The organism is Variovorax sp. FG153 (genome assembly GCF_057809595.1).
Map to the genome: position 1 here is coordinate 1 of NZ_JBMDKG010000063.1, position 50518 is coordinate 50518.

The window sequence follows — 50518 nt, forward strand, 5'->3', positions numbered from 1 at the left end:
CGGGGCTGGCGGGTTCGCTCAAGACGCTGGTGCTGGGCTTCGCGACCCTGTCGGATGTGCACTGGACCGCCTCGGGCCAGGTGATCCTGATGACGCTGGTGGGCGGGCTGGGCACCTTGTCGGGCCCGCTGGTGGGCTCGGCCGTGGTGGTGCTGCTGGAGAACAAGATCGGCGAGCTGGGCAACCTGCTCGCGCGCATCACCACCATCGACTGGTTCAACACGCTGGGCGAGTCGGTGACCATGGTCACGGGCCTGATCTTCGTGATCTGCGTGCTCGCCTTCCGCAAGGGGATCATGGGCGAGATCATCGCCTTCATCGATCGGCGCAAGGCTCGGTAGAAATCGGGATCGGACAGCCGTACGCAGAGGGCGCGAAGGTTTCGCAAAGGGCGCAAAAGAAAACCTTGAAGGTGGGCTGCTGGCGTGCCACCGTCGCACCTAGAGGTGCCCGCACGGGGCGTAGCCGCCATCAAAGCGCAGCCCACACATTTTCAGGCTGTTCTTTTGCGTCTTTCGCGAAACCTTCGCGCCCTCTGCGTACGGCTGTCCGCTTTCTAGAGCTTCAGCGGCGCCACGTACCCCGTCATCTCCAGGTAGCCGCGCCCCACGCGCCGGCCCTGGCCGTCGAGCAGGTCGCTCAGGCCTTCCCAGTACACGCCGCCGGTGGAGCCGCGGCTGTCGAGCTCCTGGTCGTCGAGCAGCGCGCGCACTTCGAACTCGCCCGCGGGCGTGCGCACGCGCCATTGCACGGGGTAGCGCGCCCGCGTGCGCGGGCTGTTCCACGGGCGGCCGGCCTCGAAGCGCACCTCGTCGGGGCCGAACACGCGCAGCGTGCCGTCGCCCGCGCGAAACGAACCGCCCGACCACAGCGCGCTGCCGTCGGCGCGGCGCAGGTGGAAGGCCGTGAGCGCGCCGCCGTCGTCGAGGTTCATGCCGATCCAGTCCCAGCCCACGGCCTCGGGGTGCAGCAGCGCCTCGCTCCATTCGTGGTCGAGCCAGGCCTTGCCGCGCACCGCGAAGGGCTGGCCGTCGAGCACGATGCGGCCCTGCGCCGCGAGCTGCGGCTCGCTGTAGTAGTAGCTGGCCTGGGCCTCGTCGGGCCCCTTGCGCGAGAGGCCCGCGCGGCCCTGCAGCAGCACCGGCTGGGTGGGCGCGAAGCGCAGCTCGAGCGTGAAGCCGCTGGCGGGAATGCGCGCCGTGTAGCCGTCCGCGCCGCGCAGCAGCGACCAGTCGCGCAAACGCAGCGCGGTGTCGGTTTCGCTGGCCGAGGCTCCGCCCAGGCCCGCGCGCGCGATGCGCTGGTCGTGCCGCAGCGCGCGGCCCTCGAGGTCGGTCACGGCCGCGTGCGCGAACACCAGCTGCTGCGCCGCGAACTTCGAGCGCATGCCCTGCGTCGCGTCGACGCGCGAGCGGAAGAAGGTGACCTGGAAGCCGAAGTCGCGGCCGCCCTCGGCCTGCGCATGGCCCGTGATGTACCACCACTCGGTGCGCAGCTCGGGATGGCTGCCGAAGTCGCGCGGGAACTGCAGCATGCGCGGCGGCAGGGCCCAGGCGGGCGCGAGGCCTGAAGAGGCAGCAAGCGCCGCGAGCAGGAGGTCGCGGCGCGACAGGAGGGCGGGTGGCATGGCCGCACGAGTCTACAAGCGCCCTCGTCACGCGTTGTAACCCGCGCGCGGGCGAAAGCGATTACCGTGGGCCGGCCCATAAAAAGAAGGAGACGAGATCCATGAAGCGCACGCCCCGCCCGCGCCCTGTCGCGCGGCGCATCGCATCCCCCCGTTCCGGTTCCCTCGACCTGCGGCTCGCGCCGCTGGCCGTGCTGCTCGCGCTCGCGGGCTGCGCCTCGGGACCGCCCGCCGAAACACCGCCATCGACGAGTACAGCGCCACGCGCGCCTTCGTCGTTCGCCGTGCCGGGCCTCGAGAAGCCGGCCGAGGTGCTCGTCGACCGCTGGGGCGTGCCGCACCTCTACGCGGGCACGCTCTACGACGCCTTCGTCGCGCAGGGCTTCATCGCGGCGCGCGACCGGCTCTGGCAGATGGACCTGTGGCGCAAGCGCGGCCTCGGCGAGATGGCCAAGGACTTCGGTCCCGCCTGGGTCGAGAGCGACCGCGCCGCGCGCGCCGTGCTCTACCGCGGCGACATGTACCGCGAGTGGCTGGCCTACGGTTCCGACGCCAAGCGCGTGGCCGAGGCCTTCACGGCCGGCGTCAATGCCTACGTGGCGCAGGTACGCGCGCAGCCCGACCTGCTGCCGCAGGAGTTCAAGCTGCTCGGTTACCAGCCCGCGACCTGGTCGCCCGAGGACGTGGTGCGCATCCGCCACCATGGCCTCACGCTCAACCTCACCTCCGAGATCGAACGCGCGCGTGCCTACTGCGCGGGCGGGCCCGGCATCAAGGCCGACTGGCTGCGGCGCGAGCTCGACCCGCCCGTCAACCCGCGCGTGCCGCCCGGGCTCGATCCCTGCACCGTGCCCGCCGCCGAGCTGCGCGCGGCCTATCTGCGCGCCACCGAGGCACCGCAGTTCACCAAGGCCAACACGCCGTTGCCGCAACCGGGCTCCGGACCCGGCAGCTTCGCGGTGTCGCAGGCAGGCGACGAGGCACAGGTCGAGCAGGGTGACCCCACGGCCGCCTACGGCAGCAACAACTGGGTGATCGCGCCCAGGCTCAGCGCCACGGGCCGGCCGATCCTCGCGAACGATCCGCACCGCGCGCACGGCGCGCCGAGCCTGCGCTACATGGCACACCTGAGCGCGCCCGGCATGGATGCGATCGGCGCCGGCGAGCCCTTCCTGCCGGGCCTGTCGATCGGCCACAACGGCACCATCGCCTTCGGCCTCACGCGCTTCTACATGGACCAGGAGGACCTCTACGTCTACCAGCTCAATCCGCGCAATCCCAACGAGTACCGCTACCAGGGCCGCTGGGAGCCGATGGTGCGCGTGACCGAGCGCATCGCGGTGAAAGGCGAGCGCGCGCCGCGCGAGCTGGTCAACACCTTCACGCGCCATGGGCCGGTGCTGCTGTCCGAGCCCGGCAAGCGCCGCGCCTATGCGTTGCGCGCGGCCTGGCTCGAGCCGGGCATGGCGCCGTACTTCGGCTCGATGGACTACATGCGCGCGCAGAACTGGGACCAGTTCCGCGCCGCCATGAACCGCTGGGGCGCGCCCGGCGAGAACCAGGTCTATGCCGACCGCGACGGCAACATCGGCTGGATCCCCGGCGGGCTCACGCCGATCCGCCCGAACTGGGACGGCCTGATGCCGGTGCCGGGCGACGGCCGCTACGAGTGGTCGGGCTTCCGCAATGGCGACGAGCTGCCCTCCGAGTTCAATCCCGCGCGCGGCTATGTGGTGACCGCGAACGAGAACAACATCCCGAGCGAGCACCCGGCCGCGAAGAAGGGCATCGGCTACGAATGGAGCGACGCGGCGCGCGCGCGGCGCCTGAAGGCGCTGTTCGCGGACAAGGTGGCCGCGGGCCAGCGCTTCACGCTCGAGGATTCGCAACGCATGCAGAACGACATCGTCGCCACGCCGGCGCAGCGCCTGCTCAAGCTGCTCGCGGGCCTGGGCAGCAGCGATGCGCAGACCGCGGCCGGCCTCGCGCTGCTGCAGGGCTGGGACGGCACCATGGACCGCGACAGCGCGGCCGCCGCGCTCTACGAGGTGTGGAGCAGCAAGCCGCTGCGCCAGGCCGTGCTCAAGGCCGGCGCGGGCGAGTCGGCCGTGCAGTACGCGCTGCCGGGCGACAACACGCGCATGATCCTGCTGCTCGAGAACCCGTTCGGCTGGGTCAGCAACGCGCAGCGCGATGCGATCCTGGTGCAGACCATCGCGCCCGCCATGCAGGAACTGAGCAACAAGCTCGGCCCCGACCCCGCGGCCTGGAAGTGGGGCGCCTTGCACCGCGCCGAGTTCCGCCATCCGCTCGGCGGCATCGTCGATGCGGCCACGCGCAGGAAGCTCGACGTGGGCGACTGGCCGATGTCGGGCTCGTCCTTCACGCCGATGGCCGCGAGCTATCGCGCGAGCGACTATCGGCTGACCTCGGGTGCGTCCTTCCGCATGGTGCTCGACGTGGGCAACTGGGATGCCTCGCGCGTCATCAACACGCCGGGCCAGTCGGGCAATCCCGACAGTCCCAACTACCGCGACCTCGCGCCACTGTGGCTCGAAGGCAAGTACGTGCCGCTGGTCTACAGCCGCGCGGCCGTGGAAAAGGAAACGGTGGAGCGGATTCGTCTCACGCCCGCGCCATGAAGCTGCATGGCGGCGCCTAGACTGCGTTTTTTTGCTTCGGGCCCGCACCATGACCTTCGACGAACTCCAGCGCCGACTCGCCGAGGTACCGGCGCGCCACAAGGAGGTCTCGGTCATCGCGAGCCTCGACGACGAGCCCGCGCGGCCCAGCGCTCGCTTGCTCGACATCGCGCTGCGGGCCGCCTCGGCCGCGCGCGAGATCGCGCTGACCGTCTACGAGGGCCGTCCCTCGGCCGAACCGCACTGGTTCGACACCTGGCCCGGCGAGCACTACCGCCTGCTCGCCGCGCTGGTGCGCACGCTGAAGCCGATGCGCGTGGTCGAGATCGGCACCTTCACCGGCATGGGCACGCTCGCGCTCGCGCAGGAATTGCCCGCGGGCGGCAGCGTGACCACCTTCGACCTGCATCCCTGGCACGGCTTCGAGCAGACCTGGCTCGCGCCCGCCGACTTCGAGCAAGGCCGCGTGCGCCAGGTGCTGCACGACATCTCCGCGTCCGGTGGCGTCGAGGCGCATCGCGCGCTGTTCGAGGCGGCCGACCTGGTCTTCGTCGACGGACCCAAGGACGGCCACACCGAGGCGCGGATGCTCGATAACCTCGCGACGCTGAACCTGCCCGCGCATGCGCTGGTCGTGTTCGACGACATCCGCGTGATGAACATGGTCGCGACCTGGCGTCGCATCGCGCGGCCCAAGCTCGACCTCACGTCCTTCGGTCACTGGAGCGGTACCGGTCTGATCGACTGGAACGCTTAGCGCAATCGGGTTGCATCGGCCGATCGCGGCGATGCAAATACCCCGAGAGGTCTTCCGTATTCACTTCTCCCATCGCATGCGGCGGCCGTTGCATGTGCGTGACTTTTGGCACTGTTTGCCGCGACTCGCGATGCATACGCTCGGTCCCCTTCGATGCATCGCATGGCATGGCGCGCATCGAAATCCGACGCTGCTGCATTGCAGCCGCACTCATCGATCAGTTGCTACAGAGGGGGAGAACACCCATGAAATTCAAGATTGCAGTGGCCGCCGTGGCGGTCGCGTTGGCCGTTGCCGCGTGCGGCGGCGGCAGCGGAAGCTCCGGCTTCGCGTTCCTGCCGCCCGGTCAGAACGGCGGCGATCCCGGTGATCCGGGTGACCCTGGCGGTCCCGGCACTCCCGTGCGCAAGGACGCAAAGGTCACGGGCCGCGTGACCAACGCCCTCGACGGCGCCGGCATCGCGCAGGTCAAGGTCACGGCCGATGGCATCAGCGCCATGACCGGCGACGACGGTTCCTACGCGCTCGAAGGCATCACCAACGGCAACTCGGTGCTGCTGAGCTACGAGAAGAGCGGCTTCGCACCGCAGAGCCGTGCCACCGCCGCGCTCGCGGCCGCCGAGGCCAGCACCGTCATCAACATCCCGATGCTGCCGGTGGCCTTCAGCGACACCTTCAATCCGGCCCTTGCGCGCGACATCGCGGTGCCGGGCTCGACCGCGATGGTGCGCCTGCCCGCCAACGCGTTGCGCCGCGCCGATGGCAGCGCGCCCACTGGCCAGGCCACCGGCCGCCTCACGCCGATCGCGCCCGCGACCAACGTCAACCTGATGCCCGGCAACTACCTCGCCGCCACCAGCGGCGAACCGGCGGCGATGGAGAGCTTCGGCGCGCTCGATGCCAGCTTCGTCGACGCGGACGGCGCACCGCTGCAACTCGCGCAGGGCGTGAGCGCCACCGTGCGCATCGCGCCTTCGTCGCGCAGCGCCGCGCTGCCGCCGACGGTGCCGCTGTTCTTCTACAACACGAGCACGGGCCTGTGGGTGGAAGAGGGCAGCGCGAGCCTGCAGGGCACCGCGCCCAACCAGTACTACGAAGGCACGGTCACGCACTTCACGACCTGGAACGCCGATCAGGTCTACAACACGGTGCGCGTCAACGGCTGCGTGCAGAACGCGGCCGGCGAGCGCGTCGCGGGTGCGGTCGTGTTGTCGGAAGGCAAGTCGTACAGCGGCGTCGGTTCTGCCGTCACCAATGCCAATGGCGAGTTCTCGGTGCCGGCCAAGCGCAGCAGCGAGGCCTTCGTGGTGGCGAGCAAGAACGCCGAACTCTCCAATGCAGCGAATGCGACGCTGGGCGAGCAGGACATCACGATCGATGGCTGCCTCACGCTGACGGCCTCGGCCATGTCGATCAAGCTGACCTGGGGTGAACGGCCCTTCGACCTCGATTCCCACACGATGGGCGCGAATGTCGGTGAAGAGGTCTACTACGCCAACAAGGGCTCGCTCGCGGCCGCGCCGTTCATCGGCCTCGACGTGGACGACGTGGACAGCTTCGGTCCCGAGTACACGACTTTCGCGAAGCTCGCGCGCAATCGCACCTACCGCTTCTTCGTCTACAACTACTCCGGCACCTACAACCCGGGCCAGACCGGATCGCCCGCGCGCGTGGAACTGAGCAACCGCGGCGCCCAGTCGGTCTTCTCGCCGCCGGCGGGCGAGGTGGCGGACTCGACGCGCTACTGGCACGTCTTCGACCTGCGCACCGACGACAACTGCAACGCCACGGTCGTGCCGGTGCAGAAGTTCCTCGCGGCCAAGCCGCCGGAAGTCAACACCGACGCGAACGCCCAGTACTGCAACTGAGCGGCACGAACGATGGCCGGCGAAAGCCGGTCGTCTTCGGCCGAAGAAGAAAGGGAGCAGGGGGAAAAGGCGCGCAGACAAAGCGCCGGCAGGCACGGGACCGCGGACATCCGCAGGTCGCGTGCCTGCTTTTTTTTGTCCGCGCGAAGCGGCGCCTACCAGTCTTCCTTCACCGCCAGCACCGCATCCTTGCCGGCCGCGGCCCGCCCCGCCATCCACGCGGTGACGGTGCCCGCGGCCACCACGGCCGCGCACAGCGCGAGCAGTCGGCCCCAGGGCAGCAGCAGGTCCATGGTCCAGTGGAAGCTCTGCGGATTGACCACCTTCACCAGCACCACCGACACCGCGAGGCCCAGGCCCAGTCCGGCCACCGCGCCGATGGCGGTCCAGGCGGCGCCTTCGCCGGCCACCACCGCGAGCACCTGCGCGCGCGTGAAGCCCAGGTGCGCGAGCAGGCCGAATTCCTTGCGCCGCGCGAGCACCTGCGCGCTGAAGCTCGCGGCGATGCCGAACAGGCCGATCGCGATCGCCACCGCCTGCAGCCAGTAGGTGACGGCGAAGCTGCGGTCGAAGATGCGCAGCGAGACCGCGCGGATCTGGCCCACGGATGCGATCTCCACTTCCGACCCCCCGCGTTGCGCCGCCAGTGCGCGCACCGCTTCCTGCACCGCGCCTTCCGTGGCGCCGGGCGCGAGCCACAGCGCGATGTCGCTGACATCGCGATCGCCGGTCAGGCGTTCGAAGTCGCGTGCCTCGATCGCGATGGCGCCGAACTGCCGCGCGTAGTCGCGCCACACGCCGGCCACGAAGAAGGTGGCCGGCGCGCCGCCCGCTGCGGGCGCCAGCGCGTTCGACAGCGGTGCGAAGCCGCTGCCGGGCCTGGCGCCGTAGAGCTCGACCATCGGCTCGCTCACGTAGATGCCGATCTGCCCCTCGGGCACCGGCAATGCGCGGCCCACCAGCGGCAGCGCCTGCGCCACGCCGCCTTCGAGGTGGCGCGAGATCAGCGTCACCGCGGGCTGCGCCGTGTCGAGCTGCAGCGAGCGCGTGCGCAGCGTGCCGCTGCGTTCCACGCCGGGCAGCCGCGACAGCGCCTGCACGAGCTCGGGCGCGAAGGTCGCGGTGTCGGTGCTGCTCTCGGCGCCGCTGTTGCCGCCGCGTCCGCTCGAGGTGGCGCGCACATAGAGGTCGGCCGGCAGCACGATGTCGAGCCATTGCGTGACCGAGTCGCGGAAGCTCGCGACCATCACCGTGAGCGCGACCGCGAGACTGAGGCTCGCGACCACGCCGCTGACCGCCACCGCCGCGGTGCCGCGCATGCGGCGCGCGCGCTCGATCGCCAGCATCGGCAGCACGCGGCGCGACAGCAGCGGCGCGAGGCGGTCGTAGAGCAGCGCGATCAGCCACGGCAGCGCGGTGATGCCGCCGACCAGCAGGCAGGCCACCGACAGGTAGGCCGCCACCGGCACGCCGCGGATCGCGGGCAGGTTGGCGAGCGCCGCGCCCAGCGCGATCAGGCCCAGCGCCAGCCAGTGGCTGCGGCCCTGCGCGGGCGGCGCGCCCAGGCCCTTGAGCGTCTGCGCCTCGGGCAGCGCCTGCGCCGCGCGCGCGGGCCACCAGCCGCCCACCAGCGCGGCCGCCACGCCGAGCGCGCCATAGAGCAGGGCCGCGCCGCCGCTCCAGTGCAGCGTGGGCGCCACGCCCTCGAAGTAGCCGCCGCCGAGGTCGCCGCCGAGCACGCGCAGCGCGACATCGGCCAGCGCGGTGCCGAGCGCGAGCCCGGCCACGCTGCCGATCAGCCCGAGCACCAGCGATTCGGCCAGCACCAGCCGCAGCCGCTGGCGTGGCGTGAGGCCCAGCACGCCGAGCAGCGCGAACTGCTGCGCGCGCTTGGCGACGCTGAGCGCGAGCACCGAGAACACCAGGAAGGCGCCGGTGAACAGCGCCACCAGCGCCAGCACCGTGAGGTTGACGCGGTAGGCGCGCGAGAGATTGCTCACGCGCTCGGCCGAATCGCCGGGCTCGGCGAACTGCAGGCCGGCGGGCCAGCCGGGCGTGGCCTGCAGCGCCGCGATGAACGCCGCGTGGTCGGTGCCCGCGGCCAGCCGCAGGTCGATGCGGCTGAGCTGGCCGAGCCGGCCGAAGCGTTCCTGCGCCGTGGCGATGTCCATCACCGCGATCGCGCCGCCGCCGGCCGCCACGTGGCCGGCCACGCGCAGCCGCTGCCAGTCGGCGCCGCTGCGCAGCCGCACGTTCTCCTCGGCGCCGGCCGGCGCCTGCGCGGGCAGGCCGAGCGCACTGCGCGCGGCGGCGTTGAGGAACACCAGGTCGGGCGCGAACAGCGCGAAGCGTTCGGCATTCGCATCGGGCTGCGGCATCAGCGCGGGCGCGATCGCGGGCAGTGCGAGCGCGTCGACGCCTATCGCGCGCAGCGGCACCTGACGCTCTTCGCCTCCGGGCGCCGGAGCGACCAGCGCGAGCGCCTGGAACTCGAGCACCGGACTCGCGAGCGTCACCTGCGGCTGGCGTGCCAGCGTCTCGAACACCGCCTCGTCGAAGCCGCCCTGCGGCGCTCGCAGCTCGAGGTCGGGCTGGCCGTTGACCGAGCGCACCGCGCTCGAAAACTCGTCGAGCGCCGAGGCGTTGATGAGTTGCACCGAGAACGCGAGCGCCACGCCCAGCATCACGGCCAGCACCGCCGCCGCGTTGCGCCAGGGGTGGTGTCGCAGTTCCTGCCAGGAGAAGGTGGTGAGCAATGCACGCATGGGGCGATTGTGGCGGGGCGGGGCAAGGCCTTCGTGGCGTGGCACCATCCGGGCCTGTGTCCCTGATCGAGGAATCGACGATGCGGCTTTTCTCCCGCGGTCCGCGCTGCGGCGCCCCTGCCTCGCTGCGGCGCCTGGCGCTGCTGTCCGTGTTGTCGATGGTGCTGGTCGCCCCGGCCGTCGCGCAGTCGCCGCCCGGCGCGGCGCTCTCGCTCGCGAGCGATCCGGCCCTGATCGCGCGCACCGCGCTCGGCAGCGAGCGCGGCACCGTGGTGGTGGGACTGCTGCGCGGCGGCAAGGCCAGCTACGGCGCGGCCTACAACCCCGAGCCGCCCGCGCCGCGCGCGCTCTCGGCCGAGAGCGCCGAGCAGCCGATGTTCGAGATCGGCTCGGTCACCAAGGTCTTCACCGGCCTGCTGCTCGCGCAGGCGGTGGAGCGCGGCGACATGAAGCTCGACGACAACCTCGGCCAGCTGATGGCCGGCAAGATCAAGGCGCCGCTGTCGCCGGCGGTGGCCTCGGTCACGCTGCGTCAGCTGGTGACCCACACCGGCTGCATGCCGGTGATGGCCGACGGCGTGACCGGCGGCCCGGCGCTGGCCTCGCAGATGCGCGCCTTCGAACGCCAGGAGCTCTACGACGCGCTGCCGCGCATCAAGCTGCTGGGCGCCGCGCCGCCCTGCGCGGGCGCATACAGCAACTACGGCATGGCGCTGGTCGGCCTGCTGGTGGCCGACCGCTACCACACGACCTGGAGCGAACTGGTGCGCGCGCGCATCACCGAGCCGCTGGGCATGAACGACACCGTGATCCTGCTCGGCGACAAGGCCTCGCGCATGGCGCCGGCCTTCGCGGGCGACCGGCGCCAGTCGCTGCTCGACATGAAGGCCTATGCGCCGATCGCGGCGCTGCGTTCGACCGCGGCCGACATGATGGTCTTCAGCCGCGCCATCCTTGCCGGCGCCAGCGGCCCGTTCGGACCGGCCGCCGTGCGCCTGCTCACGCCGCTCGCCAGCTACGAGGGCGCCGAGATCGCCTATGCGGTGATGGTGCGCGGCACCGAGGGCGCTCGCCGCACCTACTACCACGCGGGCGTCACCGAGGGCTACCGCACCCTGTGGATGCTCGCGCCCGACACCGGCGAGGCCATGATCCTCCTGAGCAGCAACACGCGCGCGCCGCTGCAGCGCGTGATGCTGGCGATCGGCAAGAGCCGCTATCCGGCGCCCACGGTCGAGGTGCCGGTCGATGCCGACAAGTTGGCCGAGTACCGCGGCGAGTACCGCGTCACCCCCTCCAAGTCGCTGGACTTCACGGTACGCGGCGGCCGCCTGCTGGTGCGCGAGAGCGGCCGTGGCTACAACCCGCTCAAGCCGATCGGCACCGACCGCTTCACGGTGGGCGAGATCGGCGCGCAGATCGTGTTCCAGCGCGAGGGCGGGCAGGTGGTGGGCGTGACGCTGTCGCAGGGCGGCGCGCAGGTCGCCGGGCGGCGCGTGCGCGAAACCGCGCTGGTGGACTAAGGGCGCTCGGCGGCGTCGAGCAACTGCTCGATCCACGCCGCGCGTATCGCGCCCGGCACGCGCGTTCCGTCGCCGAAGATCAGCGTGGGCGTGCCGCTCACGTCGTAGCGCCTGCCGAGCGCCGCGTTGCGCTGCAGCGGCGAGGCATCGCAACGGCCCGCGGGCGCGCCGGGGTCGATGCCCTTCTCGATCCATTGCTCCCAGTTGCGGGCCGGCCGGGCGCTGCAGAGGATGTTGCGTGCCTTGGCCACCGATTCCTCGCCGAGCACCGGGTAGAGGAAGACATGGACGGTGACGTTGCCGATCGCCTTCAGGTCCTTGTCGACGCGCTGGCAGTGGCCGCAGCGCGGATCGGAGAACACCGCGATGCGGCGCTTGCCATTGCCGTGGACCAGCGTGATCGCGTCCTGCAGCGGCAGTTGGTCGAACCGGAAGCCCTCGAGCTTCTTGAAGCGGCCCGCGACATCGTCGCGCCGGGCCTGGGCATGGACCATGGTGGCGGTGGCACCCCAGGTGCAGGTGGCGAGCAGAAGGCGGCGGCGGAGGTTCATCGAGACGGTCCCTGACATCGTTGTGAGCGTGAATGCGGTTCGGGCAAGCGGCGAAGGTTCCCCGACCGCGCGCGCATCAATGCACTGCATCGTGCAGGGTGCGCACTTCGTCCGCGGCATGGCGCGGCCACAGCGCGAGACCGCCCGCGAGGCTCCAGGCCTGCGCATGGCCGAGGCGGCGCAGCGCGCGCGCCGCCTGCGCGCTGCGGTTGCCGCTGCGGCAGAAGAACAGGATCGGCGTTTCGCCCGGCAGCGCCAGCCAGTCGGGCAGGGCGTTGAGCAGCCGCGAGAGCGGCACGGCCTGGCGCCGCGCGGCATCGAGCACGCCGGGCTGGCCGAGCCGCTGCTCGTAGGGCTCGCGCACGTCGACCAGCAGCAGGCCCGGATGCTTGCGCAGCAGCGCGGCCGAGGCCTCGGGCGACAGCTCGGGCGTGCCGCTGCCGGCGCAGCGGTCGACCCGCGCGCCGCAGGCCATGGTCCGGTATTCGGTGAGCCCGAGGTCGCGCTCGAGCGCCGCCTTCGCGCTCGCGAAACCCTCCGCGTCGAGGTGGCCGTCGAGCACGTCGTCGAGCAGCGGCTGGGCCATGCGCTCGGTGACCAGCGTGCTCGCGAAGCGGTCGTCGTAGTCGTGGCCCGGCAGCAGCAGCGTGTCGGGCTTGAGGGCGCGCTGCAGCTTCAGCAGCGACGGGCCGAAGGCCAGCGGCCGGCTCTGCGCGAAATCGCTGCGGCCCAGCGCGCCGGGCATCACGGTGTCGCCGACGAAGGCCAGGCGCAGCCCCTTGGCATCGCGCAGCAGGTAGACGGTGGAGTCGGCGGTGTGGCCCGGCACGGCCAGCCGCGTGAGGCGCAGCGCGCCGAGCGCGATCTGCGTCGCGCCTTCGGGCCAGCCGAGCGCATCCACCGCGCCCGCCTCCAGCTGACGCGCCGGCACGGCGGCGCGCAGTTCGGGCCCCGAGGAGGCATGGTCGCCATGGCTGTGGGTGTCGAGCACGGCCGCCAGCGTGTAGCCGTGGCAGCCCAGCCACTGGGTCAGCTGCGCGTTCAGTTCGGGCAGCGGGTCGATGACCACGCAGCGCCGGCTCTGGTCATCGGCCAGCAGGTAGCAGCAGGCGCCGTCCACCACGAAGCGGGTCAGGCGCTCGGGTGGCTGCGCCTGGTTCTGCGGCACCGGGCCCAGGCAGCTCTGGCGCAGCGACTCGCCGCAGGCGCGGATGCGCGCGCAGGCCTCGTCGATGAAGGCATCGTCGCTGGCAGGACCGAAGGACAGCCGCACCGCCGACGCGGTCTGCCAGGCGGGCAGACCCATCGCCTCGAGCACGTAGCTGGGCCGGGCCTTCGAGGCACCGCAGGCCGAGCCGCCGCTCACGCGCATGTCGGCCGCGTCGAACAGGTCCAGCAGCAGCTTGGAGCTCAGGCCCGGCACCGAGAAGTTCAGCGTGGTCGGCAGACACAGCGCGCTCGGCGCATTGAAGACCAGGCCCGGGAAGGCCTCGGCCAGCGCGGCGGCCAGGCGGTCGCGGCAGGCCGCGAGCGCGTCGGCGCGGCGGAAGGTGAAGCCTTCCTCCAACGCGCCCAGCACCGCGCCGAGCGCGGCGATGCCCGACATGTTCTCGGTGCCCGAGCGCAGCGAATCCTCCTGGCCGCCGCCGGCCATCAGCGGCGTGAAGGGCGCGCCCTCGCGCACGTAGAGCAGGCCGATGCCCTTGGGCGCATAGAGCTTGTGGCCCGAGAAGGGCGCGTAGTCGATCGGTCGCTCGCCCAGGCGCAGCGGCAGCTTGCCGAGCGCCTGCACGCTGTCGACCATCCACAGCGCCGGGCTGCAGACCAGCGCGGCCGCGATGCCGTCGAGGTCGCTGACCACGCCGGTCTCGTTGTTGGCGGCCATGGTGCAGACCATGCCGGCGCGCGGCGCGTGCGCGCGCAGCCAGTCGAGGTCGTGGCGGCCGTTGCGGCCCACGGGAATCGCCAGCACCTCGAGGTCGAGGCCCAGCAGCGCGTTCCAGTGGCGCAGCGCCTCGGGCACGGCCTTGTGCTCGGTCGCGCCGTAGAGCAGCAGCTCGGGCACGCTCTCGCCGGCCTGGCGCCGCGCGCGCAGCGCGTTCAGGGCCGACAGCACGGCGGTCTGGATGCCCTCGGTCGCGCCGCTGAGGAACAAGAGCCGCCCCGTCGGCGCGCCGATCGCGCGGCGGGCGCGCTCGCGCACCGCGTCCATCAGCGCCCGGGCCTTGAGGCCGGTGTTGTGGATGCTGCTGGGGTTGCCGAAATCGCCGGCCATGGCGGCCAGCGCGGCCTCGCGGGCCTGGGGCAGAACGGGGGTGGTGGCGTTGGCGTCGAGGTAGATGTCCATGCCTCGATTCTGCGAAGCCGCGACAGGAAAAGGCTTGCGTTGTAGACTCGATTTCCCTGGGTTTTGAGAATCAAATTCTATTTTTCATGGCAAAAATAAAATTGGACGCCATAGACAGGAAGATTCTCGAGCTGCTGCAGCTCGACGCCGGGCGCCAGATCGCAGATCTCGCGAGCCAGGTCGGCCTGTCTCAGACGCCGTGCTGGCGCCGCATCCAGCGGCTCAAGGAAGCCGGCGTGATCACGCGCAACGTGATGCTGGTCGATCCGCGCAAGGTCAACGTGGGCGTGACGGTGTTCGTCGCCGTGCGCACCAGCACCCACACGCAGGCCTGGTTCGATCGCTTCAAGGCCGTGGTCGACGTGATCCCCGAGATCGTCGAGTTCTATCGCATGAGCGGCGAGATCGACTACCTGCTGCGCGTGGTGGTGCCCGACATCGCGGCCTACGACAAGGTCTACAAGCGGCTGATCGCCGACACCGAGCTGTTCGACGTCAGTTCCAGCTTCGCGATGGAGGAGATCAAGTTCACGACCGCGCTGCCGCTGTCGTACGCGCAATAGCGAAGGGATCAGGCCGGGTGGGCGAGCGCGAACAGCGCGCGCGCCATCGCGTCGATCTCGTCGCGCATCGCGAGCGTGGCCAGCCATGGCGCCGGAATGCCCGCCACGCCATGAAACGCGCCCGCGAGCTGGCCGCAGATCGCGGCCGTGGTGTCGGCGTCGTCGCCGAGGTTGGCGGCCGCGAGGATCGCTTCCTCGAAGGAGTCGGCCTGCGCGAAGCACCACAGCGCCGCCTCGAGCGATTCCACGCAATAGCCCGAGCCCTTGATCGCATCGCGCGGCTTGTCGCGCCAGCGGCCGGCCGCGAGCGCGGCCACGCCGGGGCTCGGTGCTTCGCCGATGTCGCGCGGCGCGAGGATCGACGCCTTGTCCTCGCCGCGCAGCGCGGCCTGCAGCTGCAGCGCGAACAGGCGCGAGCAGGCGATGGCCTCGGCCGCGCCGTGCGTGGTGCGCGTGCTGTCGGCGGCAAGCCGCAGCAGCGCGGGCGCATCGGCCACGCCGAACATCGCGACCGGCGCGAGCCGCATCAGCGCGCCGTTGCCGGCGGTGCGCGGATCGGGATCGCCCGCGAAGGGATCGCCGCTCGCGAGGTAGCGCGACAGCGCGTTCGACACCGTGATGCCGATGTCGAAGCAGCGCCCGTTGCTGCTCATGTAGCCCACGCTGCGCCAGTTGCAGTAGCGGTTCATCTGGTCGACGGCATCGAAGCCGCGGCAATGGACCAGGCTGGCCGCGAGGCACAGCGCCATCGAGGTGTCGTCGGTCCATTCGCCGGGCGCGAGGCCGAAGGGCCCGCCGCCCTGCATGCCGGTGACGGGCACGAAGCTGCCGCGCGGGCTGAATTCCACGCGCGTGCCCACGGCATCGCCGCAGGCCAGGCCGAGCAGGGCGCCGCGGAAGCGGTCTTCCATCGAGGTCGTCATGATTTCAACCCGCCCGCAGTTGGTCGCGCACGGCCATCAGCGCGAAGCCCAGCAGGTTCTGGCCGCGCCAGCGCGCCGGCTCGCGCGCGTCGGCATGGCTCGCGGCCATGCCGATGCCCCAGATCGCGTCGTAGGGACTGGCCTCCACCAGCACCTGCTCGCCGGTGCGCAGCAGGAGCTCGCCCATCGCCGCGTGCTGCGAGAACTTCGCGAGGTTGCCCTGCACGACCAGGTCGAAGGCCGCGTGCTTCCAGGCCGCGTCGTCGAAGCCGCGCACCGCGCGGCCCAGCTTCTTGGCCTCGGCCGGCGTGCGCGCGGCGAGCACCTGGCCCAGGACCTCGGTGTCGCCGAAAAGCCGCGCCTTGCCGGCCATCATGAAGTGCTCGGCCGTCGCGTATCGCACGCCCTCGATCTCGAACGGCGCCTCGAACCACTGGCTGAAGCAGCCCTTGCCGGCGCTGCCGTCCTTCTCGGGCTGGTGGCCCCAGAACAGCAGGTAGCGGGGCTCGAAGCCTTGGGCGATGCGGTCGATCAGGGCGGTGCGGGTGTGGCGGTGGACGGTCTCGTCGCTCATCGTGTTTCCTCGTCGGTGGCTTTCTGCAGGCTCCGATCGTCGTCGGGCAGGAGGTCGAGTGGATGCTCCTCGGGTGTCCGCAGTTCAGGGTCCTGGTTGTGTTGTGCATGCGGCCGCTGCGCGTCCACGAAGGCGCGCATGTCGATCACTTCGAGCAGTTCCTCGTGCGCGAAGGCCGCGAGCGTGCGTCCGCGCAGGCCCAACTGGATTGCGCGGCGCCCGAGCTTCGCGCCGTTGGGCGCATGGTCGGGATCCCATTGCAGCCGCACTTCCGAGTGCCTCACGGCGGCCTGCCAGGCATCGCGGTCGGCGAAGCGCGTGGGATCGAAGGTCGAGGGCACGGCCTCGCGCACCACCCGTTCGAAGAACGCGCGTCGCAACCGCAGGCCGAGCGTGATTTCCTGGCCCGGCTTCGTGCCCCAGCCCGAGCGGTACATCATCCAGAGGAAGTTCGGCTTGATCCAGCTCATGCGCGCGAGGCTGAAATCGGGGCCGTCGAGACGGCCGTGCGCGATCGCGTACTCGCCGATCGCGGGCCGGTAGGCCTGGTAGACGACGACCGACCGCGCGTCATGATGAGCGAGGATGACCCGGCCGCTGCGGGGCCAGCGTTCGTGTTGTTCGAGGTGACGCTGCACGGGCAGCGGAGTGGTGCGGATGTCGTTCATTTCTCGTATCCCTTGTTGTTGTTCTGATGGTTGCTCTGTACAACTAATTAAGGGTTGTATAGTACAACTAATCGATATCGAGTCAAGCCATCCGTGTCCACATCCCCGTCCACATTCCACGCGCTGACTTTCCCCCGCCCCCTCGTCACCGTCGACGTGGCGATGTTCACCGTGCTCGACGACGCGCTGCAGGTGCTGCTGGTGCGTCGCCCCGCCGACAGCGCCGAGCCCCATCCGGGACGCTGGGCGCTGCCGGGCGGCTTCGTGAACGTCGACGAGGACGCCACGCTGCTGGACTGCGCGCTGCGCAAGCTGCGCGAGAAGACCGGCGTGGTCACGCCCTACCTCGAGCAGCTCGGCAGCTGGGGCGGGGCGAAGCGCGATCCGCGCGGCTGGTCGGCCACGCATTGCTTCTATGCGCTGATCCCGGCGCAGGCGATGCAGCTGCGCGGCGGCGCCAACGCGGCCGAGGTGGCGTGGTTCGAGGTCGAGGCGGCGCTGCGCAAGCGGCTGGCCTTCGACCATGGCGAGCTGCTCGCGGCGGCGGTGGCGCGGCTGCGCAGCAAGGTCGAATACACCTCGCTGCCGGCCTTCCTGCTCGAGGAGCCGTTCACGCTGCCGGCGCTGCAGCACACCTATGAGGTCGTGCTCGGGCGCCCGGTCGACAAGAGCGCGTTCCGCAAGCGCATGCTCGACGGCGGCTTCATGGAGGAGGCCGGCATGCTCGCGGGCGGGGCGGGGCGCCCGGCGATGCGCTACCGGCTGCGCGACCGTTCGCGGGCGGCGCTGTTCCCGCGCACCTTCAATGCCCGGCCCGACGCGGGCTGAGCGCGCCGCGCCTCACAGGCGCAGCATCATCGCCCCGAGGTAGGTGCGCACCGCCGCGCTGCTCGCGAGGCCGATCGCGCGCTCGTAGGCCTGGCGCGCCGCGGCGCGCGCGCCGCCGGCCGCCAGCAGGTGCGCGCGCGCGGCCCAGAAGGGCTGGTAGTTCGCGACCTCGTCGGGCGGGATCGCATCGAGCGTGCGCAGGCCGGCGTCGGGTCCGCGCGCGTTGGCGAGCGCGCAGGCCAGGCTCACCTGCGCGCCGATGCTGGGCCGCAGCGCGAGCAGGCCTTCGTAGAGCGACACCAGCGCCTCGGGCGGCACCGGCGCGCCGACGCGGCGCTCGCAGTGCGCCGACTGGATCGCGGCCTCGAGCTGGTAGGCGCCCAGGCGCTGCATGGCCGAGGCGCGGCGCAGGCAGGCCTCGGCCTCGGCGAGCAGGTCGGGATTCCAGCGCGCCGGATCCTGCTGGTCGAGCGGCACGTAGGCCCCGCTGTCGCTGCGGCGCGCCTCGGCGCGGCTCTCGCAGAACAGCATCAGCGCGAGCAGGCCCAGCGGCTCGGGCTCCTCGGGCATCAGCGCGCAGAGGATGCGGCCGAGGTCGATGGCCTCGGTGGTGAGGCCGTCGGGCCGCGCATCGGCGCCGTCGACGTCGTCCCAGCCGGTGCCGTAGGCGGCATAGATGCCGTCGAGCACGTCCTGCAGCCGCTGCGGCAGCTCGCGAGCCTGCGGGTACTCGAAGGGGATGCGCGCGTTGCGGATGCGTGTCTTGGCGCGCACCAGCCGCTGGCTCAAGGTGGCGGGCGAGGTGAGGAAGGCGCCGGCCATGCGCGCGGCATCGAGGCCCAGCACGGTCTGCAGCATCAGCGGCGTGCGCGCGGCGGCGTCGATGGCCGGATGGGCGCAGACGAAGAACAGGCGCAGCCGGTCGTCGGGCACGGCATGGCCCTCGGCCTCGGCGGTGTCCATCTCGCCGGCCAGCAGCAGCAGGGTCTGGGTGGCGTCGTCCTGCACGCGGGTGTGGCGCCAGGCGTCGAGCCGGCGGTTGCGCGCGACGCTCAGCAGCCAGGCGTCGGGACGCTCGGGCACGCCATCGGCGGGCCAGCGCTCGAGCGCGCGCGCGAAGGCATCGGCCAGCGCGTCCTCGGAGCCGGCGATGTCGTGCGTGCGTGCCGAGAGGATCGCGAGCAGCCGGCCATAGGACTGGCGGGCCGCTCGCTCGGCAGCCTCGCGGGCGGCCGTGTCGTTCATGGCGCGTGCCCCGGCGGCCTCAACCGCCCTGGGCGCTGGCGGTGAAGGCCGGACGGACTTCCACGCCGCCGGTGGCGGCGCAGGGCGCGCGCGCGGCCCATTCGAGCGCGGCGTCGAGGTCGGGCACGTCGATCACGAAGTAGCCGCCGAGCTGCTCCTTGGTGTCGGCGAAGGGGCCGTCCTGCACCTGGCGCCTGTCGCCGCGGATGCGCAGGGTGGTGCCGGTCATCGGCGGCATCAGGCCGTGGCCGCCGAGCGCGAGGCCCGACTGGCGCACCGCGTCGGCATAGGCCACCCAGCTCGCGCGCCGGGCCTGGGCGGACGCATCGTCGCGCTGCTCGAATTCGGCAGGCGTCTGATAGAACAAAAGCATGTACTGCATGGTGCAACTCCGTCGTGAAAAGCGGATCGAGCAAGATCGCTCACACCAATGACGGCTGGCTGACCGGCATTTCGACAGCGAGTTGCATATTCTTTTACGACGCGGCCGGCAGCGCAATGGCGGTCGCCCCGACCTTCAGCCTGGCGCTGGCCGGCCGGGCCGGTCGCCCGAGGCAGAATCGACCGATGCCGATGACACGCGACGACAACCTGCGCCGGGCGCACGAACTGCTGGACTGGAACCGGAAGAACCTGCGCGCCGACACCGCGCTCACGCAGGCGCTGATCGCCGAACGCTTCGCGCCACGCTTCGTGGTTGAGGCCAACGGCCGCCGCCACGATGCCGACCACGACAACTACCTGGCGTTCCTGAACGGCTTTCGCGCCACGATCGCGCGCATCGACTACCGCGTGAGCCACGCGGTGGCGGACGAGGAGTCGGTGGTGCTCGCGATGCGCGCGCGCGTCGAGCGGACCGCGGGCGCGGTCGACCACTTCGACGCGATGCTGCTGCTGCGCTTCGATGCGCTCGGCAAGGTCGTGCTGTGGCACGAGGTCTACCTGCCGGTGGCGGACGCGGGCTGAGCCGCGCCGTCGTGATGTGGGTCGGGTTCAGGCCGCCCGGGCCTGTTCCTTCGGCGCGAACATCGCCTCGAGTTCGCTGCGCAGCTTGAAGGCGTGGGTGCCGGTGTCCATCGCCACGTCGGCCCAGGTCAGGCTCTGGCCCTTGCGCACCGGGCGCACCAGCTTGATGCCGTGCGCCAGCCCCAGCGGCAGGCCGCCGATGCGCAGCGAGCGCTCGGCCGGCAGCAGCTTGCCCCAGACCGTGTAGCCGCCTTCGCCGTCGAGCAGCTCGCCGGGCGCGAGGTCGCGCTTGGCGGTGGCGACCACGTCGGCGTTCCAGCAGGTGGCCACGCCCGTGGGTTCGCCGCGCAGCGCCACGCTCGCGACCGACAGGCCGACCTCGAGCCCGATCAGGTGCCAGCGCTTGTAGAGCGTGAAGTAGCGCCCGCTCGGGTCGGTGTGGGCGTTGTATTCCTCGAAGCAGTTCTTGATGTAGTCGGTCTCGGCCTCGACCGTGACCCACACGCCCATGCGGATGTCGTAGGGGATCCTGCGGCCGTCGGCCTCGAGCGAGGAGACCACCTCGACCATGCCCTTGCGCTCGAGCACGCCGCCCTCGCTGCGCGGGCGGGTCACGAACGGGATGTCCTCCACGCTGGCCGGCGGATAGAGCAGGCCGTCGGAGGGCACGCCCAGCCCGGTGGCATTGGCCACGGCCGAGCTCTCGATCGAGGGCTTGGAGCCGTCGAGGAAGCTGTTGAACATCTTCGGGTTGAGCCCGCCGCGCCGCGCCTGCTCGGGCGTGAGGCCGTAGTTGCTCCAGACGGTCTCGGGCGTGGATTCGCTGAAGTGCGGCAGCCACTTGTGGCCGCGCCCGGCCGCCACCACCGGAAAGCCGCAGGTGCGGGCCCAGTCCACCAGGTCGCAGATCAGCGCGGGCTGGTCGCCGAAGGCCAGCGAATAGACCACGCCCGCCTGCTGCGCGCGGCGCGCCAGCAGCGGGCCGCAGAAGGCATCGGCCTCGACCGTCACGTTGACCACGTGCTTGCCGTGCGCGAAGGCGTCGAGGCAGTGGTCGACCGCGGCCACGGGATTGCCGGTGCACTCGACCACGATGTCGATCGAAGGCTCGCGCGTCACGGCCTGCCAGTCCTCAGTGATCCAGGTGGCGCCGGACTTCAGCGCTTCCTGCACCGACGTTGCGTTGGCGCGCGCGGCCTCCCAGCCCACGCGCTCGAGGTTGACGCGCGCGGCCGCGGGCGAGAGGTCGGCGATCGCGACCAGCTGCACACCCGGCGTGCGCGGGATCTGCGCGAGGTACATCGAACCGAACTTGCCGGCGCCGATCAGGCCGATGCGGATCGGGCGGCCTTCGGCGGCGCGCTGCTGGAGTTTCTGGTGGAGGCTCATGGAAGGGGTCTTGTCTCGGTGGTTCTTCTGGGCGGGGTCAGGCGACGGCCTCGAGCGTCTCGGTCGAGGTGCGCAGCGCGCTCTCGGGCAGGCCGTTCTTCCACGGCAGGTCGACCGGGTAGGGCTTAAGCAGGCAGTCGTCGGGCAGCATCGCTATCGGCGCGAAGTCGCGGTGCGCGATGTACTCGGGACGCTTGTGGCGGCGGATGTGGTTGCTGACCGCGCACAGGCTCAGGTAGACGGCCACGCGGTTGAACGGCGACAGGTTGCTGCCCGAGGCATGCACCAGGCAGCTGTGGAACAGGATCATCGAACCGGCCGGGCCCTTGGGCGAGACGATGCCGCCGTCCTTGCCGCCGGCGCGATCCACCAGCTGGCGGATCAGCGCGTTGTCGACCGTCCACAGCGGGTAGCTGGTGGTCGTGAGGTCGTGCTTCGCGTCGACCACGCCCTTGCGGTGGCTGCCCGGGATGAACATCAGCGGGCCGTTGTGCTCGTTCACGTCGTCGAGAAAGATCGCGACGTTCATCGCGCGCTCGGTCGGCATCAGGTCGTCGTTGAGCCAGGTGCCGTAGTCCTGGTGCCATTGCCAGACGTCGCCCTCGAAGGCCATCTTGCCGTTGATCTTGAACTGGTGCATGTAGACCTCCTCCTCGAAGAGGTCGCGCACCGGGCCCACCATGCGCGGATGGCGCGCGAGCTTCGCGAAGGGCTCGCTGTAGAGGTGGGCCGCGAAGTTCGTGCGCACCGCGTCCGAGCCCTTCTCGCGCACGTTGAAGGCCTCGCGGCGGCCGTAGAGCTCGGGCACCGCGTCGGTCAGCACGCGGGTCTCCTCGGGGGAGAAATGGCCGGGAAAGAACAGGTAGCCGTCGCGCTCGAACTGCGCGCGTTGCTCGGGGGTCAGCTTCATGCGGTGTCTCCTTGGGTCGTGCGTGGGTGGGAAGGGATCGGGGAAGAGGGGGTGGATGCGCGCGCGAGCTGCTCGGCCAGGCGCCGGCCCAGCGCCTCGCTGGCCTGCGCCACGTGCTCCTCGCTCAGGCGCGCGGCCTCGCCGGCATCGCCCGCGGCGATGGCGGCCGCGATGGCCTCGTGTTCGTCCCACAGCGACTCGCGCTGCGGCTCGGCCTGCAGCACCGCGCCCATCGCGCGGCGCAGGTGGCGCCAGTGCTGGTCGGCGCTCTGCGCGATCAGCGGATTGCCCGAGGCCGCGTAGATGGCCTGGTGGAAGGCCATGTCGGCATCGATCATGGCCTCGACGTCGCGCCCGCCCGCGGCGCGGCGCCCGCGCTCCATCAGCTCGGGGTCGATGCGAAAGCGCTCGGCCGCCGCGAGCCGCGCGGCCAGCACGTCGAGCGCGCCGCGCACCTGGTAGACCTTGCGCATCCAGTCGGCGTCGAGCGGCGCCACCAGCACGCCGCGGCCCGGCGCGTCGTGCACGAAGCCGTCCTTCTTGAGCAGCCGCAGCGCCTGCAGCACCGGTTGGCGCGACACCGCGAGCCGCTGCGCGATGTCCTCCTGCGTGAGCCGCTCGCCGGGCGCGAGCTCGCCGCTGCTGATCGCGCCGAGCAGGGCGCGGTACACCTGGTCGACGAGGTCGGGCGCGACCTCGATGCTGACGAGCTGGGCGGGCATGGGTGACTCCGTTTCTGAACTCTGTATACAGAGTACGGAATCCGGCACGGCTGCGCAGCTAGGGTTTTCACCGGCGTGGCCGGTAGCACCCGCAATGCTCGCGTAACGCCCGGCCACACAATCCAGCCCGATTTCGACGGGTCTTTCCTTTCTTTCTTTCTTTCTTTTCAGGTCAGCTTTTCGCGACCTTCCGGGTGTACAACCCTCGCCCAATGCAAAACCAAGACAACAAAGCAACGCAGGACCCCCGCCACGCCTCGCCGGCCGGCCCCGCGCGCAGTCGCGCAGCCTGGCCCCGCCAGGGTGCCGTCCTGGGAGCGGCCCTGCTGCTGAGCGCCTGCACGCTCGGCCCCGACTTCAAGACGCCGGGCCTGCCGGCCGCCGCGCAGGGCGCCGACTACACGGCCTCGCCGATGCCCGGGCGCACCGCGCAGGCGCCGGTTCCGGGCGGCCAGTCGCAGCAACTGCTGCCGGGCCGGGACATTCCCGCGCAGTGGTGGGCCGTGTTCCGTTCCGAACCGCTCGACCGCCTGATCCGCGACGCGCTCGCGCAGAGCCCCACGCTGGCCTCGGCCCAGGCCACCTTGCGCCAGGCCCAGGCCAATTACGAGGCCCAGTCGGGCAGCCTGCTGTGGCCCCAGGTCAACGGCTCGCTGGGCGGCACGCGCGAGCGCGCCTCGCAGGTCACGACGCAGGTGCCCGGCGGCCAGCTGCTCACGCTCTACAACGCCCAGGTCAACGTCAGCTATGCGCTCGACGTCTTCGGCGGCAACCGCCGCGCGCTCGAGGGCGCGCAGGCCACGCTCGAGGCGCAGGGCTACCAGGTCGAGGCGGTCTACCTGACCCTGACCGGCAACCTCGTGACCACGGCGATCCGCGAGGCCGCGCTGCGCGCGCAGCTGCAGGCCACGCGCGAGGTGCTGCAGGCGCAGCAGCAGCAGCTCGACGTGATCGAAAAGCAGTTCGACACCGGCGCCATCCCGAAGTCGACCGTGCTGCAGCAGCGCACCCAGGTCGCGCAGACGCTGGCCACGATCCCGGCGATCGAGAAGTCGCTCGCGCAGACGCGCCATCAGCTCGCGGTCTACGCGGGCCGGCTGCCGAGCGAGGCCGGGCTGCCCGAGTTCGATCTCGCGAGCCTGAACCTGCCGGCCGAGCTGCCACTGTCGCTGCCCTCCGAGCTCGCGCGCCAGCGGCCCGACGTGCGCGCCAGCGAGGCCCGGCTGCACGCGGCCAGCGCCCAGATCGGCGTGGCCACGGCCAACCTCTATCCCAAGTTCAACCTCACCGGCAGCTACGGCAGCAGCGCCACGCGCTCGCGCGACCTGTTCCGCTCGGCCACCGATTTCTGGAGCGTGGGCGCCGCGCTCGCGCAGCCGATCTTCGATGGCGGCACGCTGCGCGCGCAGAAGCGCGCGGCGGTCGCGGCCTACGACGCGGCCGCGGCGCAATACCGCGACACCGTGCTCGGTGCCTTCCAGAACGTGGCCGATGCGCTGCGCGCGCTCGAGCTCGATGCCACGGCGCTGCAGACCCAGGCCACGGCCGAGTCGCTCGCCAGGCAGTCGCTCGACCTGGCGACCGCGCAGTTCCGCGCCGGTGCCGTCAGCTACGTGCAGCTGCTGACCGCGCAGCAGGCCTGGCTGCAGACGCACACCGCGCTGGTGCAGGCCCAGGCCGCGCGCCATGCCGACACCGCCGCGCTGTTCCAGGCGCTGGGCGGCGGCTGGTGGAACCGCGGCGAACTCGCCGACGCGACCATCGCCCCGGCCGCCGACACCGCATCCGCCCCGGCGCGGAACTGAATCCCGCCGCGGCATGAAAACCTCATGCCGCGGCACCCCATCCCTTCATCCATAACTCGAAGAGAAGCCTACCCATGACCCGGAGAATGATCATCATGATCGGCTGCGTGCTGCTGGTCGTTGCCGCGCTGGCGCTCGGCAAGTTCCTGCAGATCCGCGCGTTGATTGCCGCCGTGCCCAAGCCGGGCCCGCAGACCGTGTCGACGGTCGAGGTGCAGAAGCTGCAGTGGCAGTCCCAGTTCTCCGCGGTCGGCACGCTGAACCCGGTGCGCGGCGCCGACCTCGGCACCGAGGTGGCCGGGCTGGTGCGCCAGGTGCATTTCAAGTCCGGGCAGGACGTGAAGGCCGGCGCGCTGCTGGTCGAGCTCAACGCTGACTCCGACATCGCCCAGCTGCATGCGGCCGAGGCCGCCGCCGCGCAGGCCGCCACCGTGCTCAAGCGCGACCAGGCGCAGCTCGCGGTGCAGGCCGTGAGCCAGGCGCAGATCGATGCCGACACCAACGACCTCAAGGCCAAGCGCGCGCAGGTCGAGCAGCAGGCCGCGCTGGTGGCGAAGAAGTCGATCCGCGCGCCGTTCGCGGGCCGCCTGGGCATCACTTCGCTGAATCCGGGCCAGTACGTGAACGCGGGCGACAAGCTGGTCACCTTGCAGACGCTGGACCCGATCTACGTCGACTTCACGCTGCCGCAGCAGCAGCTCGCGGGGCTCGCGGTCGGCCAGGCGGTGAACCTCGCGGTCGATGCCTTCGCCGGCCAGGTCTTCAGCGGAAAGATCAATGCGATCAGCCCCAAGGTGGATGCCACCACGCGCAATGTGCAGGTGCAGGCCACCGTCTCGAACCCGAAGCAGCAACTGCTGCCGGGCATGTTCGCGACCGTGAAGATCGACATCGGCGGCGCGCGTGAACAGCTCACGCTGCCGTCCACCGCCGTCACCTACAACCCCTACGGCTCGACCGTGTTCGTGGTGAAGACGGCCGATGCCTTCAAGGCCGCGACCGCGCCCGCCGCCGGCGCATCGGGCGCCGCGCCGGCCGCGCCGGCCGCGCCGGCGGCCAATGCCAACGCGCCGAGCGGCGACCAGCTGGTCGCGCAGCAGGTCTTCGTCGAGACCGGCCCGACGCGCGGCGACCAGATCGCCATCGTCAAGGGCCTGGAGGCCGGCCAGGTGGTGGTGAGCAGCGGGCAGAACAAGCTGAAGAACGGCACGCCGGTGAAGGTCGACAACAGCGTCCAGCCGGCCAACAGCCCGAACCCGACGCCGCAGGAAAAGTGAGGCCGTCCGCATGAACTTCACCGACATCTTCATCCGCCGGCCCGTGCTGGCGATGGTGGTGAGCCTGCTGATCGTGGTCCTCGGGCTGCGCGCGCTGGCCGGCCTGCCGGTCAACCAGTATCCGAAGACCGAGAACGGCGTGGTCACCATCAGCACCGCCTACTACGGTGCCGACGCCGCCACGGTCGCGGGCTTCATCACGCAGCCGCTCGAGGCCGCCGTGTCGCAGGCCCAGGGCATCGACTACCTGTCGTCCTCGAGCAGCCTGGGCGTGTCGACCATCACCGCCACCCTGCGGCTGAACTACGACTCGAACCGCGCGCTGACCGAGATCAACACCCAGGTCAACTCGGTGCGCAACCAGCTGCCGCCGCAGGCGCAGCAGCCGGTGCTGACAGTGGCCACCGGCCAGACCACCGATGCCATGTACATCGGCTTCTACAGCGACACGCTGCCCAACAACAACGTCACCGACTTCCTGGTGCGCGTGGTGCAGCCCAAGCTCAATGCCATTCCCGGCGTGCAGACCGCCGAAATCCTCGGTGCGCGCACCTTCGCGCTGCGGGCCTGGCTCGATGCGCAGAAGATGGCCGCCTACGGCGTGACGGCGACCGACGTGAGCGCGGCGCTGGCCGCCAACAACTACCTCGCCGCCGTCGGCCAGAGCAAGGGCCAGATGGTGAGCGTGCCGCTCACCGCGGGCACCTCGCTGCACAGCGTGGACGAGTTCAAGCAGCTGTCCATCAAGAGCAGCAACGGCGCCATCGTGCGGCTGCAGGATGTGGCCAACGTGACGCTGGGCTCCGAGAACTACGACTTCAACGTCGCCTTCAACGGCGTGCGCTCGGTGTTCATCGGCATCAAGGTCGCGCCCGAGGCCAACATCCTCGACGTGGCCAAGCAGGTGCGCACCACCTTCCCCGAGCTGCAGGCCCAGCTGCCCAGCGGGCTGACCGGCAAGATCGTCTACGACTCGACCGACTTCATCAACACCTCGATCAGCGAGGTGATCAAGACGCTGGTCGAGGCGCTGCTGATCGTGACGGTGGTGATCTATCTCTTCCTGGGCAGCCTGCGCGCGGTGCTGGTGCCGGTGATCGCGATGCCGCTGTCGCTGATCGGCACCTTCTTCGTGATGCTGGCGCTGGGCTACTCGATCAACCTGCTCACGCTGCTGGCGCTGGTGCTGGCGATCGGGCTGGTGGTGGACGACGCCATCATCGTGGTGGAGAACGTCGACCGGCACATGCGCGAGGGCAAGTCGCCGATGCAGGCGGCGCTGCTCGCAGCGCGCGAGCTCGGCGGGCCCATTCTCGCGATGACCGTGGTGCTGGTGGCGGTGTACGTGCCCATCGGCTTCCAGGGCGGGCTGACCGGCTCGCTGTTCACCGAGTTCGCGTTCACGCTCGCGGGCGCCGTGGTGGTGTCGGGCGTGGTCGCGCTCACGCTGTCGCCGATGATGTGCTCGCGCATCTTCAAGCCCGAGCAGGACAGCGGCAAGTTCGCGACCAAGATCGAGCACGTCTTCGAGCGCGTGCACCACCGCTACGCGCTGATCCTGCGCGGCGTGCTGCGCACCTGGCCGGTGATGATCGTGATGGGGGTGATCCTCATCGGCCTCCTGTTCGTGATGTTCAAGATGTCGAAGTCCGAGCTGGCACCCGAGGAGGACCAGGGCATCGTGCTGTCGCAGGTGGTGGGCGCGCCCACGGCCACCATCACGCAGATGCAGACCTATGCCGACCAGATCTTCAAGGTCGCGCACGACACGCCCGAGTACGCGCAGCTGTTCCAGCTGACCGGCGTGCCGAGCACCAATGCCGGCATCGCCGGCGTGCTGCTCAAGCCCTGGGACCAGCGCACGCGCAGCGCGCACGACATCCAGGCCGACCTGCAGCAACGCTGGAACGGCATCGCGGGCGCCAAGGTGGTGGCCTTCCAGTTCCCGGCGCTGCCGGGCGCCTCGGGGCTGCCGGTGCAGTTCGTGATCAAGACCACCGAGCCGTTCGAGAACCTCAACACGCTCGCGCAGCAGATCATGGACAAGGCGCGCGCGGACGGAAAGTTCTACTACATCGACGCCGACCTCAAGATCGACCTGCCGCAGGCCACCGTGGTGGTCGACCGCGACAAGATCGCCTCGCTCGGCATCACGCAGCAGGACGTGGGCAACGCGCTGGGCGCGGCGCTCGGTGGCGGCTACGTCAACTACTTCTCGATCTCGGGCCGCTCCTACAAGGTGATCCCGCAGGTGCAGCAGGTGGACCGGCTCAACCCCTCGGACGTGCTGAACTTCTACATCAAGACGCCCAACGGCGTGGTGCCGGCCAGCACGGTCGCGAGCCTGAAGTACAGCGTGCAGCCCGAGACGGTGAACCACTTCCAGCAGCTCAACTCGGTGACGATCCAGGGCGTACCCAGCGGCACGCAGGGCGAGACGCTCGAGTACCTGCGCGGCGTGGTGCAGCAGCTCGCGCCCAGTGGCTACACGGTCGACTACGCGGGCCAGTCGCGCCAGTTCGTGCAGGAGTCGGGCAACTTCGCCATCACCTTCCTGTTCGCGCTGATCATCGTGTTCCTGGCGCTGGCGGCGCAGTTCGAGAGCTTCCGCGACCCGATCGTGATCCTGGTGTCGGTGCCGCTGGCGCTGTTCGGCGCCATGATCTTCATCTTCTGGGGCTTCGCCTCGATGAACATCTACACGCAGGTCGGGCTGGTGACGCTGATGGGCCTCATCAGCAAGCACGGCATCCTGATCGTCGAGGTGGCGAACCGGCTGCAGAAGCAGGGCCTGAGCAAGCTCGACGCCATCGTCGAGGCCTCGGGCACGCGGCTGCGCCCGATCCTGATGACGACGGCCGCCATGGTGTTCGGCGTGCTCCCGCTGGTGATCGCCTCGGGTGCCGGCGCGGCGGGCCGCAAGGCGATGGGCATCGTGATCTTCAGCGGGCTGTCGATCGGCACGCTGTTCACGCTGTTCGTGGTGCCGGCGATGTACCTGTTCATCGCGGCGCGGCACCAGAAGGAAGAGACCGGCCAGGCCGACGCGGTTGCGCCGCAGCAGCAGGTGGCGCCCGAGGCCTGAGCCGGCGCCCACGCGATGGATGAAGGGCCCGCGGTCGCGAAGACCGCGGGCTTCTTTTTTGGGGGATCTCCCCGCGTCCGCCGCCTTGCCCGCGCGCTTTCAACTGCGCGACACTAGGCCCATGCAACTCCCCACCTACGACGATGTCACCGCCGCGGCCGCGCGGCTCGAAGGCCATGCCCACCGCACGCCGGTGCTGCGATCCAGCACCGCCGATGCCCGCTGGGGCGCCCGGTTCTTCTTCAAGTGCGAGAACTTCCAGCGCATGGGCGCGTTCAAGTTCCGTGGTGCCTTCAATGCCTTGTCGAAGTTCGACGCCGAGCAGCGCAAGGGTGGCGTGATCGCCTTCTCGTCGGGCAACCATGCGCAGGCGATCGCGCTCGCCGCGCGCCTGCTGGCCATGCCCGCGGTGATCGTGATGCCCAAGGACGCGCCGGCCGCCAAGCTCGCGGCCACGCGCGGCTACGGCGCCGAGGTGGTGCAGTACGACCGCTTCACCGAGGACCGCGAGGCGCTGACGCGCCGGCTCGCCACCGAGCGCGGCATGACGCTGATCCCGCCCTACGACCATCCCGACGTGCTCAGCGGCCAGGGCACGGCCGTGAAGGAACTGATCGAGGAGACCGGCCCGCTCGACCACCTGTTCGTCTGCCTCGGCGGCGGCGGGCTGCTGTCGGGCTCGGCGCTGTCGGCGCGCGCGCTCGCGCCCGGCTGCAAGGTCTACGGCGTCGAGCCCGAGGCCGGCAACGACGGCCAGCAATCGTTCCGTGCGGGCAGCATCGCGCACATCGACACGCCCAAGACCATCGCCGACGGCGCGCAGACCCAGCACCTGGGCGAGTACACCTTCGGCATCATCCGGCGCGACGTCGACGACATCTTCACGGTCAGCGATGCGCAGCTCGTGGAGGCGATGCGCTTCTTCGCCGAACGCATGAAGATGGTGGTCGAGCCCACGGGCTGCCTCGCGTTCGCGGCCGCCTGCGCGGCGGGTTCGCTGATCGCGGGCCAGCGCGTGGGCGTGCTGATCAGCGGCGGCAACGTGGACCTGGGGCGCTACGCGGCGCTGCTCGGCGGCACCGCCTAGGGTCGTTGCCAGACGACGCGGCGCGCGTTCTCGCCGCATTCGAGCAACTGCCGGTAGGCCGGCGCATCGAAACCCGGCAGCTCGAACAGCCAGGCCTCGAAGCGCGCGAAGCCGCCGGCCAGCGTGGTGACCGCCATCAGCGGCTGCGCGCCGTCGCGCTGCGCGCAGGGCTCGATCCACACGCGCGGCAGGCCCTCGGCCATGGTCTGCGAGCGCACCGCGATGGCATCGATGGCCGCGAGCTCGACACGGGTCTGCACGTTGCCCTGGCGCACCAGCATCAGTGCGTCGCTGCCGAGCGCGATGCGCGCGCCGTCGTAGGGCGATTGCGACGGGGCGGCCGGTCCCTTGCCGCGCAGCGCGCCGCGCGCCCGCTGGAACGCGCGCAGCGAACGGCTGCCGAAGATGTAGGCCGTGCCCACCGCGTAGAAGACGGCCTGGAAGCCGATGAAGGCGATCGTCGCCGGGCCCACGCCGTTGGCGTTGCGCGTGGAAATCAAGGTCCAGAGCGCGAAGGCGCTGGCGACGGCCGCGACCGCGCTGATCGCGCCCCAGAGCCAGGCCGCCGCGCGGCTGCCGCGCAGCGCGGCCAGGAACACCAGCGCATAGACGGCCAGCCGGATGCCGATCATCGAACTGGGCCGCATGGCCACCTGCCACAGCTCGGTGGCGACGTAGATCGCCGCGATCGCGGCCAGCGGCCAGGGCGCGCGCACCGTTCAGCCGACGCGGATGCCCGCGGCCGTGAGATGCAGCAGCCGGTCGGCGCGCGCGGCCGCGCTCTCCGAATGCGTGACCAGCACCAGCGAGGCGCCATGCTCGCGCGTCTGCGCGATCAGCAGGTCCATGACCTTGGCGGCGGTCGAGGGATCGAGGTTGCCCGTGGGTTCGTCGGCCAGCAGCAGCGCGGGCCGGTGCACCAGCGCGCGCGCGATCGCCACGCGCTGCAGCTGGCCGCCCGAGAGCGTCTGCGGCAGCCGCGCGCCCATGCCCGGCAGGCCCACGGCCTCGAGCATGCGCGCGATGCGCGCCTCGTCGCGGCGCTCGCCGAGCAGCATCAGCGGCAGCGCGACGTTCTGCGCCACGTCGAGGTGCGGCAGCACGTGGAAGGCCTGGAACACGAAGCCCACGTGGCGCCGGCGCCAGAGCGCGCAGGCCTCGGCGTCGAGCGCGCCGATGTCGGTGCCGTCGTGCACCACGCTGCCGGTGTCCCAGCGGTCGAGGCCGGCCATGCAGTTGAGCAGCGTGGACTTGCCGACGCCCGATTCGCCGACGATGGCGACGAACTCGCCGGGCTCGATCGCGAGGCTGACGTGTTCGAACACCGGCGCCTGGCCGTAGTGCTTGCCCAGGTCGGAGATGCGCAGGGTCATGGGAGGAGCGTGGGCGCGATGAGGCGCACCGCCGACGGCAGCGCGTCGAGCGCGTCGCAGGCGATCACGGTGCGGTGGGGCATGCCGCGCAGCCAGGTGACCTGGCGCTTGGCGAGCTGGCGCGTGGCGGCGATGCCGCGTTCGCGCAGGTCCTGCAGGGCGGCGGCATCGGGCGGGTCGGCGGCGTCGAGGGTCTCCCAGGCCTGCCGGTAACCGACGCAGCGCATCGAGGGCAGCTCGGGCGAGAGGTCGCCGCGCGCGCGCAGCGCACGCACCTCGTCGAGGAAGCCCGCGGCCAGCATGGCGTCGAAGCGCTGCGCGATGCGCGCATGCAGCCAGGCGCGGTCGGCGGGCTCGAGCGAGAACAGCCGGCCGCCCTCGACGCCGCGCGTGGACTTGCTGTCGCTGCCATGGAAGTGCGACAGCGGCTGGCCGCTGCTCTCGTACACCTCGAGCGCGCGCTGGATGCGCTGGCTGTCCTGCGGCGCGAGCCGCGCGGCCGTGACCGGATCGACCTGCGCGAGCCGCGCATGCATCGCGGGCCAGCCGAGTTCGGCGGCCTCGGCATCGATGCGCGCGCGCACCGCGGCATCGGCCGCCGGCATCGCGTCGATGCCGTCGAACAGCGCCTTGAAGTACAGCATGGTGCCGCCCACCAGCAGCGGCATCGCGCCGCGCGCGCGGATCTCGTCGATCAGCCGCGCCGCATCGGCCACGAAGGCCGCCGCGCTGTAGCTCTCGCGCGCATCGAGGATGTCGATCAGGTGGTGCGGCACCGCGCGCAGCTCGTCGGCGCTGGGCTTGGCGGTGCCGATGTCCATGCCGCGGTAGACCAGCGCCGAGTCGACGCTGACGATCTCCACCGGGTGTTCGCGTGCGAGTGCCAGCGCGACGGCGGTCTTGCCAGAGGCGGTGGGGCCGGCGAGGGCGATGAAGCGGGGTGGATCGGGGGGAGAGGAAAAGGGACCCATGAAGGGGTCGAGCGTAGCAAATGGAGGGGACGAAGACGGGAACGGACTTCCGGACGCAGAGGACGCGAAGGTCTCGCGAAGGACGCAAAAGGAAAGCAAGGAGATTTTTTTGAATTTCTCTTTCGCGCTCTTCGCGAGACCTTCGCGTCCTTTGCGTCCGGCTGTTGTGTTTCTATCTCAGCTCGTCTCGCGCATCCGCCGTATGTCGCGCAGCGGCGGCGCCCCGAACAGCCGCGCATATTCGCGGCTGAACTGCGAGGCGCTCTCGTAGCCCACGCGCACGCCCGCGGTGCCGGCGTCGATGCCCTGGTTCAGCATCAACTGCCGCGCTTCCTGCAGCCGCAGCTGCTTGAGGTACTGCATCGGGCTCATGCCCGCCACGGCGCGGAAATGCTGGCGGAAGGTCGAGGGGCTCATGTTCGCGGAGGCCGCCAGTTCGTCGGCCAGCACGTTGCGCGTGAAGTTGAGCTTGAGCCAGGCCATGCTCTGCGCCACCTGCTGGCTCGGCGAGCCGATCGCCACCAGGCGCTGCAGCTGCGGGCCGTGGCGGCCCGCGAGCAGCCGCACCATGATCTCGCGCTGCAGCAGCGGCGCGAGCTGCGGGATCAGCCGCGGCTCGGCGAGCAGGTCGACCAGCCGCGTCACGGCGCCGAGCAGCGTGGGGTCGAGGTCGCCGAGCGACATGGCGCGCTGGTTGCCGTCCCGGGGCGGCGGGGGCAGCGCCATCTCGGCGGCCAGTTGCACGATCGCGCGCGGATCGAGCTGCAACGCCAGGCCGACGAAGGGCTGCGCCGCGCTGGCGCGGGTGATGTGCGAGACCACGGGCAGGTCGGCCGTGGTCAGCAGCGACTGGCCCGCGGCATAGTCGAACACCTCGTCGCCGAGCGCCACGCGTTTCTGCCCGCTGACCGTGATGCCGAGGCCGAAACCGTAGAGGCAGTGCAGCGGCGCGGTCATCGCGCTGCGGCGGTGCAGCGAGAGCGCGGGAATGGCCGTGAGGTAGTCGCCGTCGGCCTGCGCGGTGCGCGCGACGGCGCGCTGCAGGTCGTCGAGCACGGCCGGGGAATCCAGCCGCGCGGGCTCGGCGAGGTCCATCTGGATCCTTTCGAAGTACAGGTCGCGAAAAGTCTAGCCCGGGGCGTTCGCGCGGCGCGCATTTCCGCCGCAGTCTCGGTGTTTCAGGCAAGAACGCGAGCGAATCAGGCAAACGCGCGGCCGGGCTACGCCCCACACTCGCCGTCGAATCAGGCAACTCTCCTTCCCCACGATTTCCACGATGAACACAGAAAAGATCGCTTCCGTCACCGCCTCGCTCGCGCTGGCCCTGGGCCTCGGCGTGGGCACCCTGTGGCCGCGCCAGGCCGACGCCAGCCTCGCGCTGGCCCAGAAGTACGCCTGCGTCGCCTGCCACCAGCCCGCCACCAAGGTGGTGGGCCCGTCCTGGAAGGACATCGGCGCGAAGTACGGCGACGGCAAGGGCACGGCCGCGCAGCTCGCGGCCAGCATCAAGGCCGGCAGCTCGGGCAAATGGGGCCCGATGCCGATGCCGCCGCAGGCCCAGGTGCCCGATGCCGACCTGCAGGCGCTCGCGCAATGGCTGCTCGACGGCGCCAAGTGAATCCCGTTCCCCCATCCACCCACGGAGAAAACAAGCAATGACTGCGCTCCACGTCAATGGCCGTGACCACACGGTCGATGCCGATCCCGGCACGCCCATCCTCTGGGCCCTGCGCGACACGCTGGGCATGACCGGCACCAAGTTCGGCTGCGGCGCCGCGCTGTGCGGCGCCTGCACCGTGCACCTCGACGGCCAGGCGATCCGCTCGTGCATCACGCCGATCGCCGCCGCCGACGGCAAGAAGATCACCACCATCGAACGCATGACCGACGGCAGCGACCGCGTCGGCGCGGCCGTGCACGCCGCCTGGGTGCGACACGACGTCGCGCAGTGCGGCTACTGCCAGAGCGGCCAGATCATGAGCGCGACCGCCTTCCTGCAGTCGCTGCCCGCGGGCAAGCAGCCCAGCGCCGACGAGATCGACTCGGCCATGGCCGGCAACATCTGTCGATGCGGCACCTATGCGCGCATCCGCGCGGCCGTGGCCGATGCAGCCCGCAACCTCGCCTGAAGGAAAAGCCATGCTGCCCCACATCGACTACCACGACCTGCCGCGTTCGCTGCAGCGCCTGATGGCCCGCCCCGCGGCCGACGAGCCCGCCGCGCTGCCGCGCCGCAGCTTCCTCAAGATCGTCGGCGCGAGCGGCTTCGCGCTCGGCACCTTCCCGCACCTGGCCCTGGCGCAGGCCGGCGGCGCGGCCCCGGCGGCCGGCGGCCTCAAGCCGACGCAACAGCCGCTGGCCTTCGTGCAGATCGCGCCCAACGGCGAGGTCATGGTGACCATCAACCGGCTCGAGTTCGGCCAGGGCGTGCAGACCGGCCTGCCGATGATCCTGGCCGAGGAGCTCGACGCCGACTGGGCCCTGGTGCGCAGCCGCAGCGGTACCAACGACGCCGCCTATGCCGACCCCTTCTTCGGCATGCACCTGACCGGCGGCTCGAACACCATCAAGAACAGCTTCGTGCAGTACCGCGAGCTCGGCGCCCGCGCCCGCGCCATGCTGCTGTCGGCAGCGGCGGCGCGCTGGAAGGTCGATGCCTCCACCCTGCGCACGCAGGCCGGCACGGTGCTCGGCCCGGGCGGGCGCAAGGCGAGCTACGGCGAACTGGCCGAGGCGGCGATGGCGCTGCCGGTGCCCGAGAAGGTGGTGCTCAAGGACCCGAAGGACTTCCGCATCATCGGCCGCCCGACCCAGCGCCTCGACGCGGCCGCCAAGAGCAGCGGCCGGCAGGACTTCGGCATCGACGTGAAGCACCCGGGCCAGCTCACGGCGGTGGTGGCCCATCCGCCGGTGTTCGGCGCCCGCCTGGCGTCGGTGGACGACAGCGCCGCGCGCGCCGTCAAGGGCGTGAAGGCGGTCGTGCGCATTCCGTTGGACCGTGGCGCCGAGGGCGTGGCCGTGGTGGCCGACGGCTACTGGCCCGCCAAGCTGGGCCGCGACGCGCTCAAGCTGCAGTGGGACACGGCCGCCGTCGAGAAGGTCGACTCCGACAAGCAGCTGGCCCAGTATCGCGAACTGGCCGGCCGTCCCGGCAACCGCAAGTTCGACGCCGACATGGCGCCGCTGGCCAATGCGCCGCGCAAGCTCGAGGCCGAGTTCGTGTTTCCCTACCTGGCGCATGCGCCGATGGAGCCGCTGAACTGCACCGTGAAGCTGTCGGACGGGCGTGCCGAGCTGTGGGTCGGCACCCAGTCCGCCGACCTCGACGGCATCGCCGCGGCGCGCGCACTGAAGCTCGAGCCCGCGCAGGTGAAGGTCAACGTGCAGATGGCGGGCGGCGGCTTCGGCCGCCGCTTCGTGAGCACCAGCGACTTCGTGGTCGAGGCCTGCGAGATCGCCAAGGCCACGCGCGCCGCCGGCCTCGACGTGCCGGTGCGGCTGCTGTGGAGCCGCGAGGACGACATCAAGGGCGGCTACTACCGGCCGATGCACCTGCATCGCGCGCGCATCGGCTTCGACGAGCGCGGTCGCATCCTGGCCTGGGACCATGTCATCGTGGGCCAGTCCATCACCGCGGGCACGGTGTTCGCGGGCGCCATGGTGAAGGACGGCATCGACGCCACGGCGGTCGAGGGCATGCGCGATCCCTATCCGCTGCCGATGCGCCTGACGGTGCACCATCCGCAGCTCAACGTGCCGGTGCTGTGGTGGCGCAGCGTGGGTTCGACCCACACCGCCTTCGTGATGGAGACGCTGATCGACGAGATCGCGCGCAGCACCAAGCAGGACCCGGTGGCCTATCGCATGCAGCTGTTCGGCGACAAGCATCCGCGCCATCGCGCCGCGCTGCAGCTGGCCGTCGACAAGAGCGGCTACGGCAAGAAGAAGCTCGCGGACGGCCGCGCCTGGGGCGTGGCGGTGCACGAGTCCTTCGAATCGGTGGTGGCCTACGTGGTGGAAGCCTCGGTCAAGGACGGCCAGCCGGTGTTGCACCGCGTGACCAGCGGCGTGCAGTGCAACCTGGCCGTCAATCCGCGCAGCGTGGAAGCGCAGGTGCAGGGCGCGGCGGTGATGGGGCTGTCGACCTGCCTCCCGGGCAGCGCGATCACCTTGAAGGACGGCGTGGTGCAGCAGGGCAACTTCGGCGACTTCACGGTGGCGCGCATCACGCAGGTGCCGGAGTTCGACATCCACATCGTGCCGAGCGCCGATGCGCCCAAGGGGATGGGGGAGCCGGGCCTGCCGCCGCTGGCGCCCGCTTTCGCCAATGCCGTGGCGCAGTTGACGGGCAAGCCGCTGCGGCGGCTGCCGTTCGAGCTGGTCTGAGGTCCTAGATCGCGGCGGGCGCGCTGTTCTCGCGCGCCTGGCCGCGCACGTCCTGCGGCGACACCGCGGGCGGCAGCGCCGGCGAGGGCGGCGACAGCTTGGGCTGGTTGCGTGCCACCATGTTGTCGGGCTTCATGCGGAACAGCTGCGTGAGCGCCGCGCGGTACTGGGCCTCGCCGACCGAGTTGGTGTTGTGGTGCGAGCCGCCTTCCACCAGCACGAACAGCTTGGGCACGGTGGCCGCGTCGTAGAGCTTGCGGCCCAGGGTCGGGTTGATCAGGCTGTCGGCGGTGCCGTGCACCACCAGCAGCGGCGCGCCGATGTCCTTGACCTTGTCGATCGCCTCGAAGCGCTGGGTGATGAAGGGACGGAAGGGCAGCCAGCCCCACTTGAAGCTGCCGACCACGTCGGCGATCGAGGTGAAGGTGCTCTCGACGATGGTGCCGCTCTCGTCGTTCACGCGCGCCGCCAGGTCGATGCCGATGGCGCCGCCCAGCGAGTGGCCGAAGATGTAGCGGTGCTGGCGCGGATGGCGCGCGGCCAGCCAGGTCCAGGCGGCGCGGGCATCCTCGCGCGCCGACTCTTCCGAGGGCAGTCCCTTGGAGCTCTTGCCGAAGCCGCGGTAGTCGATGGCCAGCACCGAGAAACCGAGTTCGTGCATGCGCTGGATGCGCGGGGCCGAGCCCGCCACGTTGTAGCGCGCGCCGTGCAGGTACAGCAGCACCGGGGTCTCGGTGGTCTCGGGCTCGCCGCCGAGCCACAGGCCGTGCAGGCGCGCGGGCTCGCCCGTGATGGAGGACTGGAAGTCGATCCACACGTCCTGCATGCCCTGGGCCATGGTGGCGGTGTTGCCCCAGCTGCGGTCGCTGGGCTGGAAGATCCATTCGCGCTGCTGCTCGTCGAAGGTCGAGCAGCCGGCGGCAAGAATGGCGCAAAGCGAAAGGACTGACGCGAGGAGGGTCCAGCGTTTCATCATGGGAGTGAGGGACAGCGATGCCGGCGAAAAAGTTCATCTGCCTGCTGCCGAAACACGCCGACGTGCGTTTCGACACCTCCCTGACCAGCGCCTTGTGGCGTCTTTGGCGAACTCACCATGCAACGTGCGTGCCCGCCATGCGGATGACGGCCCCAAACCCGGAAAAACCCTCAAAAAGCCGCCAATTGGCGGCTTTTGGGACGGCTTTTGGTGCGGATTCGGCTCAGCGCCCGCGCATGAACAGGGCGTCGAGCTCGCGGATCGAGAGCTGGCGCCAGGTCGGGCGGCCGTGGTTGCACTGGTCCGAACGCTCGGTCGCCTCCATCTGGCGTAACAAGGCGTTCATTTCGTCGAGCGTGAGCTTGCGGTTGGCGCGCACCGCGCCGTGGCAGGCCATGGTCGACAGCAATTCGTTCTGGGCCCGCTGCACCACGGTGCTCGCATCGTGCTGCGACAGCTCGGCCAGCACGCTGCGCGCCAGCTCGACCGGGTCGCCGTCGGCCAGCGTGCCGGGCACCGCGCGCACCGCCAGGGTGCGCGGCGAGAAGGGCGTGATCTCCAGGCCCAGGGTGGCGAGCACGGCGGTGCAGGCCTCGGCCGTGGCCACTTCCTGCGGCGTGGCGGCGAAGGTGGCTGGGATCAGCAACGGCTGGCTCGAGATGGCGGCGCCGTCGAGCTGGGTCTTCAGGCGCTCGTAGACGATGCGCTCGTGGGCCGCGTGCATGTCGACCACGATCAGGCCCTGGCTGTTCTCGGCCAGGATGTAGATGCCCTGCAACTGCGCCAGCGCGCGGCCCAGCGGCCAGGCCTCGTCGTTGTGGGCCAGCGACTGGGGCTCGGCCGCCAGGCCCGCGGGGGCCTGGAAGGGCGCGGCCGGGGCCTGGGTGCCGAAGGCGGCGGCGGGCGCCGCGCCGACGCCGGAATCGGACAGCACGGGCCAGTGGGCCGAGGCCGACTCGGGCGCCAGCAGGGTCTCGCTGGCGCGCCGCGGCCACATGGCCTCGAAATCGCCGGCGCCGCGTTCGGCGGCCCTGAAGTTGATGGCCGGTTGCGACCACGAGCCGGTCGTGACCGGCGACACCGGCTTGAAGAAGGGCTGCTGCGCCTGGGCCGCCTGCGTGGCGTCGCCGGCGCGCGGCGCGGCCAGCGCGTTCTCGACCGCGTGGCGCACCGCCTGGTGCACCTCGCGGCCGTCGCGGAAGCGCACCTCGATCTTGGTCGGGTGCACGTTCACGTCGACGCGCGCGGGGTCGATCTCGAGGTAGAGCACGTAGACCGGCTGGCGCTGGCCGTGCAGCACGTCCTCGTAGGCGCTGCGCACCGCGTGCGACAGCACCTTGTCGCGCACGAAACGGCCGTTGACGTAGAAGAACTGGTGGTCGGCGCGCGAGCGCGCCGCATCGGGGATGCCGGCGCGGCCGACCACGCGCACCGGTCCGCCCACATGCTCGACGACGACGCTCTGCGCCACGAAATCCTCGCTGAGCGCATCGCCCAGGCGTTGCTCGCGCTGCTCGCTGGCGCGCCATTGCTCGACCAGCTTGCCGTCGTGCCAGACCGAGAAGCCCACGTCGGGCCGCGCCAGCGCATGGCGGCGCACCGCCTCGATGCAGTGGGCGAGCTCGGTGGCATCGGTCTTGAGGAACTTGCGCCGCGCCGGGGTCGCGAAGAACAGCTCGCGCACCTCGACCGTGGTGCCGCGCGAACGCGCCACCGGGCGCAGTTCGCCCGTGCGGCCGTCGAGCGACCAGGCGCCGTCGGCACCCACCGCGCGCGACTGCAGGCTCAGCTCGGCGATCGCGTTGATGGCGGCCAGCGCCTCGCCGCGAAAGCCCATGGTGCCGACCGTCTCGAGGTCGTTGAGGCTCGCGATCTTGCTGGTGGCATGGCGCCGCAGCGCCACCACGAGCTCCTCGCGCGGGATGCCCAGGCCGTCGTCCTCGATCGAGATCAGCCGCACGCCGCCGGCCGCCAGTCGCACCGTGACCTGCGTCGCGCCCGCGTCGAGCGCGTTGTCGAGCAGCTCGCGCACCACCGAGGCCGGGCGCTCGACCACCTCGCCCGCGGCGATCTGGCTGATCAGCTCGTCGGGGAGTTCGCGGATCGGGCGGCGTTCGGCGGGGGGGAGGGAGGAGGTGGGAAGGGCGCTCACCGAACCATTCTAGAAGCTGGCCCGGACCGGCCTCCCGGGCGGCGCATCGGCTGTATTTGCAGCGCTTATACGGCCTCGCAACCGATCTCATTGGCGCTCGCGCGGCGCTCTCCCTAAGCTGCGGCCGCTCCACGAGAACGCCCTTCGAGAAAGACCCCAATGACCACCCGCCCCCTCCGTTCCGCCGCCTGGTTCGACAACCCCGAGCACAGCGAACTCTCGGTCCTCCACTTGGCCTGGTACCTCAACTACGGCCTGACGCGCGAGGAGCTGCAGTCCGGCCGCCCCATCATCGCGATCGCGCAGAGCGGCTCCGACCTGACGCCGTGCAACCGCCACCACCGCGAGCTCGCGCAGCGCGTGCGCGACGGCATCCGCGAGATAGGCGGCATCGCGATGGAATTCCCGATGCACCCGATCCAGGAGAACGGCCGCCGGCCCACGGCCGCGCTCGACCGCAACCTGGCCTACCTGGGCCTGGTCGAGACGCTGACCGGCTACCCGATCGACGGCGTGGTGCTCACCACCGGCTGCGACAAGACCACCCCGGCCGCGCTGATGGCCGCGGCCACCGCGAACATCCCGGCCATCGTGCTGTCGGGCGGGCCGATGCTCAACGGCTGGCACGACGGGCAGCGCACCGGCACCGGCACCACGCTGTTCAAGGCGCGCGAGCTGTTCGCCAAGGGCAGCATCGATTTCCCGGGCTACATCGACCTGGTCGGCTCCACCGTGCCCTCGATCGGCCACTGCAACGTGATGGGCACGGCCTCGACCATGAATGCGCTGGCCGAGGCGCTGGGCATGAGCCTGCCGGGCTGCGCCGCGATTCCGGCGCCGTACCGCGAGCGTGGGCAGATGGCCTACGAGACCGGGCGGCGCATCGTGCAGATGGTGCGCGAGGACCTCAAGCCCTCGGATATCCTCACGCGCGCGGCCGTCGAGAACGCGATCGTCGTCAACTCGGCGATCGGCGGCTCGACCAATGCGCCGATCCACCTGATCGCGATCGCCAAGCACGCGGGCGTGGACCTGGCCATCCAGGACTGGGAGAGCGTGGGGCTCGAGGTGCCGCTGCTGCTCGACATGCAGCCGGCCGGCAAGTACCTGGGCGAGGAGTTCTACCGCGCCGGCGGCGTGCCGGCCGTGGTGGCCGAGCTGCATCGCCACGGGCTGATCCGCGAGGGCGCGCTCACGGTCACGGGCCGCACGCTGGCGCAGAACTGCGCGCAGGCGCCGGTGAAGGACGCCGACGTGATCCGCCCCTTCGAGGCGCCGCTGCGACAGAACGCCGGCTTCCTCGTGATGTCGGGCAACCTGTTCGACAGCGCGATCATGAAGACCAGCGTGATCTCGGACGAGTTCAGGGCACGCTACCTGAGCGCGCCCGGCGACCCCGACGCCTTCGTCGGCCGCGCCATCGTGTTCGACGGCCCCGAGGACTACGAGCGCCGCATCGAGGACCCGGCGCTCGACATCGACGCCTCCTGCATCCTGTTCATGCGCGGCGTGGGGCCGATCGGGCATCCGGGCTCGTCGGAGGTGGTGAACATGCGCGCGCCCGCGCACCTCCTGAAGAGCGGCGTCTCGGCGCTGCCCTGCATCGGCGACGGCCGGCAGTCGGGCACCTCGGGCTCGCCCTCGATCCTCAATGCCTCGCCCGAGGCCGCGGCGGGCGCGGGCCTGGCGCTGCTGCGCACCGGCGACCGCGTGCGCGTGGACCTGAAGGCGCGCCGCGTCGACATGCTGGTGGACGAAGAAGAACTGCGCTCCCGCGCGCGCCAGCTCGAGGCCGCGGGCGGCTACCCGATCCCCGCGAGCCAGACGCCGTGGCAGGAGATCCAGCGCGCGATGGTCGACACGCTGTCCGAGGGCATGGTGCTCAAGCCGGCCGTCAAGTACCAGCGCGTGGCGCAGACCGCGGGGATTCCGCGCCGCAACCACTAGCCCGAACAAGCCTCATCAGAAGAACCAAGGAGACGACGATGAATCCCTACAGCCCCCTGGTCGGCGCGGCCGTCCACAAGGCGCGCTGGCGCCTGCTGCCGATGCTGATCCTCATGTACATCATGTCGATCCTCGACCGCGTCAACGTCGGCTTCGCGAAGAACGCGCTGCAGATCGACACCGGCCTCAGCGACGGCGCCTTCGCGCTCGGCGCCGGCATCTTCTTCGTGAGCTACGCCCTCTTCGAGGTGCCGAGCAACGTGATCATGACGCGCATCGGTCCGCGCATCTGGCTCAGCCGGATCATGGTGAGCTGGGGCCTGGTGGCCTCGGCCATGATGTTCGCGACCACCGAGACCTCGTTCTACCTGCTGCGCTTCCTGCTCGGCATCGCCGAGGCCGGCTTCTACCCGGGCGTGCTGCTCACGCTGACCTACTGGTTCCCGGCCAGGGTGCGGGCGCAGGCCAACGGCATCCTGCTGTTCGGCTTCGCGGGCGCGCTGGTGATCGGCGGGCCAGTCTCGGGCGCGCTGCTCGAGATGCACGGCATCGGCGGACTCAAGGGCTGGGAGTGGATGTTCCTGATCGAGGGCGCGATGGCGGTGGTGGTCGGCATCTGGGCCTTCTTCGTGATCGTCGACCGGCCGCATGCCGCGAAGTGGCTCGCGAGCGCGGAGCAGGACGCGCTGCAGGCCGTGCTCGACCAGGAGGCGGCGCAGAAGGCGGCCGGCAGCCCGCAGACCGTGATGCAGACCTTGCGCAACCCGAAGGTGATGTTCTTCGCGCTGAACTTCTTCATCGTGCAGATCGCGGCCTACGGCCTGATCTTCTACCTGCCGAGCCAGGTGTCGCAGATCCTCGGCCAGAAGATCGGGCTGATGGTGGGCTTCGTGACCAGCATCCCGTGGCTGCTGGCGCTGTTCGTCGTCTACTTCGTCACGCGCTGGTCGGACCGGCACCACGAGCGGCGGCGCCTCACGGTGGCCTCGCTCTACACGGTGTTCGGCGTGTGCGTGTGCCTGTCGGCACACGGTTCGCCGATCTTCGCGATCGCGGCCTTGTCGATCGGCGCTTCGACCTACCTGTCGGGCACGCCGATCTTCTATGCCTTCCTGTCGGAGCGCCTCTCGGGCCTGGGCATCGCCACCGGCATCGCGCTGGTGAATTCCATCGGCAATCTCGGCGGCTTCGTGGCGCCGAACCTGCGCACCTATGTCGAGCAGAACCATGGCGGTTCGGCCGCGGGCCTCTACACGCTGGGCGGCGCGGCGCTGCTCGCGGCCCTGATGCTGGCGCTGATGCCCAGGGGCTGGCGCACGGTGATCGCCGTGCCGCGCGAGGCCTCGCGGCCCGGCACGGCGCTCGAAGGCTCGGCGCTGCCGCGCGCCTGAGGCCGGCTCAGAGCGACAGCCGCCAGGCGCGCGCGAGCGCCTGCATCGCGCAGTCGACCTCGGGGCGCCGCAGCGCGCCCGCGAGGCAGACGAAGCGCAGGTCGCTCTCGATGCCGACCTGGTCGGCGATCACCAGCCCGTCGCGCTGGCTGGCGCGCAGCGCCACCGCGTCGCGCGCCAGCGAGATGCCCACGCCCGCGCGCACCAGCGCGAGCATCGACGACTCCTGGTCGGCCTGCGCCGCCTTCTTCAGCACCAGCCCGCGCGCCTGCAGCACCGGCGCCAGCAGCCGCGAATGCGAGGAAGTCGCCGGCGCCAGCACCCAGGGCAGGCAGCTCAGGTCGGGCCAGTCGCGGCCCATCACCTGCGGCCCCCAGCCCGGCGGGCCGATCACCTGGTAGCTGAAGCGCGTGAGCACCGTCGAATGGAAGGCCTTGCCCTCGCTGCGGCGCGAGGCCGAGCTGGCCTGCGGCAGGTCGCTCGCTTCGGGATCGCCGAGGTAGAAGCCGACGTCGACCTCCTTGTTCAGCAGCTTCGCGAGCACCTCGCCGCTGGTGCCGTGGTGCAGCTCGGTCTCGAGCTCGGGCGCCAGCGTCACCAGCTCCTTGAGCAGGCCGCTCAGGCGCGTGAACTCGGGGTCGAGGATGGTGCCGATGCGCAGCGCGCCGCGCACGCCGCCCTTCATGCGCTCGGCGGCGATCGCGAAATCGTTGAGGCCTTCGAGCGCGTGTTCCGCGTGGTTGAGCAGCGCCGCGCCGTCGCGCGTCAGCAGCAGGCCGGTGGGCGTGCGCTGGAACAGCTCGAGCTCGACCAGCGCGCCGAGCTCCTTGAGTTGCAGGCTGACCGCCGGCTGCGTGAGGAAGAGGCGCTGCGCGCCTTTGGACACCGATCCCTCGCGCGCGACGGCCACGAAGGCCTGCAGCAGCCGCGGGTCGATCTTCTTCATGCGGCGCGCATGTTCAGGGCATCAGCGTGTTCGAGGGCAGCGTCTCGTCGAGCAGCTTGCGCGCCGTCTCGATGCCGGCCACCGGCAGCAGCTTCGGGTCGAGCAGGCCCACCTGCACCAGCACGCTGGCCTGGTCCCAGTAGATGTGCTCGTGATAGAGCTTGTCGCCGCGGAACTTGATGACCGCGAGCAGCGGCATCTCGACGCGCCGGCCCGTGGGCGCCACGCCCGGCAGCATCCACGGGATCTCGGTGGTGTGGGTGAACGAGAACAGCAGCTCGTCGACCACCTGCGTCGCGCCGACCGTGCGCGAGATCGAGGTCAGCGCGGTGTCGGGCGGGTTGCTGTTGACGAAGTGGTTCGTGTAGAAGGCATGCAGGTCCCTGTAGCCCACGCCGCCGGTCATGGTCGGGATGTGGTTGACGTAGGGCTCGGCCACCATGGTCGACATGGTGTCGTCGACGTTGCGCGTGCCGAACTCGTACTCGCAGTGCTTGTCCCACAGCGCCGAGAGGTCGTAGTGCGGACCGATCGCGGCCTTGAGCGCGGCGATGCTGCGCTCGTGCGCCATCAGCGCCGAGGGCTTGTGGAAGTGGTCGCCGCCCGCGCGCGCGAAGGCGTGGTCGACGCCCGGATAGACGTGCAGCGCCACCTTCGGATGGCCCTTGAGCGCCTGCACGATGCGCTCGCGCGCCTCGGGCGGGCAGAACTTGTCGAGCTCGGCCACATGGAGCAGCAGTGGCTTGCGGATGTTCTTCGCTTCCTCGAGCGCCGCGTCGATGCCCACGCCGTAGTAGCCCACCGACACGTCGGCATCGGTGCGGCAGGCCGCGAGGTAGGCCAGCTTGCCGCCGAGGCAGAAGCCCAGCACGCCGGCCTGGCGCTCGACCACCTCGGGCCGGTCGCGCAGCACGTCGAGCGCGGCCTGGATGTCCTCCATGCCCTTGGCCTCGTCGAAGCCGCCGTAGAACTCGAAGGCCTGCTGCCAGTCGGCCTCGCTGTAGCCCAGCTCCACGTCGGACTGCTGGCGCCAGAACAGGTCGGGCACCAGCGCCACGTAGCCCTCCTCGGCGTAGTAGTCGGCCACGTCGCGCATGGTCTTGTTCACGCCGAAGATCTCCTGCGCGATCACCAGGCCGGGCCCGTGGCCCGAGGCCGGCACGGCGAGATAGCCGCGGAAGCTGCCGCTGCCGTCTTTGGCGGCGAGCTGGATGTATTGACCTGTCATCGGTGTCTCCAAGGTGGGGTGGGTGAGTGACGCTGCATGGCGCGCGCCCGAGCCCGAAGGCTCAGGCCGGCTGCAACTGCTTGTACATGACGAAGGCGTCGACGAAGCCCTGCCGCGGATGCCGGAAGGCACCGGGCAGCGTGCCGACGATGGCGAAGCCCAGCTTCTGCCAGAGATGGACCGCGGGCGCGTTGGCCGAGACCACGAAGTTGAACTGCATCGCGAGGAAGCCGCGCGCGATGGCCTCGCGCTGCGAGTGCTCGCACATCGCCGAGGCGACGCCCAGGCCGCGCGCCGCGTCGGACACCACGTAGCCGCAGTTGGCCACGTGCGCGCCCTGGCCCGGCTGGTTGGCCTTGAGCACGTAAGTGCCGAGCACCGCGCCCTGCGCATCGCAGGCCACGTAGGTGGCCAGGCGCGGGTTCAGCCACAGCGAGCGCGCCTCGTCCTCGGGAATGTCGGTCGCGAAGGTGTAGGTGTCGCCGCGGCGGAAGGTGGGCTCGAGCACCGACCAGATCGCGGGCCAGTCGGCGGGTTCGGCGAGGCGCAGTTGCAGCATGGGGTCTTCGGTCGGGGGGCGGACGCTGCAAGGATAATCCGCCCCCATGGAAATCATCAGCTTTCTCGTCGACTTCATCCTGCATGTCGACAAGCACCTCGAGGCCTTCGTCATCGCCTACGGCCCCTGGGTCTACGCGCTCCTGTTCCTGATCGTGTTCGTCGAGACGGGGGTGGTGGTGATGCCCTTCCTGCCGGGCGACTCGCTGCTGTTCATCGTGGGCGCGCTGTGCGGCGTGGGGCTGATGAGCTTTCCGATCGCCTGCACTTTGCTGGTGATCGCGGCCATCCTCGGCGACCAGTGCAACTACAGCATCGGGCGCTATTTCGGGCCCAAGGTGTTCCAGTGGGAGAGTTCGCGCTTCTTCAACCGCAAGGCCTTCGACCAGGCGCATGCCTTCTACGAGCGCTACGGCGGCATCACCATCGTGCTGGCGCGCTTCATGCCCTTCATCCGCACCTTCGCGCCCTTCGTGGCCGGCGTGGCCGAGATGAACCGCGCCAAGTTCAGCATGTTCAACGTCGGCGGCGCGCTGTTGTGGGTGCTGGGCATCGCGACCGCGGGCTATTTCTTCGGCAACCTGCCGCTGGTGCGCGAACACCTCGACAAGATCATCTGGGCGCTGATCTTCGTGCCGGGCCTGCTCGCGATCTTCGGCGCCTGGCGTGCCTCGCGGGCCGAGAAGGCGCGCGCGCAGCAGGGCGCCTGAGGCCGCTCGCCCACGAAAAAAGAGCGCCCCGCGGGGCGCTCTTTTCGTTGGTGCGGCATGGGTGCCAGGCACCCGGACGGTCAGTAGTTCGGGCCGTTGCGCGGGTAGTAGTTGCCCTGCGGATAACGCTGCTGGTTGTAGTAGTTGCGTTCGTCGGCATTGCGGCCGACCTGGTTGCCGATGATGCCGCCGATGGCGGCACCACCCACGGTGCTGGCGGTGTTGCCGCCGATCGCATTGCCGACCAGCGCGCCGCCGACCGCGCCCACGCCCGTGCCCAGGTTCTGGTTCGGGCCCGACGCGCAGCCTGCGAGCGCCATCACGGAGGTGGCCGCCGCAGCGGCAATCCAGATGCGTGCTTTCATGATGTCCACCTTTCTGTTTAAAAAATCGATGGAGTGATCTTCTGCAAAACGGTGTTCCACGCCGTGTAGGAGCCGGCCGCGCCTGCCTGTGCGGGGCGCCGGGCCGCAGCGTGGGAAGGGGAGCCTGCGCGGGGTCGGCGCTGCCCACGCCGCCCTCTGAAAACAGGGCCCGAGGACCGCTCAGAGCTGCCGGCTGCGTGCCAGCGGCGGGTTCTGCGCGAAATAGCGCTGGATGCCGCGCATCAGCGCGTCGGCCAGGTCTTCCTGGTACTGCACGCGGCGCAGGTTGGCTTCTTCCTCGGGATTGCTGATGAAGGCGGTCTCGACCAGCACGCTCGGGATGTCGGGCGCCTTCAGCACCGCGAAGCCGGCCTGCTCGACCTGGCCCTTGTGCAGCCGCGCGCCGATGCCCTTGATCTCGCCGAGCATCGCGCCGCCGAGCTTGAGGCTGTCGTTGATCTGCGCGGTGGTGCTCATGTCGAGCAGCGCGCGCTGCACCTGCGCCTCGTGGTTGCCGACGTTCACGCCGCCGACCTTGTCGGCGTCGTTCTCCTTGTTGGCGAGCCAGCGCGCGGCGCTGCTCGAGGCGCCGCTCTGGCTCAGCGCGAACACGCTGGCGCCGCGCGCGGCCGGTGTGGTGAAGGCGTCGGCATGGATGCTCACGAACAGGTCGGCCTGCACGCGCCGCGCCTTCTGCACGCGCACGCCCAGCGGCACGAAGAAGTCGGCATCGCGCGTGAGGAAGGCGCGCATCGGGTTGCCGTTGATGCTGCTGGCGTTGATGCGGTCGCGCAGGCGGAACGCGACCTGCAGCACGATGTCCTTTTCGCGTGTGCCGGCCGGGCCGATGGCGCCGGGGTCCTCGCCGCCGTGGCCCGGGTCGAGCGCGACGATGATGATGCGGTCGGTGCGATTGGCGGTGGCGCCGCCGCGCGCGACCGCCACCGGCGGCGGCGGAGCCACGGGCCGGGGCGCGGCCGCGGGCGGGCTCGGCGGCATCGGCAGCGGGCGGCTCTCGGCGACGACCGGTGGCGGCGTCGCGGGGCCGGGCCGCATCGACTGCTGCGCCATCAGCTCGCCCAGCGGATCGGGCGCCGGCGCGGTCGCCACCGCGGGCGGGCGCGCGGGTGGCGCGACGGGCGTGGGCACGGGGCGCGGCGCCGGCACGTTGGGCGAGGGCCGCACCAGGATCGGCGGTCCGCCGTCGGGTGCCAGGCCCGAGGGCGGCGTCGCGGGCGGCGGCACCGCGGGCGCGCTGGCCACCGAGGTGTCGTTGCCGCCGCTGGTGCGCGGGGCGTCGCGCAGGCGCTCGGTGATCAGCGCCTCCATCGGGTCGATGGCCTTCTCGGGATAGAGGTCGAGCACCAGCCGGTGCTTGTAGGCGGCGATGGGCGCGAGCGAGAACACCTGCGGCGCCACGGTCTGCTTGAGGTCGAACACGATGCGCACCACCTTCGGTGCGTTCTGTCCCACGCGCAGGCCGTTGATGTAGGGGTCGCCGGGCTTGATCTTGCCGACCAGCTCGCGCAATTCGCTGCTGAGGTCGATGCCCTCGATGTCGACCGCGAGCCGTGGCGGGTTGCCCACCACCAGCTGCTGCGAATGCAGGCGCACGTCGGACTCGATGGTCACGCGCGTGTAGTCGGCCGCGGGCCAGACGCGCACCGCGAGGATGCTGGCGCCGCGCGCGATCTGATGGACGCCGAGCACCAGCGCGAGGCTGCCGCCCTGCAGCAGCACGCGCCGCTTGAGGCCGCCCGCCTTCATGCGGCGGCGTGGGACAGCAGGTCGCCGCCGCGAGGTGTGTTCGCCAGGAGTGTCACGCTGCGTGTGTCGTCGGTCATTGCTTCGATTTTAATAGCTAGGTCCGCAATTGGAGTGCGCCCCGCCGCGTTTTCGGGCCATTCCGCCAGCTTGAGGCCCGGGCCCGCGAAGATGTCGCGGAAGCCCGCGTCCTCCCATTCGCGCGGATCGCTGAAACGGTAGAAGTCGAAGTGGAAGATCGCGAGCCCGTCGGGTGCCTCGTGCGGCTCGACCACCGCGTAGGTCGGGCTCTTGATGCGCCCCGTGATGCCGAGCGCGCGCAGCAGGTGCCGCACGAAGGTGGTCTTGCCGGCCCCGAGGTCGCCGTGCAGTTCGACGAAGGCATCGCGCAGGGCGGGGGAGGCCGCGAGCGAACGGGCGAAGGCCTCGGTATCGGCCTCGTCGCGCCAGCGCATTTCTACAATCGGCAAGTGATCGTCAGCAGCCATCCACTCGTTGTGCGTATTCAGGCCTTGGCCCGGGAACTCGGATTCTCCCAAATCGGAATCGCGGGCGTCGATCTGTCGAGCGCCGAGGACGGTCTGATGCAATGGCTGGCCCATGGGTTCCATGGCGAGATGGATTACATGGCCGCGCACGGCACGCGCCGCGCGCGGCCCGCCGAGCTGGTGCCCGGCACGGTGAGCGTGATCACCGCGCGCATGGACTACCTGCCGCGCGACACGCCGGCCGACTGGCAGGCGGTCGAGTTCGACCGCTTGCGCCGGCCCGGCGAGGCGATCGTCTCGGTGTATGCGCGCGGTCGCGACTATCACAAGGTGTTGCGCAACCGGCTCGCGAAGCTGGCCGAGCGCATCGCGCAGGAGGTCGGGCCCTTCGGGCATCGGGCCTTCACCGATTCGGCGCCGGTGCTCGAGGCCGAACTGGCCTCGCGCAGCGGGCAGGGCTGGCGCGGCAAGCACACGCTGGTGCTCGATCGCGACGCGGGCTCGATGTTTTTCCTCGGCGAGATCTACGTCGACATGGTGCTGCCCGAGAGCGAGCCGGTGAGCTCGCACTGCGGCAGCTGCAGCGCCTGCATCGACGTGTGCCCGACGCGGGCGATCGTGGCGCCGCGGCGGCTCGATGCGCGGCGGTGCATCTCGTACCTCACGATCGAGCATGGGGGGGCGATTCCGGTGGAGCTGCGGACGCTGATGGGGAACCGGATCTATGGCTGCGACGACTGCCAGCTGATCTGTCCGTGGAACAAGTTCGCGAAGAAGAGTTCGTTGGTGGACTTCGATGCGAGGGACGGGTTGACGGGGCGTACCTTGGCCGAGTTGTTTGCCTGGACCGAGGAGGAGTTCTTGCGGAGGACGGAGGGGAGTCCTATTCGGCGGATTGGGCATGAGCGGTGGTTGCGGAACATTGCTGTTGCGCTGGGGAATGCGATGCGGGCTGGTGAAGAGGGGGCTCGTGATGCTCTGGTTTCTCGCAAGGATGGTTCCAGTGCCTTGGTTCGGGAGCATGTGGAGTGGGCTTTGGGGGCTTCTTCCTAGCTTGTTGCTTTTGCTGAGGCTGTCGGCCGGGAATTCGCCCCGGCGGGCGAGTCACTTTCTTTTGTCTCGCCAAAAGAAAGTAACCAAA

42 protein-coding genes and 1 pseudogene are annotated in these 50518 nt (G+C 70.6%); 19 read left to right on the top strand and 24 right to left on the bottom strand.

Annotated features, from left to right (window positions below):
• Positions 1-341 (top strand): annotated as a pseudogene (locus ACODT0_RS38230) (branched-chain amino acid ABC transporter permease); the annotation flags it as partial.
• A 215-nt stretch (positions 342-556) separates the two neighbouring features.
• Here ACODT0_RS38230 and ACODT0_RS38235 read toward each other — a convergent pair.
• Complete coding sequence (locus tag ACODT0_RS38235; RefSeq protein WP_489043681.1) at positions 557-1627, bottom strand: lipocalin-like domain-containing protein; 1071 nt, start codon at positions 1625-1627, stop codon at positions 557-559.
• Between the two features lie 101 nt (positions 1628-1728).
• Between ACODT0_RS38235 and ACODT0_RS38240 the strand changes: the two genes are divergently transcribed.
• The 3 genes from ACODT0_RS38240 to ACODT0_RS38250 all read left to right on the top strand — a co-directional run bounded on the left by ACODT0_RS38240 (position 1729) and on the right by ACODT0_RS38250 (position 6894).
• Positions 1729-4269 carry a penicillin acylase family protein gene (locus ACODT0_RS38240; RefSeq protein ID WP_489043682.1) on the top strand — a complete coding sequence of 847 codons (2541 nt, stop codon included), beginning with the start codon at positions 1729-1731 and terminating at the stop codon, positions 4267-4269.
• 49 nt (positions 4270-4318) lie between these two features.
• Positions 4319-5026: an O-methyltransferase gene (locus ACODT0_RS38245; RefSeq protein WP_422096510.1), complete on the top strand. Its 708-nt coding sequence runs from the start codon at positions 4319-4321 to the stop codon at positions 5024-5026.
• 245 nt (positions 5027-5271) lie between these two features.
• Entirely contained in the window at positions 5272-6894 is a 1623-nt protein-coding gene (locus ACODT0_RS38250; protein ID WP_479670324.1) for a carboxypeptidase regulatory-like domain-containing protein, read from the top strand.
• A 155-nt stretch (positions 6895-7049) separates the two neighbouring features.
• On the opposite strand, the gene ACODT0_RS38255 is transcribed toward ACODT0_RS38250, so the two are convergent.
• Positions 7050-9659, bottom strand: coding sequence for an FtsX-like permease family protein (locus ACODT0_RS38255; protein WP_489043683.1), 2610 nt, complete (start codon positions 9657-9659; stop codon positions 7050-7052).
• A gap of 80 nt (positions 9660-9739) precedes the next feature.
• Here ACODT0_RS38255 and ACODT0_RS38260 point away from each other — a divergent pair, with 80 nt between their 5' ends.
• Positions 9740-11182 (top strand): serine hydrolase, encoded by a 1443-nt coding sequence (locus tag ACODT0_RS38260; protein WP_489043684.1) that lies wholly within the window; start codon positions 9740-9742, stop codon positions 11180-11182.
• Here the strand turns inward: ACODT0_RS38260 and ACODT0_RS38265 are convergent.
• Together ACODT0_RS38265 and ACODT0_RS38270 are read right to left on the bottom strand one after the other, a co-directional pair.
• On the bottom strand, positions 11179-11733 hold the full coding sequence (locus ACODT0_RS38265) for a DsbC family protein (protein ID WP_057597099.1): 555 nt from the start codon (positions 11731-11733) through the stop codon (positions 11179-11181). The two genes, ACODT0_RS38260 and ACODT0_RS38265, sit on opposite strands and share 4 nt — an antisense overlap.
• A 76-nt stretch (positions 11734-11809) precedes the next feature.
• Complete coding sequence (locus ACODT0_RS38270) at positions 11810-14080, bottom strand: aminotransferase class V-fold PLP-dependent enzyme (RefSeq protein ID WP_489043685.1); 2271 nt, start codon at positions 14078-14080, stop codon at positions 11810-11812.
• 101 nt (positions 14081-14181) lie between these two features.
• Here ACODT0_RS38270 and ACODT0_RS38275 point away from each other — a divergent pair, with 101 nt between their 5' ends.
• Complete coding sequence (locus tag ACODT0_RS38275; RefSeq protein WP_422096515.1) at positions 14182-14643, top strand: Lrp/AsnC family transcriptional regulator; 462 nt, start codon at positions 14182-14184, stop codon at positions 14641-14643.
• Between the two features lie 8 nt (positions 14644-14651).
• Here the strand turns inward: ACODT0_RS38275 and ACODT0_RS38280 are convergent, their stop codons facing one another.
• From ACODT0_RS38280 to ACODT0_RS38290, 3 genes are read right to left on the bottom strand one after another with little or no spacing between them, the layout of a single operon-like run.
• Entirely contained in the window at positions 14652-15566 is a 915-nt protein-coding gene (locus ACODT0_RS38280) for an ADP-ribosylglycohydrolase family protein (protein WP_489043686.1), read from the bottom strand.
• A gap of 4 nt (positions 15567-15570) precedes the next feature.
• Positions 15571-16140: a riboflavin biosynthesis intermediates N-glycosidase gene (gene ybiA, locus ACODT0_RS38285; protein WP_489043687.1), complete on the bottom strand. Its 570-nt coding sequence runs from the start codon at positions 16138-16140 to the stop codon at positions 15571-15573.
• Positions 16137-16808 (bottom strand): DUF4291 domain-containing protein, encoded by a 672-nt coding sequence (locus ACODT0_RS38290; protein ID WP_489043688.1) that lies wholly within the window; start codon positions 16806-16808, stop codon positions 16137-16139. Before ACODT0_RS38290 ends, ybiA begins: the two co-directional genes overlap by 4 nt.
• 162 nt (positions 16809-16970) lie before the next feature.
• On the opposite strand from ACODT0_RS38290, the gene ACODT0_RS38295 reads away from it, so the two are divergent.
• A complete protein-coding gene (locus ACODT0_RS38295; RefSeq protein ID WP_489043699.1) occupies positions 16971-17636 on the top strand; it encodes an NUDIX hydrolase in 666 nt (221 codons plus the stop codon).
• 12 nt (positions 17637-17648) lie between these two features.
• On the opposite strand, the gene ACODT0_RS38300 is transcribed toward ACODT0_RS38295, so the two are convergent.
• A complete protein-coding gene (locus tag ACODT0_RS38300) occupies positions 17649-18881 on the bottom strand; it encodes an RNA polymerase sigma factor (protein ID WP_413762954.1) in 1233 nt (410 codons plus the stop codon).
• Positions 18882-18900: 19 nt separating this feature from the next.
• Positions 18901-19263 carry a YciI family protein gene (locus tag ACODT0_RS38305; RefSeq protein WP_057596857.1) on the bottom strand — a complete coding sequence of 121 codons (363 nt, stop codon included), beginning with the start codon at positions 19261-19263 and terminating at the stop codon, positions 18901-18903.
• A gap of 185 nt (positions 19264-19448) precedes the next feature.
• Here ACODT0_RS38305 and ACODT0_RS38310 point away from each other — a divergent pair, with 185 nt between their 5' ends.
• Positions 19449-19847 (top strand): nuclear transport factor 2 family protein, encoded by a 399-nt coding sequence (locus ACODT0_RS38310; protein ID WP_057596856.1) that lies wholly within the window; start codon positions 19449-19451, stop codon positions 19845-19847.
• A gap of 27 nt (positions 19848-19874) precedes the next feature.
• Here the strand turns inward: ACODT0_RS38310 and ACODT0_RS38315 are convergent, their stop codons facing one another.
• Genes ACODT0_RS38315 through ACODT0_RS38325 form a run of 3 tightly spaced genes read right to left on the bottom strand, consistent with a single transcriptional unit; the run spans position 19875 to position 22868 of the window.
• On the bottom strand, positions 19875-21236 hold the full coding sequence (locus ACODT0_RS38315) for an NAD(P)H-dependent oxidoreductase (RefSeq protein WP_489043689.1): 1362 nt from the start codon (positions 21234-21236) through the stop codon (positions 19875-19877).
• Between the two features lie 37 nt (positions 21237-21273).
• The gene (locus ACODT0_RS38320; RefSeq protein WP_057596854.1) at positions 21274-22146 is read right to left on the bottom strand and encodes a phytanoyl-CoA dioxygenase family protein; all 873 of its coding nucleotides are present in this window, start codon (positions 22144-22146) and stop codon (positions 21274-21276) included.
• Positions 22143-22868, bottom strand: a complete 726-nt coding sequence (locus tag ACODT0_RS38325; RefSeq protein ID WP_057596853.1) for a GntR family transcriptional regulator — start codon at positions 22866-22868, stop codon at positions 22143-22145. The genes ACODT0_RS38320 and ACODT0_RS38325 overlap by 4 nt, the downstream gene beginning before the upstream one ends.
• A gap of 212 nt (positions 22869-23080) precedes the next feature.
• Between ACODT0_RS38325 and ACODT0_RS38330 the strand changes: the two genes are divergently transcribed.
• The 4 genes from ACODT0_RS38330 to ACODT0_RS38345 all read left to right on the top strand — a co-directional run bounded on the left by ACODT0_RS38330 (position 23081) and on the right by ACODT0_RS38345 (position 30122).
• Positions 23081-24673, top strand: a complete 1593-nt coding sequence (locus tag ACODT0_RS38330; protein WP_413762955.1) for an efflux transporter outer membrane subunit — start codon at positions 23081-23083, stop codon at positions 24671-24673.
• A 74-nt stretch (positions 24674-24747) separates the two neighbouring features.
• Positions 24748-25950, top strand: coding sequence for an efflux RND transporter periplasmic adaptor subunit (locus tag ACODT0_RS38335; protein WP_489043690.1), 1203 nt, complete (start codon positions 24748-24750; stop codon positions 25948-25950).
• 10 nt (positions 25951-25960) lie between these two features.
• The gene (locus ACODT0_RS38340) at positions 25961-29035 is read left to right on the top strand and encodes an efflux RND transporter permease subunit (RefSeq protein ID WP_057596851.1); all 3075 of its coding nucleotides are present in this window, start codon (positions 25961-25963) and stop codon (positions 29033-29035) included.
• Between the two features lie 121 nt (positions 29036-29156).
• Complete coding sequence (locus ACODT0_RS38345) at positions 29157-30122, top strand: threo-3-hydroxy-L-aspartate ammonia-lyase (RefSeq protein ID WP_489043691.1); 966 nt, start codon at positions 29157-29159, stop codon at positions 30120-30122.
• Here ACODT0_RS38345 and ACODT0_RS38350 read toward each other — a convergent pair.
• The 4 genes from ACODT0_RS38350 to ACODT0_RS38365 all read right to left on the bottom strand — a co-directional run bounded on the left by ACODT0_RS38350 (position 30119) and on the right by ACODT0_RS38365 (position 33561).
• Positions 30119-30838, bottom strand: a complete 720-nt coding sequence (locus tag ACODT0_RS38350) for a hypothetical protein (protein WP_489043692.1) — start codon at positions 30836-30838, stop codon at positions 30119-30121. The genes ACODT0_RS38345 and ACODT0_RS38350 overlap by 4 nt on opposite strands.
• A gap of 3 nt (positions 30839-30841) precedes the next feature.
• Positions 30842-31495: an ABC transporter ATP-binding protein gene (locus ACODT0_RS38355; protein ID WP_296739884.1), complete on the bottom strand. Its 654-nt coding sequence runs from the start codon at positions 31493-31495 to the stop codon at positions 30842-30844.
• Positions 31492-32466, bottom strand: coding sequence for a tRNA (adenosine(37)-N6)-dimethylallyltransferase MiaA (gene miaA / locus ACODT0_RS38360; RefSeq protein ID WP_489043693.1), 975 nt, complete (start codon positions 32464-32466; stop codon positions 31492-31494). The genes ACODT0_RS38355 and miaA overlap by 4 nt, the downstream gene beginning before the upstream one ends.
• A 177-nt stretch (positions 32467-32643) precedes the next feature.
• The gene (locus tag ACODT0_RS38365; RefSeq protein ID WP_082321742.1) at positions 32644-33561 is read right to left on the bottom strand and encodes an AraC family transcriptional regulator; all 918 of its coding nucleotides are present in this window, start codon (positions 33559-33561) and stop codon (positions 32644-32646) included.
• A gap of 181 nt (positions 33562-33742) precedes the next feature.
• On the opposite strand from ACODT0_RS38365, the gene ACODT0_RS38370 reads away from it, so the two are divergent.
• The 3 genes from ACODT0_RS38370 to ACODT0_RS38380 are packed head-to-tail and all read left to right on the top strand — an operon-like array spanning position 33743 to position 36852.
• Positions 33743-34084 carry a c-type cytochrome gene (locus tag ACODT0_RS38370; protein ID WP_296739882.1) on the top strand — a complete coding sequence of 114 codons (342 nt, stop codon included), beginning with the start codon at positions 33743-33745 and terminating at the stop codon, positions 34082-34084.
• A gap of 37 nt (positions 34085-34121) precedes the next feature.
• Positions 34122-34595: a (2Fe-2S)-binding protein gene (locus ACODT0_RS38375; RefSeq protein ID WP_057596845.1), complete on the top strand. Its 474-nt coding sequence runs from the start codon at positions 34122-34124 to the stop codon at positions 34593-34595.
• A gap of 10 nt (positions 34596-34605) precedes the next feature.
• Positions 34606-36852 (top strand): xanthine dehydrogenase family protein molybdopterin-binding subunit, encoded by a 2247-nt coding sequence (locus ACODT0_RS38380; RefSeq protein ID WP_489043694.1) that lies wholly within the window; start codon positions 34606-34608, stop codon positions 36850-36852.
• Positions 36853-36856: 4 nt separating this feature from the next.
• Here the strand turns inward: ACODT0_RS38380 and ACODT0_RS38385 are convergent, their stop codons facing one another.
• Both ACODT0_RS38385 and mutL read right to left on the bottom strand, forming a co-directional pair.
• Entirely contained in the window at positions 36857-37825 is a 969-nt protein-coding gene (locus tag ACODT0_RS38385) for an alpha/beta hydrolase (RefSeq protein ID WP_057596858.1), read from the bottom strand.
• Between the two features lie 226 nt (positions 37826-38051).
• Positions 38052-39980, bottom strand: a complete 1929-nt coding sequence (mutL, locus tag ACODT0_RS38390; RefSeq protein WP_479670309.1) for a DNA mismatch repair endonuclease MutL — start codon at positions 39978-39980, stop codon at positions 38052-38054.
• 159 nt (positions 39981-40139) lie between these two features.
• On the opposite strand from mutL, the gene ACODT0_RS38395 reads away from it, so the two are divergent.
• Together ACODT0_RS38395 and ACODT0_RS38400 are read left to right on the top strand one after the other, a co-directional pair.
• Positions 40140-41927, top strand: a complete 1788-nt coding sequence (locus tag ACODT0_RS38395; RefSeq protein WP_489043695.1) for an IlvD/Edd family dehydratase — start codon at positions 40140-40142, stop codon at positions 41925-41927.
• 38 nt (positions 41928-41965) lie between these two features.
• Entirely contained in the window at positions 41966-43318 is a 1353-nt protein-coding gene (locus ACODT0_RS38400) for an MFS transporter (RefSeq protein ID WP_489043696.1), read from the top strand.
• A 7-nt stretch (positions 43319-43325) separates the two neighbouring features.
• Here ACODT0_RS38400 and ACODT0_RS38405 read toward each other — a convergent pair whose 3' ends face one another.
• The 3 genes from ACODT0_RS38405 to ACODT0_RS38415 form a co-directional block, all read right to left on the bottom strand.
• Positions 43326-44264, bottom strand: coding sequence for a LysR family transcriptional regulator (locus tag ACODT0_RS38405; protein ID WP_422096529.1), 939 nt, complete (start codon positions 44262-44264; stop codon positions 43326-43328).
• Between the two features lie 13 nt (positions 44265-44277).
• Positions 44278-45492: a dienelactone hydrolase family protein gene (locus ACODT0_RS38410; protein WP_489043697.1), complete on the bottom strand. Its 1215-nt coding sequence runs from the start codon at positions 45490-45492 to the stop codon at positions 44278-44280.
• Positions 45493-45553: 61 nt separating this feature from the next.
• Complete coding sequence (locus tag ACODT0_RS38415) at positions 45554-46051, bottom strand: GNAT family N-acetyltransferase (protein ID WP_489043698.1); 498 nt, start codon at positions 46049-46051, stop codon at positions 45554-45556.
• A gap of 46 nt (positions 46052-46097) precedes the next feature.
• On the opposite strand from ACODT0_RS38415, the gene ACODT0_RS38420 reads away from it, so the two are divergent.
• On the top strand, positions 46098-46760 hold the full coding sequence (locus ACODT0_RS38420; RefSeq protein WP_057597698.1) for a DedA family protein: 663 nt from the start codon (positions 46098-46100) through the stop codon (positions 46758-46760).
• An 80-nt stretch (positions 46761-46840) separates the two neighbouring features.
• Here ACODT0_RS38420 and ACODT0_RS38425 read toward each other — a convergent pair whose 3' ends face one another.
• The 3 genes from ACODT0_RS38425 to tsaE all read right to left on the bottom strand — a co-directional run bounded on the left by ACODT0_RS38425 (position 46841) and on the right by tsaE (position 49377).
• Positions 46841-47125 carry a YMGG-like glycine zipper-containing protein gene (locus ACODT0_RS38425; RefSeq protein WP_057597702.1) on the bottom strand — a complete coding sequence of 95 codons (285 nt, stop codon included), beginning with the start codon at positions 47123-47125 and terminating at the stop codon, positions 46841-46843.
• Positions 47126-47305: 180 nt separating this feature from the next.
• Entirely contained in the window at positions 47306-48892 is a 1587-nt protein-coding gene (locus tag ACODT0_RS38430; RefSeq protein WP_296739856.1) for an N-acetylmuramoyl-L-alanine amidase, read from the bottom strand.
• Positions 48889-49377 (bottom strand): tRNA (adenosine(37)-N6)-threonylcarbamoyltransferase complex ATPase subunit type 1 TsaE, encoded by a 489-nt coding sequence (tsaE, locus tag ACODT0_RS38435; RefSeq protein ID WP_057597919.1) that lies wholly within the window; start codon positions 49375-49377, stop codon positions 48889-48891. The genes ACODT0_RS38430 and tsaE overlap by 4 nt, the downstream gene beginning before the upstream one ends.
• Here tsaE and queG point away from each other — a divergent pair.
• Entirely contained in the window at positions 49363-50430 is a 1068-nt protein-coding gene (queG, locus tag ACODT0_RS38440) for a tRNA epoxyqueuosine(34) reductase QueG (RefSeq protein ID WP_422098193.1), read from the top strand. The two genes, tsaE and queG, sit on opposite strands and share 15 nt — an antisense overlap.
• The last annotated feature ends 88 nt before the right edge of the window (positions 50431-50518 follow it).

What these genes read in the sequence shown, in the direction of transcription:
- ACODT0_RS38400 (WP_489043696.1), top strand. Translation starts at nt 41,966, where the DNA reads ATGAATCCCTACAGCCCCCTGGTCGGCGCGGCCGTCCACAAGGCGCGC.
- miaA (WP_489043693.1), bottom strand. Translation starts at nt 32,466, where the DNA reads ATGGGTCCCTTTTCCTCTCCCCCCGATCCACCCCGCTTCATCGCCCTC.
- ACODT0_RS38330 (WP_413762955.1), top strand. Translation starts at nt 23,081, where the DNA reads ATGCAAAACCAAGACAACAAAGCAACGCAGGACCCCCGCCACGCCTCG.
- ACODT0_RS38300 (WP_413762954.1), bottom strand. Translation starts at nt 18,881, where the DNA reads ATGAACGACACGGCCGCCCGCGAGGCTGCCGAGCGAGCGGCCCGCCAG.
- ACODT0_RS38335 (WP_489043690.1), top strand. Translation starts at nt 24,748, where the DNA reads ATGACCCGGAGAATGATCATCATGATCGGCTGCGTGCTGCTGGTCGTT.
- ACODT0_RS38270 (WP_489043685.1), bottom strand. Translation starts at nt 14,080, where the DNA reads ATGGACATCTACCTCGACGCCAACGCCACCACCCCCGTTCTGCCCCAG.
- ACODT0_RS38305 (WP_057596857.1), bottom strand. Translation starts at nt 19,263, where the DNA reads ATGCAGTACATGCTTTTGTTCTATCAGACGCCTGCCGAATTCGAGCAG.
- tsaE (WP_057597919.1), bottom strand. Translation starts at nt 49,377, where the DNA reads ATGGCTGCTGACGATCACTTGCCGATTGTAGAAATGCGCTGGCGCGAC.
- ACODT0_RS38310 (WP_057596856.1), top strand. Translation starts at nt 19,449, where the DNA reads ATGCCGATGACACGCGACGACAACCTGCGCCGGGCGCACGAACTGCTG.
- ACODT0_RS38325 (WP_057596853.1), bottom strand. Translation starts at nt 22,868, where the DNA reads ATGCCCGCCCAGCTCGTCAGCATCGAGGTCGCGCCCGACCTCGTCGAC.
- ACODT0_RS38340 (WP_057596851.1), top strand. Translation starts at nt 25,961, where the DNA reads ATGAACTTCACCGACATCTTCATCCGCCGGCCCGTGCTGGCGATGGTG.
- ACODT0_RS38260 (WP_489043684.1), top strand. Translation starts at nt 9,740, where the DNA reads ATGCGGCTTTTCTCCCGCGGTCCGCGCTGCGGCGCCCCTGCCTCGCTG.
- ACODT0_RS38380 (WP_489043694.1), top strand. Translation starts at nt 34,606, where the DNA reads ATGCTGCCCCACATCGACTACCACGACCTGCCGCGTTCGCTGCAGCGC.
- ACODT0_RS38295 (WP_489043699.1), top strand. Translation starts at nt 16,971, where the DNA reads ATGTTCACCGTGCTCGACGACGCGCTGCAGGTGCTGCTGGTGCGTCGC.
- ACODT0_RS38385 (WP_057596858.1), bottom strand. Translation starts at nt 37,825, where the DNA reads ATGAAACGCTGGACCCTCCTCGCGTCAGTCCTTTCGCTTTGCGCCATT.
- ACODT0_RS38280 (WP_489043686.1), bottom strand. Translation starts at nt 15,566, where the DNA reads ATGACGACCTCGATGGAAGACCGCTTCCGCGGCGCCCTGCTCGGCCTG.
- ACODT0_RS38355 (WP_296739884.1), bottom strand. Translation starts at nt 31,495, where the DNA reads ATGACCCTGCGCATCTCCGACCTGGGCAAGCACTACGGCCAGGCGCCG.
- ybiA (WP_489043687.1), bottom strand. Translation starts at nt 16,140, where the DNA reads ATGAGCGACGAGACCGTCCACCGCCACACCCGCACCGCCCTGATCGAC.
- ACODT0_RS38420 (WP_057597698.1), top strand. Translation starts at nt 46,098, where the DNA reads ATGGAAATCATCAGCTTTCTCGTCGACTTCATCCTGCATGTCGACAAG.
- ACODT0_RS38250 (WP_479670324.1), top strand. Translation starts at nt 5,272, where the DNA reads ATGAAATTCAAGATTGCAGTGGCCGCCGTGGCGGTCGCGTTGGCCGTT.
- ACODT0_RS38255 (WP_489043683.1), bottom strand. Translation starts at nt 9,659, where the DNA reads ATGCGTGCATTGCTCACCACCTTCTCCTGGCAGGAACTGCGACACCAC.
- ACODT0_RS38370 (WP_296739882.1), top strand. Translation starts at nt 33,743, where the DNA reads ATGAACACAGAAAAGATCGCTTCCGTCACCGCCTCGCTCGCGCTGGCC.
- ACODT0_RS38290 (WP_489043688.1), bottom strand. Translation starts at nt 16,808, where the DNA reads ATGAACGACATCCGCACCACTCCGCTGCCCGTGCAGCGTCACCTCGAA.
- ACODT0_RS38265 (WP_057597099.1), bottom strand. Translation starts at nt 11,733, where the DNA reads ATGAACCTCCGCCGCCGCCTTCTGCTCGCCACCTGCACCTGGGGTGCC.
- ACODT0_RS38235 (WP_489043681.1), bottom strand. Translation starts at nt 1,627, where the DNA reads ATGCCACCCGCCCTCCTGTCGCGCCGCGACCTCCTGCTCGCGGCGCTT.
- ACODT0_RS38425 (WP_057597702.1), bottom strand. Translation starts at nt 47,125, where the DNA reads ATGAAAGCACGCATCTGGATTGCCGCTGCGGCGGCCACCTCCGTGATG.
- ACODT0_RS38375 (WP_057596845.1), top strand. Translation starts at nt 34,122, where the DNA reads ATGACTGCGCTCCACGTCAATGGCCGTGACCACACGGTCGATGCCGAT.
- ACODT0_RS38410 (WP_489043697.1), bottom strand. Translation starts at nt 45,492, where the DNA reads ATGACAGGTCAATACATCCAGCTCGCCGCCAAAGACGGCAGCGGCAGC.
- ACODT0_RS38405 (WP_422096529.1), bottom strand. Translation starts at nt 44,264, where the DNA reads ATGAAGAAGATCGACCCGCGGCTGCTGCAGGCCTTCGTGGCCGTCGCG.
- ACODT0_RS38345 (WP_489043691.1), top strand. Translation starts at nt 29,157, where the DNA reads ATGCAACTCCCCACCTACGACGATGTCACCGCCGCGGCCGCGCGGCTC.
- ACODT0_RS38315 (WP_489043689.1), bottom strand. Translation starts at nt 21,236, where the DNA reads ATGAGCCTCCACCAGAAACTCCAGCAGCGCGCCGCCGAAGGCCGCCCG.
- ACODT0_RS38320 (WP_057596854.1), bottom strand. Translation starts at nt 22,146, where the DNA reads ATGAAGCTGACCCCCGAGCAACGCGCGCAGTTCGAGCGCGACGGCTAC.
- ACODT0_RS38245 (WP_422096510.1), top strand. Translation starts at nt 4,319, where the DNA reads ATGACCTTCGACGAACTCCAGCGCCGACTCGCCGAGGTACCGGCGCGC.
- ACODT0_RS38365 (WP_082321742.1), bottom strand. Translation starts at nt 33,561, where the DNA reads ATGGACCTCGCCGAGCCCGCGCGGCTGGATTCCCCGGCCGTGCTCGAC.
- ACODT0_RS38240 (WP_489043682.1), top strand. Translation starts at nt 1,729, where the DNA reads ATGAAGCGCACGCCCCGCCCGCGCCCTGTCGCGCGGCGCATCGCATCC.
- ACODT0_RS38430 (WP_296739856.1), bottom strand. Translation starts at nt 48,892, where the DNA reads ATGAAGGCGGGCGGCCTCAAGCGGCGCGTGCTGCTGCAGGGCGGCAGC.
- ACODT0_RS38415 (WP_489043698.1), bottom strand. Translation starts at nt 46,051, where the DNA reads ATGCTGCAACTGCGCCTCGCCGAACCCGCCGACTGGCCCGCGATCTGG.
- ACODT0_RS38395 (WP_489043695.1), top strand. Translation starts at nt 40,140, where the DNA reads ATGACCACCCGCCCCCTCCGTTCCGCCGCCTGGTTCGACAACCCCGAG.